Origin of the sequence: Nonomuraea terrae (assembly GCF_004348995.1) — a bacterium.
In the GTDB taxonomy this organism is placed as follows: domain Bacteria; phylum Actinomycetota; class Actinomycetes; order Streptosporangiales; family Streptosporangiaceae; genus Nonomuraea; species Nonomuraea terrae.
This window is the reverse complement of the sequence record NZ_SMKQ01000018.1, coordinates 1-54,579: the sequence shown is the minus strand read 5'-3', so window position 1 is coordinate 54,579 and position 54,579 is coordinate 1. Positions and strand designations below refer to the sequence as shown.

General features: G+C 70.4%; 57 protein-coding genes and 9 pseudogenes (1 of these 66 only partly in view). 42 read left to right on the top strand and 24 right to left on the bottom strand.

Annotated features, from left to right (window positions below):
- Both E1286_RS48815 and E1286_RS48810 read right to left on the bottom strand, forming a co-directional pair.
- Positions 1-1,038: the 5' portion of a serine hydrolase domain-containing protein gene (locus E1286_RS48815; RefSeq protein ID WP_246074635.1), read on the bottom strand. 273 nt of this gene lie to the left of the window's left edge; only the first 1,038 of its 1,311 coding nucleotides appear in the window; the start codon lies at positions 1,036-1,038; its stop codon lies beyond the left edge, outside the window.
- Complete coding sequence (locus tag E1286_RS48810) at positions 1,002-3,035, bottom strand: S9 family peptidase (protein WP_132610826.1); 2,034 nt, start codon at positions 3,033-3,035, stop codon at positions 1,002-1,004. The genes E1286_RS48815 and E1286_RS48810 overlap by 37 nt, the downstream gene beginning before the upstream one ends.
- Before the next feature lie 200 nt (positions 3,036-3,235).
- On the opposite strand from E1286_RS48810, the gene E1286_RS09605 reads away from it, so the two are divergent.
- Together E1286_RS09605 and E1286_RS09600 are read left to right on the top strand one after the other, a co-directional pair.
- Positions 3,236-5,095 (top strand): glycoside hydrolase family 3 protein, encoded by a 1,860-nt coding sequence (locus E1286_RS09605; RefSeq protein ID WP_165969664.1) that lies wholly within the window; start codon positions 3,236-3,238, stop codon positions 5,093-5,095.
- Positions 5,095-6,372 (top strand): exo-beta-N-acetylmuramidase NamZ family protein, encoded by a 1,278-nt coding sequence (locus E1286_RS09600; protein WP_132610822.1) that lies wholly within the window; start codon positions 5,095-5,097, stop codon positions 6,370-6,372. The genes E1286_RS09605 and E1286_RS09600 overlap by 1 nt, the downstream gene beginning before the upstream one ends.
- Before the next feature lie 90 nt (positions 6,373-6,462).
- Here E1286_RS09600 and E1286_RS09595 read toward each other — a convergent pair whose 3' ends face one another.
- On the bottom strand, positions 6,463-7,095 hold the full coding sequence (locus tag E1286_RS09595) for an alpha/beta hydrolase (RefSeq protein WP_132610820.1): 633 nt from the start codon (positions 7,093-7,095) through the stop codon (positions 6,463-6,465).
- Positions 7,096-7,110: 15 nt separating this feature from the next.
- Between E1286_RS09595 and E1286_RS09590 the strand changes: the two genes are divergently transcribed.
- The gene (locus E1286_RS09590) at positions 7,111-7,863 is read left to right on the top strand and encodes a class I SAM-dependent methyltransferase (RefSeq protein WP_223189765.1); all 753 of its coding nucleotides are present in this window, start codon (positions 7,111-7,113) and stop codon (positions 7,861-7,863) included.
- A gap of 69 nt (positions 7,864-7,932) precedes the next feature.
- Here the strand turns inward: E1286_RS09590 and E1286_RS51975 are convergent.
- Both E1286_RS51975 and E1286_RS51210 read right to left on the bottom strand, forming a co-directional pair.
- Positions 7,933-8,412, bottom strand: a pseudogene (locus tag E1286_RS51975) (IclR family transcriptional regulator).
- Between the two features lie 239 nt (positions 8,413-8,651).
- A pseudogene (locus tag E1286_RS51210) lies at positions 8,652-10,196 on the bottom strand (SpoIIE family protein phosphatase); the annotation flags it as partial.
- 581 nt (positions 10,197-10,777) lie between these two features.
- On the opposite strand from E1286_RS51210, the gene E1286_RS09575 reads away from it, so the two are divergent.
- Entirely contained in the window at positions 10,778-12,091 is a 1,314-nt protein-coding gene (locus E1286_RS09575) for a sensor histidine kinase (protein WP_223189762.1), read from the top strand.
- 369 nt (positions 12,092-12,460) lie between these two features.
- On the top strand, positions 12,461-13,063 hold the full coding sequence (locus tag E1286_RS09570) for a hypothetical protein (protein ID WP_132610812.1): 603 nt from the start codon (positions 12,461-12,463) through the stop codon (positions 13,061-13,063).
- A gap of 7 nt (positions 13,064-13,070) precedes the next feature.
- On the opposite strand, the gene E1286_RS09565 is transcribed toward E1286_RS09570, so the two are convergent.
- Positions 13,071-13,655 (bottom strand): TetR/AcrR family transcriptional regulator, encoded by a 585-nt coding sequence (locus E1286_RS09565; protein WP_132610810.1) that lies wholly within the window; start codon positions 13,653-13,655, stop codon positions 13,071-13,073.
- Between the two features lie 147 nt (positions 13,656-13,802).
- Here E1286_RS09565 and E1286_RS09560 point away from each other — a divergent pair, with 147 nt between their 5' ends.
- The 3 genes from E1286_RS09560 (at position 13,803) to E1286_RS09550 (ending at position 16,445) form a co-directional block, all read left to right on the top strand.
- A complete protein-coding gene (locus E1286_RS09560; protein ID WP_132610808.1) occupies positions 13,803-15,347 on the top strand; it encodes an MDR family MFS transporter in 1,545 nt (514 codons plus the stop codon).
- Positions 15,348-15,519: 172 nt separating this feature from the next.
- Complete coding sequence (locus E1286_RS09555) at positions 15,520-15,831, top strand: DoxX family protein (RefSeq protein WP_132610806.1); 312 nt, start codon at positions 15,520-15,522, stop codon at positions 15,829-15,831.
- Positions 15,832-15,917: 86 nt separating this feature from the next.
- Positions 15,918-16,445 carry a proteasome activator gene (locus E1286_RS09550; protein ID WP_132610804.1) on the top strand — a complete coding sequence of 176 codons (528 nt, stop codon included), beginning with the start codon at positions 15,918-15,920 and terminating at the stop codon, positions 16,443-16,445.
- A 3-nt stretch (positions 16,446-16,448) separates the two neighbouring features.
- On the opposite strand, the gene E1286_RS51710 is transcribed toward E1286_RS09550, so the two are convergent.
- Positions 16,449-17,282 carry a DUF3553 domain-containing protein gene (locus E1286_RS51710; RefSeq protein WP_246074633.1) on the bottom strand — a complete coding sequence of 278 codons (834 nt, stop codon included), beginning with the start codon at positions 17,280-17,282 and terminating at the stop codon, positions 16,449-16,451.
- A 125-nt stretch (positions 17,283-17,407) separates the two neighbouring features.
- Here E1286_RS51710 and E1286_RS49140 point away from each other — a divergent pair, with 125 nt between their 5' ends.
- Positions 17,408-17,608, top strand: coding sequence for a hypothetical protein (locus E1286_RS49140; protein WP_223189761.1), 201 nt, complete (start codon positions 17,408-17,410; stop codon positions 17,606-17,608).
- Here the strand turns inward: E1286_RS49140 and E1286_RS51970 are convergent.
- Both E1286_RS51970 and E1286_RS09540 read right to left on the bottom strand, forming a co-directional pair.
- Positions 17,596-17,991 (bottom strand): annotated as a pseudogene (locus E1286_RS51970) (DEAD/DEAH box helicase); the annotation flags it as partial. The gene E1286_RS49140 and the pseudogene E1286_RS51970 overlap by 13 nt on opposite strands.
- 87 nt (positions 17,992-18,078) lie before the next feature.
- On the bottom strand, positions 18,079-19,056 hold the full coding sequence (locus E1286_RS09540; RefSeq protein WP_132610802.1) for an SDR family oxidoreductase: 978 nt from the start codon (positions 19,054-19,056) through the stop codon (positions 18,079-18,081).
- A gap of 132 nt (positions 19,057-19,188) precedes the next feature.
- On the opposite strand from E1286_RS09540, the gene E1286_RS09535 reads away from it, so the two are divergent.
- Together E1286_RS09535 and E1286_RS09530 are read left to right on the top strand one after the other, a co-directional pair.
- Positions 19,189-19,434, top strand: a complete 246-nt coding sequence (locus E1286_RS09535; RefSeq protein WP_132610800.1) for a hypothetical protein — start codon at positions 19,189-19,191, stop codon at positions 19,432-19,434.
- Positions 19,435-19,519: 85 nt separating this feature from the next.
- The gene (locus E1286_RS09530; RefSeq protein WP_132610798.1) at positions 19,520-19,966 is read left to right on the top strand and encodes a DUF4383 domain-containing protein; all 447 of its coding nucleotides are present in this window, start codon (positions 19,520-19,522) and stop codon (positions 19,964-19,966) included.
- Between the two features lie 60 nt (positions 19,967-20,026).
- Here E1286_RS09530 and E1286_RS09525 read toward each other — a convergent pair whose 3' ends face one another.
- Positions 20,027-20,206, bottom strand: coding sequence for a hypothetical protein (locus tag E1286_RS09525; protein ID WP_132610796.1), 180 nt, complete (start codon positions 20,204-20,206; stop codon positions 20,027-20,029).
- A gap of 204 nt (positions 20,207-20,410) precedes the next feature.
- Here E1286_RS09525 and E1286_RS09520 point away from each other — a divergent pair, with 204 nt between their 5' ends.
- From E1286_RS09520 to E1286_RS50025, 14 genes and pseudogenes are all read left to right on the top strand, one after another.
- Complete coding sequence (locus E1286_RS09520; protein ID WP_165969662.1) at positions 20,411-20,809, top strand: hypothetical protein; 399 nt, start codon at positions 20,411-20,413, stop codon at positions 20,807-20,809.
- A gap of 309 nt (positions 20,810-21,118) precedes the next feature.
- On the top strand, positions 21,119-21,745 hold the full coding sequence (locus E1286_RS09515; RefSeq protein WP_132610792.1) for a TetR/AcrR family transcriptional regulator: 627 nt from the start codon (positions 21,119-21,121) through the stop codon (positions 21,743-21,745).
- Positions 21,742-21,963 (top strand): hypothetical protein, encoded by a 222-nt coding sequence (locus tag E1286_RS47710; protein WP_165969661.1) that lies wholly within the window; start codon positions 21,742-21,744, stop codon positions 21,961-21,963. The genes E1286_RS09515 and E1286_RS47710 overlap by 4 nt, the downstream gene beginning before the upstream one ends.
- A 311-nt stretch (positions 21,964-22,274) precedes the next feature.
- A complete protein-coding gene (locus E1286_RS09505) occupies positions 22,275-22,703 on the top strand; it encodes an organic hydroperoxide resistance protein (protein WP_132610790.1) in 429 nt (142 codons plus the stop codon).
- Positions 22,704-23,494: 791 nt separating this feature from the next.
- Entirely contained in the window at positions 23,495-23,689 is a 195-nt protein-coding gene (locus E1286_RS51705; protein WP_342776179.1) for a hypothetical protein, read from the top strand.
- A 26-nt stretch (positions 23,690-23,715) separates the two neighbouring features.
- Positions 23,716-24,455 (top strand): annotated as a pseudogene (locus E1286_RS51700) (NADP-dependent oxidoreductase).
- A 70-nt stretch (positions 24,456-24,525) separates the two neighbouring features.
- The gene (locus tag E1286_RS51965) at positions 24,526-24,801 is read left to right on the top strand and encodes an NIPSNAP family containing protein (RefSeq protein WP_132610788.1); all 276 of its coding nucleotides are present in this window, start codon (positions 24,526-24,528) and stop codon (positions 24,799-24,801) included.
- 200 nt (positions 24,802-25,001) lie between these two features.
- On the top strand, positions 25,002-25,811 hold the full coding sequence (locus E1286_RS09480) for an alpha/beta fold hydrolase (RefSeq protein ID WP_132610786.1): 810 nt from the start codon (positions 25,002-25,004) through the stop codon (positions 25,809-25,811).
- Between the two features lie 84 nt (positions 25,812-25,895).
- Positions 25,896-27,269: an FAD-binding oxidoreductase gene (locus E1286_RS09475; protein ID WP_132610784.1), complete on the top strand. Its 1,374-nt coding sequence runs from the start codon at positions 25,896-25,898 to the stop codon at positions 27,267-27,269.
- Between the two features lie 45 nt (positions 27,270-27,314).
- On the top strand, positions 27,315-27,950 hold the full coding sequence (locus tag E1286_RS09470; RefSeq protein ID WP_342776181.1) for a chorismate mutase: 636 nt from the start codon (positions 27,315-27,317) through the stop codon (positions 27,948-27,950).
- 48 nt (positions 27,951-27,998) lie between these two features.
- Complete coding sequence (locus E1286_RS09465; protein WP_132610780.1) at positions 27,999-28,724, top strand: molybdopterin-dependent oxidoreductase; 726 nt, start codon at positions 27,999-28,001, stop codon at positions 28,722-28,724.
- A complete protein-coding gene (locus tag E1286_RS09460) occupies positions 28,708-29,349 on the top strand; it encodes a cytochrome b/b6 domain-containing protein (RefSeq protein ID WP_132610778.1) in 642 nt (213 codons plus the stop codon). The genes E1286_RS09465 and E1286_RS09460 overlap by 17 nt, the downstream gene beginning before the upstream one ends.
- Positions 29,350-29,394: 45 nt before the next feature.
- On the top strand, positions 29,395-30,075 hold the full coding sequence (locus E1286_RS09455; protein ID WP_132610776.1) for a nitroreductase family protein: 681 nt from the start codon (positions 29,395-29,397) through the stop codon (positions 30,073-30,075).
- Positions 30,076-30,219: 144 nt separating this feature from the next.
- Positions 30,220-31,544: pseudogene (locus E1286_RS50025) on the top strand (ISL3 family transposase); the annotation flags it as partial.
- A gap of 125 nt (positions 31,545-31,669) precedes the next feature.
- On the opposite strand, the pseudogene E1286_RS51960 reads toward E1286_RS50025, so the two are convergent.
- Positions 31,670-31,891, bottom strand: a pseudogene (locus tag E1286_RS51960) (IS5/IS1182 family transposase); the annotation flags it as partial.
- 166 nt (positions 31,892-32,057) lie between these two features.
- Complete coding sequence (locus E1286_RS09440) at positions 32,058-32,963, bottom strand: AraC family transcriptional regulator (RefSeq protein WP_132610774.1); 906 nt, start codon at positions 32,961-32,963, stop codon at positions 32,058-32,060.
- A 95-nt stretch (positions 32,964-33,058) separates the two neighbouring features.
- Between E1286_RS09440 and E1286_RS09435 the strand changes: the two genes are divergently transcribed.
- Both E1286_RS09435 and E1286_RS09430 read left to right on the top strand, forming a co-directional pair.
- Positions 33,059-34,126 carry an acyl-CoA dehydrogenase family protein gene (locus E1286_RS09435; protein WP_132610772.1) on the top strand — a complete coding sequence of 356 codons (1,068 nt, stop codon included), beginning with the start codon at positions 33,059-33,061 and terminating at the stop codon, positions 34,124-34,126.
- 601 nt (positions 34,127-34,727) lie between these two features.
- Positions 34,728-35,018 carry a DUF6011 domain-containing protein gene (locus E1286_RS09430; protein WP_132610770.1) on the top strand — a complete coding sequence of 97 codons (291 nt, stop codon included), beginning with the start codon at positions 34,728-34,730 and terminating at the stop codon, positions 35,016-35,018.
- Positions 35,019-35,053: 35 nt separating this feature from the next.
- Here the strand turns inward: E1286_RS09430 and E1286_RS51195 are convergent, their stop codons facing one another.
- Positions 35,054-35,230, bottom strand: coding sequence for a zinc-binding dehydrogenase (locus E1286_RS51195; protein ID WP_223189757.1), 177 nt, complete (start codon positions 35,228-35,230; stop codon positions 35,054-35,056).
- Entirely contained in the window at positions 35,179-35,985 is an 807-nt protein-coding gene (locus E1286_RS09425) for an NADP-dependent oxidoreductase (protein ID WP_223189755.1), read from the bottom strand. The genes E1286_RS51195 and E1286_RS09425 overlap by 52 nt, the downstream gene beginning before the upstream one ends.
- Before the next feature lie 52 nt (positions 35,986-36,037).
- Between E1286_RS09425 and E1286_RS09420 the strand changes: the two genes are divergently transcribed.
- On the top strand, positions 36,038-36,613 hold the full coding sequence (locus E1286_RS09420) for a TetR/AcrR family transcriptional regulator (RefSeq protein ID WP_132610768.1): 576 nt from the start codon (positions 36,038-36,040) through the stop codon (positions 36,611-36,613).
- A 150-nt stretch (positions 36,614-36,763) separates the two neighbouring features.
- Here E1286_RS09420 and E1286_RS47705 read toward each other — a convergent pair whose 3' ends face one another.
- Positions 36,764-36,919 (bottom strand): hypothetical protein, encoded by a 156-nt coding sequence (locus tag E1286_RS47705; RefSeq protein ID WP_165969660.1) that lies wholly within the window; start codon positions 36,917-36,919, stop codon positions 36,764-36,766.
- Positions 36,920-37,083: 164 nt separating this feature from the next.
- On the opposite strand from E1286_RS47705, the pseudogene E1286_RS51955 reads away from it, so the two are divergent.
- Positions 37,084-37,224, top strand: a pseudogene (locus tag E1286_RS51955) (helix-turn-helix domain-containing protein); the annotation flags it as partial.
- Positions 37,212-38,216, top strand: a complete 1,005-nt coding sequence (locus tag E1286_RS09415) for an IS630 family transposase (RefSeq protein WP_425464745.1) — start codon at positions 37,212-37,214, stop codon at positions 38,214-38,216. The pseudogene E1286_RS51955 and the gene E1286_RS09415, both read left to right, overlap by 13 nt.
- A gap of 53 nt (positions 38,217-38,269) precedes the next feature.
- On the opposite strand, the gene E1286_RS09410 is transcribed toward E1286_RS09415, so the two are convergent.
- Positions 38,270-39,406: a PucR family transcriptional regulator gene (locus E1286_RS09410; RefSeq protein ID WP_132610766.1), complete on the bottom strand. Its 1,137-nt coding sequence runs from the start codon at positions 39,404-39,406 to the stop codon at positions 38,270-38,272.
- Here E1286_RS09410 and E1286_RS49115 point away from each other — a divergent pair.
- From E1286_RS49115 to E1286_RS09395, 4 genes are all read left to right on the top strand, one after another.
- Positions 39,405-39,728: a hypothetical protein gene (locus tag E1286_RS49115; RefSeq protein WP_223189751.1), complete on the top strand. Its 324-nt coding sequence runs from the start codon at positions 39,405-39,407 to the stop codon at positions 39,726-39,728. The genes E1286_RS09410 and E1286_RS49115 overlap by 2 nt on opposite strands.
- Positions 39,725-40,876: a serine hydroxymethyltransferase gene (locus E1286_RS09405; protein ID WP_223189749.1), complete on the top strand. Its 1,152-nt coding sequence runs from the start codon at positions 39,725-39,727 to the stop codon at positions 40,874-40,876. Before E1286_RS49115 ends, E1286_RS09405 begins: the two co-directional genes overlap by 4 nt.
- Positions 40,873-42,039: an acetamidase/formamidase family protein gene (locus tag E1286_RS09400; RefSeq protein ID WP_132610764.1), complete on the top strand. Its 1,167-nt coding sequence runs from the start codon at positions 40,873-40,875 to the stop codon at positions 42,037-42,039. Before E1286_RS09405 ends, E1286_RS09400 begins: the two co-directional genes overlap by 4 nt.
- 253 nt (positions 42,040-42,292) lie before the next feature.
- Positions 42,293-42,712 (top strand): helix-turn-helix domain-containing protein, encoded by a 420-nt coding sequence (locus E1286_RS09395; protein ID WP_132610762.1) that lies wholly within the window; start codon positions 42,293-42,295, stop codon positions 42,710-42,712.
- A gap of 198 nt (positions 42,713-42,910) precedes the next feature.
- Here the strand turns inward: E1286_RS09395 and E1286_RS09385 are convergent.
- Together E1286_RS09385 and E1286_RS09380 are read right to left on the bottom strand one after the other, a co-directional pair.
- Positions 42,911-43,462, bottom strand: a pseudogene (locus tag E1286_RS09385) (recombinase family protein); the annotation flags it as partial.
- Between the two features lie 20 nt (positions 43,463-43,482).
- Positions 43,483-44,055, bottom strand: coding sequence for a TetR/AcrR family transcriptional regulator (locus tag E1286_RS09380; protein WP_132610760.1), 573 nt, complete (start codon positions 44,053-44,055; stop codon positions 43,483-43,485).
- An 81-nt stretch (positions 44,056-44,136) separates the two neighbouring features.
- Between E1286_RS09380 and E1286_RS09375 the strand changes: the two genes are divergently transcribed.
- Positions 44,137-44,910, top strand: a complete 774-nt coding sequence (locus E1286_RS09375) for an SDR family oxidoreductase (protein ID WP_132610758.1) — start codon at positions 44,137-44,139, stop codon at positions 44,908-44,910.
- Positions 44,911-44,945: 35 nt separating this feature from the next.
- On the top strand, positions 44,946-45,314 hold the full coding sequence (locus tag E1286_RS09370) for a VOC family protein (RefSeq protein ID WP_132610756.1): 369 nt from the start codon (positions 44,946-44,948) through the stop codon (positions 45,312-45,314).
- A 74-nt stretch (positions 45,315-45,388) separates the two neighbouring features.
- Here the strand turns inward: E1286_RS09370 and E1286_RS09365 are convergent.
- A pseudogene (locus E1286_RS09365) lies at positions 45,389-45,814 on the bottom strand (Tn3 family transposase); the annotation flags it as partial.
- A 279-nt stretch (positions 45,815-46,093) separates the two neighbouring features.
- Entirely contained in the window at positions 46,094-46,246 is a 153-nt protein-coding gene (locus E1286_RS48805; RefSeq protein WP_187368143.1) for a hypothetical protein, read from the bottom strand.
- 207 nt (positions 46,247-46,453) lie between these two features.
- Here E1286_RS48805 and E1286_RS09355 point away from each other — a divergent pair, with 207 nt between their 5' ends.
- Positions 46,454-46,645 carry a hypothetical protein gene (locus tag E1286_RS09355; protein ID WP_132610754.1) on the top strand — a complete coding sequence of 64 codons (192 nt, stop codon included), beginning with the start codon at positions 46,454-46,456 and terminating at the stop codon, positions 46,643-46,645.
- A 3-nt stretch (positions 46,646-46,648) separates the two neighbouring features.
- Here the strand turns inward: E1286_RS09355 and E1286_RS09350 are convergent, their stop codons facing one another.
- Together E1286_RS09350 and E1286_RS09345 are read right to left on the bottom strand one after the other, a co-directional pair.
- A complete protein-coding gene (locus E1286_RS09350) occupies positions 46,649-47,560 on the bottom strand; it encodes an acetoacetate decarboxylase family protein (RefSeq protein WP_223189745.1) in 912 nt (303 codons plus the stop codon).
- Between the two features lie 147 nt (positions 47,561-47,707).
- A complete protein-coding gene (locus E1286_RS09345; protein WP_246074627.1) occupies positions 47,708-48,235 on the bottom strand; it encodes a GNAT family N-acetyltransferase in 528 nt (175 codons plus the stop codon).
- Between the two features lie 354 nt (positions 48,236-48,589).
- Here E1286_RS09345 and E1286_RS09340 point away from each other — a divergent pair, with 354 nt between their 5' ends.
- The 4 genes from E1286_RS09340 to E1286_RS09325 all read left to right on the top strand — a co-directional run bounded on the left by E1286_RS09340 (position 48,590) and on the right by E1286_RS09325 (position 52,664).
- Positions 48,590-50,134, top strand: a complete 1,545-nt coding sequence (locus tag E1286_RS09340) for an ABC transporter substrate-binding protein (RefSeq protein ID WP_132610752.1) — start codon at positions 48,590-48,592, stop codon at positions 50,132-50,134.
- The gene (locus E1286_RS09335) at positions 50,131-51,060 is read left to right on the top strand and encodes an ABC transporter permease (RefSeq protein WP_132610750.1); all 930 of its coding nucleotides are present in this window, start codon (positions 50,131-50,133) and stop codon (positions 51,058-51,060) included. The genes E1286_RS09340 and E1286_RS09335 overlap by 4 nt, the downstream gene beginning before the upstream one ends.
- Complete coding sequence (locus tag E1286_RS09330; RefSeq protein WP_132610748.1) at positions 51,057-51,887, top strand: ABC transporter permease; 831 nt, start codon at positions 51,057-51,059, stop codon at positions 51,885-51,887. The genes E1286_RS09335 and E1286_RS09330 overlap by 4 nt, the downstream gene beginning before the upstream one ends.
- 84 nt (positions 51,888-51,971) lie before the next feature.
- Positions 51,972-52,664 carry a polysaccharide deacetylase family protein gene (locus tag E1286_RS09325; RefSeq protein ID WP_246074626.1) on the top strand — a complete coding sequence of 231 codons (693 nt, stop codon included), beginning with the start codon at positions 51,972-51,974 and terminating at the stop codon, positions 52,662-52,664.
- Here E1286_RS09325 and E1286_RS51190 read toward each other — a convergent pair.
- Entirely contained in the window at positions 52,661-52,789 is a 129-nt protein-coding gene (locus E1286_RS51190; RefSeq protein ID WP_281282644.1) for a hypothetical protein, read from the bottom strand. The two genes, E1286_RS09325 and E1286_RS51190, sit on opposite strands and share 4 nt — an antisense overlap.
- Positions 52,790-53,293: 504 nt before the next feature.
- Between E1286_RS51190 and E1286_RS09320 the strand changes: the two genes are divergently transcribed.
- Entirely contained in the window at positions 53,294-53,821 is a 528-nt protein-coding gene (locus tag E1286_RS09320) for a hypothetical protein (RefSeq protein WP_132610744.1), read from the top strand.
- Between the two features lie 7 nt (positions 53,822-53,828).
- Here E1286_RS09320 and E1286_RS09315 read toward each other — a convergent pair whose 3' ends face one another.
- A complete protein-coding gene (locus tag E1286_RS09315; RefSeq protein ID WP_132610742.1) occupies positions 53,829-54,422 on the bottom strand; it encodes a TetR/AcrR family transcriptional regulator in 594 nt (197 codons plus the stop codon).
- Positions 54,423-54,579: the final 157 nt, after the last annotated feature.

The following is a 54,579-nucleotide window of genomic DNA, read 5'->3' as shown; positions in this document are numbered from 1 at the left end:
CACCTCGGGCGGCGTGTCCGACGGGACCGGGGACGGCGGCACGGTGAGGCCGTCCAGCTCGGCGAACAACTCCGTGGCCACGGCCCGGGTGAACGCGCCGCTCTGGCCGCCGTTGGCGGTCACGCAGACGACGGTGCCGGTGCCGGGGACGACCCAGAGCATGGCGTGCTGGCCGATGGTGTTGCCGCCGTGGGAGATGACCTTGTGGCCGCTCCACTCGTCGAGGATCCAGCCGATGCCCCACTGCTTGCCCAGCGTGTACGGGTTCGGGATGTCGACCTGCGCCTCCCACATCGCGCTCGGGTCCTCCAGCAGTCCGCCCTCGAGGTGGGCGCGGCCGAAGGCGACCACGTCGGCGGGGCGGGCGCAGATGAGCCCGGCCGGGCCCATCGACCGCATGAGGCCCCACTGGGGGACTGGCTTGCCGTCGTCGTGGCCGATCGCGGAGCGGAAGCGCAACACGTCCTCGGGCAGCGTCCAGGTGTGGGTGAGGCCGAGCGGCTCGCAGATGCCCTCACGCAGGACGTCGTCCCAGCGCTTGCCCTCCAGCACCTCCAGCACCCGGCCGGCGACGACGAACCCGGCGTTGCAGTAGGACTGGGTGACGCCGAGCGGGTGGTTCAGCGCCACGTCCGCCAGGGCCGCCACGTACTTCTCCACGCAGTCGTCACCGCGGCCCGTGTCGATGAACACGTCGCCGTTGATGCCGCTGGTGTGGCAGAGCAGCTGCCTGATGGTGACGGCCTTGGTGACCTCGGGGTCGACCAGCTTGAACTCGGGCAGCACCTCGGCGACCGGGGTGTCCAGCGTCAGCCGGCCCTTCTCGACCTGCTGCATGATCAGCGTGGCGGTCCACACCTTGCTGACCGAGCCGATCTGGTAGAGGGCGTCGGTGGTGGCGTCCACGCCGGCGGTGGTGTTGAGGCTGCCGGCCGCGAACTCGTGCAGCTCGCCTCCGTGCCAGTACGCCAGCGCCGAGCCGGGAACCTCGTACTCGGCGATCAGCTCGGCGAGCCGATGACCCATTGCTCCAGCCACGCGATGATCCTTTCGTTGTAGTCGTGCCTGTGCGAGGGGCGCCCGCTCAGGATGAACAGATGGCTCGCGCCGGGGTAGCGCACCAGCCTGACGGGGACCCGCCGCTCGCGCAGGGCGGCGAACCACTGCTCGGCCTGGCCGACGGGGCAGCGGTCGTCGTTCTCGCCGTGCAGGACGAGGGTCGGCGCGGTGACGCCGGCGACGTGGGTGATGGGCGACTGGGCGGCCAGGTCCCCGGCGTACTCGTGGCTCTTCATCAGGTGGCCGAGGTCGGAGGTGCCGCTCAGGCTGGACAGGTCGCTGACGAGGCCGCCCGGGATCGCGGCCTTGAACCGGCCGGTCGTGGCCGACAGCCAGCAGGTCATGTAGCCGCCGTAGCTGTAGCCGGTGACGGCCAGCCGGTCGGGGTCGGCGACGCCCTCGGCGACCAGGGCGTCGATGGGGGCGAGCAGGTCCTGGGCGTCGGCCAGGCCCCAGGCGCCGATCGAGGCGGTGTAGAACGCCTCGCCGTACCCGTCGCTGGCGCGGGGGTTGACGGTGAGCACGGTCCAGCCTTGGGCGGCGAGGACCTGGTGGTAGAGGTGGACGCCGTCGAAGACGGGCGACCAGGCGTTGTGCGGGCCGCCGTGCACGTCGAGGAGCAGCGGGCCGGGCGTCCGCGCGGACTCGTCGCGCAGGACGAACGCCTCGACCTGGGTGCCGTCGGGGGCGGTGAAGGTGCGGCGGCGGGCCGTGAACAGGTCTACGCCTTCGACGGCGTAGGTGGTGAGTCTGGATATATCCGGCGCTGACGCGCCAGATATATCCGACATTTCGCCCGACGCGACTTTTTTCGGGCCGGAGGTTGGTGCGGCGCTCGACTCCGCGCCCGACTCCGCGCTCGACTCCGCGCCCGACTCCGCGCCCGGGTCCTGGCCGGTGGCGGTGCTCGGGCCGGCGCCGGCACCAGGGCCGAAGGTGGCGAGGTAGACGTCGCCGGCGCTCTCCTGGGTGGCGGCCACGTACGCGACCGCTCCGGCCGCCGTACTGATGCCCGAGATGTTGACCTCGCCGGGGACGAGGCGCTCGCCGGGCGCGCGGTAGAGGTGGGTCGAGCCGCCGTCGCGGGCGCAGAAGATCAGATCCTCGCCGAGCAACGCCGGGGGGCCGCCGGGGTAGCCGGGGGCGCCGGTCATGACGTTCCGGTCGAGGCCCGTCTCCACCTCGGCCGCTCCCCCGGGCCCGAGCGCGAACAGGCGCGCGTGCCCCACGGGGGTGCCCTTGCGCCCGGCGGCGATCAGCCGGTCGCCGATCCACCAGACGCCGCCGCACAGCAGCTCCGGCTCGCTCAGCTGGTCGGGGACGGCGCCTTTGGCCGCGTCCACGGCGTATGCGGTCCCGCCGAGGTCCAGGTCGCGGTCGGGGTGCATGGAGGCGACGAAGGCCAGCCTGAGCCCGTCGGGAGACCACGTCGGCTCGCTCGCGTGGAAGTCGCCCTCGGTGACCTGGATCGTCTCGCCGCCGTCCACGTCCGTGACGAAAAGGTGCCTGGTCACGCCGCGCAGCAGCCCCGCCCCGTCGGCCTTGTGATCGAGCCGGTCGGCCACGACGGGAGCGTGCGGCGAGGCGGCGGCGCCGTCCGGGCCGGGGCCTACGGGGGCGGCGAAGGCGACGCGTGCGCCGTCCGGCGACCACACGGGCACGCCCGCGCCGAGCGCGGCCGAGGTGATCGCGACGGCCTCGCCGCCGTCCATCGGCAGCAGGTGGATCTGCGGCCGGCCGTCCACCGGGCGCAGGAACGCCAGTGTCCGCCCGTCGGGCGACCAGCGCGCGGCGCTGCCGGCGGCGAGCTTGCGCGGCTCGGCGCCGGGTGCGGCCAGCCAGATCTCGGTACGGTTCTCGTCGGCGTCGCGGTCGGCCGTCGTCAGCGTGTACGCCACGGCCTTTCCGTCGGGACGGATCCGCGGGTCTGAGGGGATGGCGATGCGGTAGAGGTCATCGAGGACGAGAGGCGGCATGAACGAACCGTAGAGCCCCGCGGTCCGGGCATCTTCGGTGCTTCCCACAAAGGGCGCCGCCCAGGTTGTGCCCGAGTCCAACGGCGCGCGCGAAGTTTCCGGCGAAGAAGGCGTTGACCATCCACCGGGATGAAAGTAACTTCCGGGCAGTGCCGTGACCTTGCATGAAATTTCCAGACATGCGAGGAGTTGGAGGAGACATGCGTCACCCGCGGTTCCTGGCCCTGGCGGCGGCGATGATTCTCAGCGTGGGGACGGCTCCGGCCGTACACGCTGACAGTGGTGAGGATCCGTGGATCCTCGGCAAGATCGCGAGCATGACCCTGGAGGAGAAGGTCGGGCAGCTGTTCGCGACGAACGTCTACGGCGAGAGCGGCGACACGACCGCCCCCGCCGACGTGGCGGCGAACCAGGCGATGTACGGCCCTGGCATCGAGAACGGCGACGACCTCATCGCGAGGTACAAGCCCGGCGCGATCCTCTATTTCCGCTGGTCGAACAACCTGCACGACCCCGTGAAGACGGCGGGCCTCTCCAACGACCTGCAGCGGGCGGCGCTGGCGCAGCCTGCGAGGATCCCGCTGCTGATCGCCACCGACCAGGAGCACGGCGCCGTCTACCGGCTCGACGAGCCGTTCACCGCGTTCCCCGGGCAGATGGCGCTCGGCGCGACCCGCAGCGCGGGCCACGCGCTCACCGCGGGCAAGGTCACCGGCCGGGAGCTGGCCGCGCTCGGCATCAACCAGGACTACGCGCCGGTCGCCGACGTCAACGTCGACCCGCGCAACCCGGTGATCGGCGTGCGCTCGTTCGGCGAGGACACCGGGCTCGTGTCGGAGCTGACCCGGGTCTCCGTCCGCGGCCTGCAGCAGGGCGGCGTCTCGGCGGCCGTCAAGCACTTCCCCGGCCACGGCGACACGGTCAACGACAGCCACAACAGCGTGCCGTGGATCTTCCACACGAGGGAGCAGTGGGAGCGGATCGACGCGCCGCCGTTCCGGGCCGGCATCGCCGCCGGCGCCGACATGATCATGACGGCGCACGTCGTCATGCCGTACCTGCAGAGCGACTGCGACGTGCAGACCCAGGTGGGCTGCGACCCCGCGACGCTCGACCGGGAGATCATGACCGGGCTGCTGCGCGAGGAGCTCGGCTACGACGGCGTCGTGGTCACCGACTCGCTGTCGATGCAGGGGGTGCGCGACAAGTACGGCGACGACCGGGTGCCGGTGCTCGCGCTCAAGGCCGGGGTCGACATGCTGATGATCGTCGACGACCCGGCGAGCACGATCTCCTTCGACGTCGCCTACAACGCCGTCCTGAACGCCGTCCGCTCCGGCGAGCTGACCGAGGAGCGCGTCGACGAGTCCGTCCACCGGATCCTGCGGCTGAAGAAGCAGCGCGGCTTCTTCGACGGCGACCAGCAGGTCGACGAGGGCAAGGTGCTCCAGCGGCTCGGCTCCCCCGCGCACCAGGCGCTCGCTCGCGCGGTCGCCGACCACAGCGTGACGCTCGTACGGAACGACTCCGGCGCGTTGCCGCTGACGGACACCGGGCAGCGGGTGCTGGTGACCGGCTACCGCAACGTCGCGCCGCCGTCCGTCAAGATTCCGCCGGCCGAACGGCTGGCCGAGGCGATCGGCGATCTCGGGGTCACCACGGAGCTGTTCGAGACGGGGACGAGCCCGAGCGCGGCCACCGTCGCCGCCGCGGCGGCCAGGGCCCGTGCCAGCGACGTCGTGGTGGTCACCACGGTGAACACCGCCGGCTCGGCGCCCCAGCGCAATCTCGTCAACGCCCTCCTCGCCACCGGCAAGCCCGTCGTCGTCGTGGCCGCCCGCAACCCGTACGACGTCGCGGACTTCCCCGGCGCTGCGGCGTTCCTCGCGACGTACTCGTGGGAGCGGCCCGCGATGCAGGCCGCGGCGCGGGTACTGTTCGGCCGGAGCGACCCCACGGGCAGACTGCCGGTGACGATCCCGGCAACCGACGGCTCGGTCCTCTATCCGTACGGACACAGCCTGAGTTATCGATCCTCCCCAGGACGGAGCAGCACCTGATGAGCACTTTCTTCTCGCGACGGGCGATCCTGTCGACCTCGGCCGTCGCCGTGGCCGGCACGGGCGTGGGCCTGCCGTCGCTCGACCGCCGTCCGCGGCCGGCCAAGCTGCGCACGGGTGTCGAGGTCCTGATGGCCGACGACTACCGGCTCGTACGGGGCCAGAAGGTCGGCATCGTGACCAACCCGACCGGGATCCTGCCGGATCTCGGCCACGAGGTGGACGTCATGGCCGCCAGTGACGACATCGACCTCGTCGCGGTGTTCGGCCCCGAGCACGGCTTCCGCGGCACGGCCCAGGCCGGCGGCTCCGAAGGCTTCTACGTGGACGAGCAGACCGGGCTGCCGGTCTATGACACGTACCTGCAGAGCGGCCAGGCGCTGGCCGACATCTTCACCAGGTCGGGCGTGGACACGATCATGTTCGACATCCAGGACGTGGGCGCCCGCTTCTACACCTACATCTGGACGATGTTCGACTCCCTGCAGGCGGCGGCGCTGGCGGGCAAGCGGTTCGTCGTCCTCGACCGGCCCAACCCGATCACCGGCCGCCGGGCCTACGGGCCGATCATGACACCGCCGTTCGCCACGTTCGTGGGCCGGGAGGCCATCTCCCAGGCGCACGGCATGACCGTCGCCGAGCTGGCGCGGCTGTTCAACGCCGAGTTCCTGGACCGGCCGGCCGAGCTCGAGGTCGTGGAGATGCGCGGCTGGAAGCCGGACATGACGTACGAGGAGACCGGCCTGCCCTGGGTCATGCCGTCGCCGAACATGCCGACGGTGGACACCGCGTTCGTCTACCCGGGCACCGGCATGTTCGAGGGCACCAACCTGTCGGAGGGACGCGGCACCACCCGGCCCTTCGAGCTGATCGGCGCCCCGTACGTCGACCATCGGTGGGCGGACGCGCTCAACGAGCTGGACCTGCCCGGCGCCGCGTTCCGGCTCTCCTACTTCACGCCCACGTTCTCCAAGCACGCGAACACGCTGTGCGGCGGGGTGCAGGTGTACGTCACGGACCGGGAGGCGTTCGACCCGGTCAGGACGGGCGTCGCGATGATCGCCACGGCCAAGCGGCTCTACCCGGGCGGCTTCGCCTGGCGCTACGACACCTCCGACCCGCAGCGGCCGTACTGGATCGACAAGCTGACCGGCTCGCCCCAGGTCCGTACCGACATCGACGCCGGCAAGGACCTGGACGAGGTCGAGGCCGGCTGGGCCGGCCCGCTGAGGACGTTCACCGAGCTGCGCGAGAAGCACCTGATCTACCGTCGCTAGCGGGTGGCCGGTGGACCAGGCGGCGGCGCGGCCGGCATGGTCGCTCTCGTACATGAGCATGCTCCCGGCCGCCACCCTGCGCGCACCGCGTTAGAGATCCTGTCCCCGGTGGACCATGGCGGTGATGTCGCGGAAGAGGCGGTCGCAGGCGGCGGTCGCCTCGGGGCTCGTGTCCTGGATGAAGCCGTGCGTCAGGCCGGGCTCGCGCCGGTGGGTCACCCGGACGCCGGCCTGGGCGAGACGGCGGGCGTAGGCGTCGCCTTCGTCGCGCAGGGTGTCGTGCTCGGCTGTCACGACGAGCGCGTCCGGCAGGCCGGACAGATGGGGCACGAGCAGCGGGCTGGCGCCGGCCCGGTCCGCGTGCTCGGGGATCCAGAGGGAGAGCGCCCAGCGGAGGAAGGCGGCGTCGGGTTCGAGGCCGCCCTCCAGGATGCTCGGCTGCGACAGCGTCAGGTCGGTGTTGGGGCAGAGAAGGATCTGCGCGGCGGGCAGCGGCTCGCCTTCGTCGCGCAGCCGCAGGCAGGCGAGGGTGGCCAGGTGGGCGCCGGCGCTGTCTCCGGCCACCGCGACCGGCCGGGAGCGGCGCAGCACCGCGGCCACGTCGTCCACGGCCGCCGGGTACGGGTGCTCGGGCGCGCGCCGGTAGCCGACGGACAGCACCTCGACGTCGCAGGCGCGGGCGATGAGCCGGCTGGCCCGGTCGTGGGTGTCCAGGTCACCCATGACGAACGCGCCGCCGTGCGCGTAAAGTACCCCGACGGCGCGACGAACCGCAGCGCGGCGCAGGCACGCCTGAGTTCGCTGCACCAGGCGGTGGCGGCGGCGGCGAGGGACCAAGGCCAGACCGGCGGCTGGGCGGACCAGGACGACGAGGTGCTGCGTAACCAGGGCCGCGCGTCCGCAGGCACCGGCCGCGCCATCGCCGGCAAGGTCGTCCCCGCCCTGCCCGGTCTCACGGACCGGCTGGACGCGCAGGGCAGCCGCATCCTGGACGTCGGCACCGGCATCGCGGCTCTGGCGCTGGCCCTGGCGGAGGCGTTCCCCCGCGCCGAGGTCGTCGGCATTGACGTCATGGAGCGCGTGCTGGGACTGGCGCGCGAGGACCTGGCCGAGGCCGGCACCGAGGCCTCCGGCCGCGTCACCCTGCGCCACGCCGACGTCGTGGACGTGGCGGAGCAAGCCGCCTACGACCTGGTCTGGCTCCCCGCCCCCTTCCTGGCGGAGGCCGCCCTGACCCAGGCCATGCCGCGGCTGGCCGAGGCTCTGAAGCCGGGCGCCTGGGTCGTCGTGGGCACCAACCCGGCGGCCACCGCCCCCTTGCGCCGGGCCGTCGCCGACTGGCACGCCGTACGCAACGGCGGCAACGCCTACGACGCGGACCGGATGACGAAGACTCTCACCGCGTACGGCCTGCGGAATGTACGGCAGTTCCCCACGGTGCCGGGCGGGCCCGTGCTGGTCGCGGCACAACGCATCGGTGGCGACTCATAGGCGGGAACCTGGCCGTTACGCCATCGTGGAGGGCCGGCGCAGGGTGCGTGACAGGCCGAGCGCGGCCGTTCACACCGCCGGGGCGAGGTGGGCCGGCCGGAACTGTTCGCGCGGGACCGCCACCGACAGCGCCGCGACGGGCACGGTGCCGGAGAACACCGGTGCGGCGATGCAGCTGACCCCGAGCGCCGCTTCCTGCTGTTCCTCGTACGCGAGTCCGGACACCTGGGTTTGTTCGAGAGCCGTTCACAGGCGTATCGGGTCGGTGATCGAGAAGGAGGTCAGCCGCGGCAACGGATCGGCGAGGATCGCGTCCGCCACCTCGGGCCCGGAGAACGCGAGCAGGGCCTTGCCGATCGCGGTGCAGGTGAGCGGCAGCCTGCCGCCGATCCTGGACGGCAAGGGGACGGCGTCGTGACCGTGGATGCGTTCGAGGTACACGACGTGACGGTCGTCGCGGATGCCGAAGTGGACGGTCTGGCGGGTGCTTTCGAACAGGTCCTGCAGGAACGGCAGCGCGGTCTCGCGGAGGTCGTGCCGGCGAGGCACGAGCGATCCCAGATCGAACAGCGTGCCGCCCAGCCGGTAACGCTGCCCTTCGTGTTCGAGCAGGCCGAGCCGGACGATGATCTCCACCGCGTCCGGTACGCGCGCGGCAGCATCACCGCTTTCATGCCCGGCTGCCACGGCGGCACCGTCACCACACCGAGCACCGGCGGCCGTACCGGCACCGCACCGGCCACGCCGATCCCGGCCGTTTCCACGGGCTCACCGACCAGTTCGGCTGCCTCGCCCAAGGTCTCCTCCAGGGTGCGCACGGCGGTGCGCAGTCTGCCCATGGTGGCCGCGGCGTTGATGCCATGCCCAGTCACGTCGCCGACGACCAGGGCGATGCGGGCGCCGGGCAGGTGGATGGCGTCGTACCAGTCGCCTCCCACCCCCTCGTGCGTGCCGGAGGGCAGGTAACGCGAGGCCACCTCGACGGTGCCGGTGCCGCACAGGTCGTGCGGCAGCAGGTCACGCTGCAGCGCGAGCGCGGTCAACCGCTCGCGCGTGTACCGGCGCGCGTTGTCCAGGCTCAGCGCGGCCCGCGTGACGAGTTCCTCGGCCAGCAGCAGGTCGTCCCTGATGAACGGCGCCGGGTTGGAGGTGCGCCCGAACACCGCGACGCCGAGCACGTCGCCGCGCGCCTGCAGCGGAATGACGATCAGCGAGTGCATGCCGGTGGCGTGGACGGTCCGCGCCCGGTCGGGGTCCAGATCCAGCCAGGTGCCGGGCGAGGTGTCCAGCACGGGCTCGAAGTGCGGCCGGCGCGAGCGCAGCACCTCCATGAACGGTGATCCCGGCGGCACGAACACGGTCTCCTGGCGCTCCCAAGACGACTGGGGCGTCCCGTCGTGCACCGAGGCCACGCCGGCCCGCCGGAAAACGGGGATGCCGGACTCTGCCGCGGCCGGCCGCGGCAGCGGCTCTTCGCCGGGCAGCATCGCCTCCGGCAAATCGATGGTCACGTGGTCGGCCAGGACCGGAATGGCCAGCTCGGCCAGCTCCTGGGCGGTTTTCGTGACGTCCAGCGTGCTGCCGAGCCGGACGCTGGCCTCGCGCAGCAGGTCGAGGTGATCGCGCGCCTGGCTGTTGCTGAAATCCAAGGCCACCGAGCACACGCCCAGCGGCCGTCCGTCCGCGCCCTCCAAAGGCAACAGTGAGATGGACAGCTCGCGCTCCTGACTCCCGTGGGACCAGCGGGCCTCACGGTCGATCACGGGCCGGCCGTCGGCCAGCACCTTGCGCATCGCGTCCTGCATCGCTTCCGTGTCGATCCCCTCGATGACCTCGGTCAGGGAGCGGCCGACCCGGTAGTACGGGTAGCCGTCGCTGAGCTTCTCGGCCGCCTCGTTCATCCAGACGCAGCGCAGGTTCCTGTCCCAGATGGCCATGGCGACGGGGAAGCTGCTGATGAGCGACTCCAGCAGGGCGCCGGTGCCGGTGGACGGGTCGATGGTGGCCGGGATCGCCAACACCAGCCAGAATTCCTGCTGGGCGCCGGCGTCGTCGTCCAGAGTGAGCGGGGCGGCCTCGGCTCGTACGATGACCACCTCGCCGTCCCGCCGCCGCACCTCCATCAATCCCGTCCGGGGCAGGTACGCGCGTTCGCCGTCGCGGTCGTGGCCGTCGAGCGAACAAAGTGAACCGATGGGGCGGCCGAGGATGTCGGCGGCGGGGTAGCCGGTGAGCTCCTCGGCGGCCTGGGTCCAGCCGATCACCGTGCCGGCATCGTCCACAACGGCGACCGCTGGGGTCGCCCCTCCACGGACGTTGCCTGCTGCTTTCATGCCATCACCCATCTCCGGTGGGGGACGAGTTCGCTTCCAGCATCACCCAGTAGCCGCGGCCTACCTGCGGTTATTCAAACATTGACCAATCTTTGTCGTGACATATAGGGCTATACGGTGCGGAGATGCAAGAGTTCGCCAAGCCCTGCCCAGTGCCGGGGTCCGGCTTAGCGCGGGGTATGGTTGATCGCTGGCGCCGTCCCGGAAACGACTGGGAGGGCTGGCCGCCTCGCGGCCGCAGTTGATGCCGAGCACCCGGCCGGCCTCGCGCATGATCACGTGGGCCGCCGCAGCGGCTCACCGGAGGCCTTCGGCCGTGGGCTGGCGTGAGCAGGGTGTACCCGCCCTCCTGCAGTAGCCGACCGGGGGCAACGTCATTGCCTGTACCTGGTGGCACGAGTATTACCGACACCCCTACTTCGCATACTGACCAAACAGGTCGGTAATATCCAAATCACTTAGAGTGATTGCTGGATTCGGCCTGCTGGGGGCGGGGCGGAGCGCCATGCGCGGGGGGCATGACTATGGCGCTGACAAGTATGGCTGGGCCGCTCAAGCCTGAGTGGTCCATCCGGGCGCGGTTGACGGCGTGGGCCACGTTGGTGGCGATGGCGCTGTGCGCGCTCACAGCCTGGTTCGTCCTGGACAGCAATTACAAGTCCGAGATGTCGGAGCGGTTCAGGCAGGTCTACGCCGCGGCCCTGCGCGTCTCACATCAGCTGGTACACCAGCGCGCGGTGCCGCCCGCCCTTGAGGACGAGGGAGTGTCCGCGATGCAGGTCATCGACCCCACTGGGAAAGTGGTGTCGGCCAGCTCCCAGGTGCAGGGTCAGCCACGGATGGCCACCTTCGTGCCGCCGCAGCGTCCTGGCGCCATGGACCGGGTGGTGTGCGACGTGCCCGGCTTTCCCAGCCAGTGCATGATCATCGCCGCGATGTGGGTCTACGCCCCTAGCGGCGACTTCATCGTCTACGGCGCTCTGCCGCCCCCTGCGCGGTACGGGAGCGCCACGCTCGTGGCAATGCTCGTGGCCGCATCGGTGATCTGGCTGTCCTTGGTGGCCTGGGGGACCTATCACATCGTCGGCCGGGCGCTGCGTCCCGTCGAGGCCATGACCGCCGAACTCGATGAGATCACCGCCACCGATTTGGCGCACCGCGTGCCCGTCCCGGCCCACCACGACGAGATCCGTTTCCTGGCCAAGACCGTCAACTACACGCTGCAACTGCTGGAGCGGGCTTTGCAGCAGGAGCGGCGCTTCACCTCCGACGCCTCCCACGACCTGCGCGCCCCCATGGCTGCCGCCCGCCTGCGCCTGGAAGAGGCGTTGACGGATCCGGGGACGGTGGACTGGCCAGGTATGGCGAAGGAACTGCTGAGCGACGTGGAACGCCAGCAGGCGATCGCCGACGACATCCTTGCCCTGGCTCGCCTGGACGCCGACCGCTCACCCCAGCACGAACGCAACGATCTGGCGGAGTTGGCCCGCACCGAGCTCCAGCACCGCCCGCCCGGCCGGGTCCCGATCCACGCAGACCTGGAGTCGGGCGTGTTCGTCGCTTGCGACCGGCAGCTGATATGCAGGCTGCTGACCAACCTGCTGGACAACGCCCAGCGCCACGCCGCCACCGCCGCCACCGTCGCCGTCAGGGCCGAGGACGGCACCGGAGTGCTGGCAGTCGCCGACGACGGCGCCGGCATCGCCCCCGAGCACCGCGAACTCGTCTTCGAACGCTTCGTCCGGCTGCCCGAATCACGCGCCCGCGACCCGAAAGGAACCGGCCTCGGCCTGCCCATCTGCCGCGAGATCGCCCACGCCCACCAAGGCACCCTGACCATCGAAGACCCGGGCCAAGGGACTTGTTTCGTGCTGCGCGTGCCCCTGCTGAACTGATCCTGCCGTCACCAGCAGGCCGCCGGCTGATTTCCGGCGAACTTGGTCTGTCCCCAGCAAGGAGACCCGGTCGATCAGGCCACCGTCCGGGGCCGAGCGATCCAGGAATGGCCCGCGCTACTCTTCTGCTCGAATATGTGTTCGATCAGTGGAGGGGTCATGGCTGCGAAGGAGCCTGCGCCTCAGCCGGTTGAACTGATGCCTGACGGAGGCGGTTGGTTGCACCGCATCCGCGTTGACCCCCAGGGGAAAGGTGAGGGTCTGGTGTCATGGGTAGAGACCGTCTCGGGCTATCGGGAATGCGCGGACAGCGGCACCTCGGCGGAGTTGGCGCACCCGTGATCGGCGGTTGGCCTACACTCGGCGCGCATGCGAATGAAGACGATCTTCGTTCTCCTCGCCGTGTACGCCGTCACGGCGGCGCCCGCCTTCGTGCCCGGCGAGTGGCGGGTGATCGTTCAGCCGGCCGCCGACGACGCGGTCGAGGTGTACTACGAGGTCGTCTCGCCCGTGCTGCTCAGGACCTACGACGGCATCGAGACGTTCAACCGGGCGCAGATCGTCGCGGAGGAGCGGGCCGAGACGCACCCGTACGATCTGGCTCCCCCGTACATCGCGCACGGCGGCTCGTACCGGCTCGTCGTCCCCTACGTCACCCCGCGCGGACGCGAGCTGGCCTCCCGTACGGTCTCCGGCGCGTACTGGTCCGCGGGGAGACGGATCGCCTTCTCGATCGAACCGGTGCCCCTGCCGGTCGAGAACAGCCAGGCGGCGCTGAAGAGCGTGATGACGAAAGACGGGCCGATCAGCGAACCCGCCGCGCTCGGCATGGGGATCTACCCGGAGCTCAACCGGGTCGTCGTCGAGGTGAACGCCTTCGACCAGGCGCTGCGCCGCAGACTGGCCGAGCGGTACGGCGGACTCGTCGCCGTCGAATGGAGTCCCTTCGGTGAACGTGACCAACTGATGTGAGCGTGCCTCAGTCGAAGGGGCGGACGATCTGGTCGAGGGCCTCGTGGGTGAGGTCGCGCAGCGGGCGGGTCTCGTGTTCGGCGCACCACCACTGCGTGGCCACGCGCAGGCCGGCCAGGAAGGCGGCAGTGATCATCTCGGGGCTGACGTCGCCGGCCTGTTCGCGCTCGGCCACCGCCAGGCTGAGCTCGCTCTCCAGCCGGAACCTGCTGGCGAGCTGACGTGCCAGCAGCGACGGGTGCCGCAGGGCCAGGCGGGTGCGCAGGTGCAGCTCGCGGTCGGCGTCGCCGTACTCGTCGAAGAGGCTGTCCAGCGCGCCGCGCAGCGCGCGCCACGCCGCCAGCCCGGCCGGCTGCTCGCGCACGCGCTGCACCAGCGTGTGCAGGGTCTGCTCGTCGCCGTAGAGCAGGGCGTCCTCCTTGCCGGCGAAGTAGTTGGAGAACGTCCGGCGGGAGATGTTGGCGGCGTCCGCGATCGCCTCGACGGTGACGTTGTCGAAGCCGTGCTCAAGGGTGAGCCGGAGAGCGGCCTCGTGCACCGCCTGCCGTGTTTCGGCCTTTTTGCGCTCGCGCAACCCTGCTGTACTGCTCATGGTGCGTACGAGCTTACCCAATGGGAATAAATGCTCAATGCGCAAGTTTGCTCCATGGGCATGTAAGGTGTCCAGGTTGCATCCCCCTTGTTCCTGATCGGAGTTCGCGTGAGCGCACAACCGGCAGCGCCGTCCACGGCGGAGCCGATGACTCACCGCCAAGTCCTCGAAGCCCTCAGCGGCTTGCTGCTCGTCCTGTTCGTCGCCATGATCAGCGCCACGATCGTCTCGGTCGCGCTGCCGCAGATCATCGGTGCCCTGGACGGGACCCAGTCCCAGTACACCTGGGTCGTCACCGCGTCCCTGCTGGCCTCCACCGCCTCCACGCCCATCTGGGGCAAGCTCGCCGACCTGTTCGACAAGAAGCTGTTGCTCCAGATCGCCATCGTGATCTTCATGGTCGCCTCGCTGGCCTGCGGCTTCGCCCAGAACACCGGCCAGCTCATCGCCTTCCGCGCGGTCCAGGGCCTGGGCATGGGCGCCCTGCAGATCCTCACGCAGGTCGTGCTCGCCGCCATGATCACGCCCAAGGAGCGCGGCCGCTACAACGGTTACCTCGGCGCCGTCATGGCCGTCGCCACGGTCGGCGGGCCGCTGCTCGGCGGGCTCATCGCCGACACCTCGTGGCTCGGCTGGCGCTGGTGCTTCTTCATCGCCGTGCCGTTCACCATCGCGGCCTTCGGGCTGCTCGCCAAGACCCTGCACCTGCCGACCGTGCGCCGCTCCGACGTCAGCATCGACTACTGGGGCGCCACCCTCATCGCGGCCGGCGTCAGCGTCCTGCTCATCTGGGTCACCTTCGTCGGCAACGACTTCGACTGGCTGTCCTGGCAGACCGCGGCCATGGTGATCGGCGGCCTGCTGCTGCTCGCGGTGGCCACGTGGGTGGAGTCGAAGGTGCGCGAGCCCGTCGTGCCGCTGCACGTCATCAGCCGCCGTACGCCGGCGTTCGCCATCCTGGCCAGCCTCGCGGTCGGCATGGCCATGTTCGGCGGCTCCGTCTTCCTCGGCCAGTACTTCCAGATCGGCCGCGGGTACGGCCCCACCGCCGCCGGCCTGATGACCATCCCCATGATGATCGGCGTGCTGCTGTCCTCCACCATCAGCGGCAAGATGGTCTCCAGGAGCGGCCGGACGAAGCCGTACATCCTGGTCGGGCTCGTCGTGCTGCTGGCCGGGTTCGCCGGGCTGGCCGCGATCGACCACGAGACGACTCTGGTGCTGGTGTCGGCGTACATGCTGCTGGTCGGCATCGGAGTCGGCATGTCCATGCAGAACCTCGTCCTGGTCATCCAGAACACCGTCCCGCTCAGTGAGATCGGCGCCGCGAGCGGCGCGATCACGTTCTTCCGCTCGCTCGGCGGCACCGTCGGCGTCTCGGTGCTCGGCGCCGTGCTGGCCAACCGGGTCGCCTCCGACATCGCCGCGGGCCTGGCCAAGGCCGGCATCCCGGTCACCGGGGACGCGGCGGCGGCCAGTGGCAGCCTGAACATCGCCGCCCTGCCCGAGCCCATCAAGCAGATCGTCAGGGCCGCGTACGGCGAGGCCACCGGCCACATCTTCCTCATCTCGGCGGGCATCGCCGTCGTGGGCCTGCTGGCCGCGGCGTTCCTCAAGCCCGCCCGGTTGCGCGACAGCCTCGACCTGCCCGCGCCGAACCCGAAGCAGGAGACCGCGTCCACCAGCGCGTGATCTCCGCCACGCCGGAAGGCCGCGTCCCCGTATCGCCCCGGAGACGCGGCCTTCCGCTTCAGCGCACCGCCGCACGCCCGCGGCGCACTCGCGGAAAACTTGCAACTTCACTTATAAGTTTAATAATCTTGGAGATGCACGATGTAGGTCTTCGGCTCCGAGGGAGACACGCATGGACTTCGGTCCGCCCATCCTTCGCGTCGTGCTGGGGGCGCTGCTGGCCGGTCACGGGCTGCAGAAGCTGTTCGGCTGGTTCGGCGGTCACGGTCTCGCGGGCACGGCGTCGTTCTTCGACTCGGCCGGCTTCCGGCCGGGGCGGCGGCCGGCGCCGCTGGCCGGGCTCACCGAGACGCTGGGCGGCGTGCTGCTGATCGCCGGTCTCCTGACGCCGCCGGCGTCCGCGATGGTGATCGGCGTGATGCTCGCGGCCTGCGCGGTTCATCTGTCCAGCGGTCTGTGGAACACCGAGGGCGGGGTCGTTTGACGACGCACCCGGCCGGTCGGTGAGACGCCGACCGGCCCCGGACGGGCAGGCCGGCGAGCGGCGCCGCCGGCGCGGAAGGAGAGACGATGTTCGGCGTTCAGGCAGACGAGCCCCGGATCAGGCGGTCGCCGGCCGGTCTGTTCGTCGTCGACAGCGGCAAGGAGCCTGACGAGCGGGCCGGCCAGGGGCGCGGCGACACCACGTCGCCGCCGCGCAAGGAGATGTGGCCCGCGGCGGAGCTGGCCGCCATGGCCCGGCAGGACAAGCTCGTCCGGCTGGCGACGACGGTCCGGCACCTGTGCGGCGAGCTGCGCGAGATGACCCTCGACGACCAGGCCCGCGAACGCCTGGGCACGCTGTACGAGCGGATCAGCGCGGAGATCGCCGACGTGCTGCCGCCCGAGCTGCGCGCGGAGCTGGACGCGCTGCGCCCGTCCCTGAACGGCCGCCCGACCCACGCCGAGCTGCGCATCGCGCACGCGCAGCTGCTGGGCTGGGTGGAGGGCCTGTGGCACGGCGTGCAGGTCGCGATGAACCTCCACCGCGCCGGCCTCGCCCAGCAGGTACGCGCCCTGCGGCCCAGGAGACCCCGACCGGGAGATCCCGCGCGCTGAGCGTCAGGAGGGCAGCTCCTTCAGCAGGTCCTCGGCGAGCACCGTGTCGAGCTGCAGCTCGCGGTAGCCGGCCTCCTCGAACAACACCGTCAGCCGGTCCTCGCCGCGCTGGATGACCTGGCCGGCGCCCCAGCTGCGATGCTCCACCCGGGCGTGCAGCGGGAACGGGCCCGTCTCCGACTCCCGCCGCTGCTGCTCGGCCGTGCCCGCGCGGCAGGTGTCGCAGTTGCCGCACGGCTCCGCGAGCTCCTCGCCGAAGTACCCCAGCAGGAAACGACGCCGGCAGTCGGCCGTCTCGGCGTAGCGGCGCATCATCTCCAGCCGGGTACGTTCGACGTCCCGGCGGCGCTCGGCCAGCTCACGGGCGATCCCGGCCGCCTCCCGCGGGTCCGGAGCGCCGGGTGCGGGGTCGATCCGCCGCGCGCCCAGCCGTACGGAACCGGCCCGTTCCAGCAGGTCGAGCAGCTTCGTCAGCCGCCGCGCCGACAGGCCGGTACGCTCGCCCAGCCCCTTGCGCGTGCTCCCGGGCCCGCAGGCCGCCACCGCCTCGGCCACCCGCGCCAGCGTCTCCTCGTCGGGCGCGCCGCCGGTGAAGTAACGCTGCAGCCCCAGGTCCTCCTGCCGGTAGAACAGCACCGCGCCGGCCGGCTCGCCGTCGCGGCCCGCCCGGCCGATCTCCTGGTAGTACGCGTCCGGCGATCCCGGCGTCTGCGCGTGGTAGACGAACCGCACGTCCGGCTTGTCGATCCCCATGCCGAACGCGCTGGTCGCCACCACCACGTCCACGTCCCCGTCCATGAACCGCCCGTGCACCTCGTCGCGCTCGGCCCGCCGCATCCCCGCGTGGTACGCCGCCGCCCCGCACGCCCCGCTCGCCGAGCAGCCCGCTCAGCCGGGTCGTCTGCCTGCGCACGGCCGTGTAGACGATCCCCGGCCCCCGCTCGGCCGCGACGCCGGCGACGATGTCGCCGGCGGGGTCGTCCAGCGCCCGGCGCACCTCCAGCCGGATGTTCGGCCGGTCGAACCCCTGGACGACCTCCAGCGGATCGCGCAGCCCCAGCCGCTCGGCGATCTCCGCCCGCACCGGCGGGGCGGCGGTCGCGGTCAGGGCCGCGATCACCGGCCGCTCCAGCGCCTCGGCCGCCGCGCCGAGCCGCAGGTAGTCGGGCCGGAAGTCGTGCCCCCACGCCGAGACGCAGTGCGCCTCGTCCACCACCATGAGCGACGGGCGCGCGGCGGCCAGCTCGCCGAGCACGTCGGGGTTGGCCAGCTGCTCCGGCGCGCAGAACAGGAACTCCGTCCGCCCGGCACGCAGCGACTGGAACGCCGCCGCCCGCGTGCCCGCTGCGGTGCCGGCGTCCAGGCGCACCGCGTCCTCGTCGCGCTCGCGCAGCGCCTCGACCTGGTCGCGCTGCAGGGCGATCAGCGGCGAGACCACCAGGGTCGGTCCCTCCAGCAGCAGGGCGGGAACCTGGTAGATCGCCGACTTGCCGCCGCCCGTCGGCATCACCACCAGCGCGTCGCGTCCCTCGGCCAGTGCCGTCATCGCGGTCAGCTGGCCGGGCCGCAGCTCGGTCAGGCCGAGGGCGTCTCTCGCCGTGCGTTCGCAGGCCGCGGCAGTATCACGCATCGGTCAGCGCAGGACGCGGCGGGCGGCGGTCACCGTGCCGACGACGGCCGCCGCGGCCAGGGCCCGGCGCACGGCGGTCTTGCGCCTGCCGTGCCAGCCCCCGCGCACCGAGCCGGGACCAGGAGCAGGCTCGTACAGGTTGCCGTGCGTCGCCTCGGCCGGCTCCTCGTGCGCCAGGTGGGACCGCTCGACCTGGCCGGCCATCATCTTCTCCGTCAGGCCCGGCGCCAGCCTCGCCTGCGCGACCAGGAAACGGCCCATCGGCCCGACGACGACCTCACGGCGCGGCCGGCGTACGAGGCCGACGACGGCGCGGGCCACCCGCTCGGCCGAGTACACCGGCGGCATCGCCCGCACCTGGCGTCCCGTCCGGTTGGCCGCGTGCTGGAACAGCGGCGTGTCGATGACGGCCGGCATCACCGTGCACACCTTCACGCCGCCGACTCCGTCCGCCCCTTGCAGCCGCAGCTCCTGGCGGAGACTCGAGCCGAGCGCCTGAATCGCGTGCTTCGACATCGTGTACGCGTGCGCGTACGGCTGGGCCACCGCCCCGGCGATCGACGACACGTTCACCAGGATGCCCCCGCCCCGGTGACGCAGGTGGGGCAGCGCCGCGCGGGCTCCGTGGACGTACCCCATGATGTTGACGTCCAGCACCCGGCGGAAGTCCTCCAGCGGCACCTGGTCGAACGGCCCGAACAGCGTGACGGCGGCGCAGTTGACCCACACGTCGACGCCACTGAAGCGGGCCGCCGCCTGTCCCGCCAGGCGCTGCACGGCGTGCGCGTCGCTCACGTCGGTCGGCACCGCGACCGCCCGCCCGCCACGCCGCACGCACTCCCGTACGGTCTCCTCCAGGGCCTCGTGCCCGCGCGCCCCGAGCACCACCGCGGCCCCCTTGGCGGCGAACGCGAGCGCCGTGGCCCGGCCGATCCCGCTGGAGGCGCCCGTGATCACGACGACCTTGTCGTTGAGTCTCATGAGAGCCGAGACCTACCCCGTGACCTGCGGCTAAACGATCCGCATGAAGACGGGGCCAGGTGGGCAGGAGGGACTGGACGAGGTGAACGACGGCCTCGGACGGCGTCCCGGGCGCCGGTTGGGGGAGGCACGATGAGCAAGCAGGAAAAGGCAACGTCCGTGAAAGCGGCCGGACAACACGTCGAGCGGGGGAGCGCCGAGGAAGCGACGCGTACGCCCCTGACCCCGACCGAGGCGGAGGTGTCGAGACGCCCTGCGGGCGTGACACCCGGCGCGACGCCCGGATTCGAGGAGGGCGACGACACCGAAGGGCGCAGCCGCTACGACGAGGACCCGTGCATCCGGATCAAGGAGCTGAACCCGGACGATTTCGAATAAGGATTTCCGCAGGTCGCGGCGTGCGTGATGGCCCGCCTGGGGGGTAGGCGCAGGTGGTTATGACCGGTACGACAAGGGAGGCGCCATGAGCGGCGTTCTTTCCTCCGCCACCAAGAGCACGGTTCAACTGGCGGCGCTCGTCGTCGGTGCCGTGTTCCTGCTGATCGGTATTCTCGGGTTCATCCCGGGCATCACCACGAACTACGGCCAGATGCAGTTCGCCGGCCACGAGTCGGGCGCGATGCTGCTGGGCCTGTTCCAGGTGTCGATTCTGCACAACATCGTTCACCTGGTGTTCGGGGTCGCCGGCGTCCTCCTGGCCAGGACGTGGGCGGGGGCGCGCGGTTTCCTGATCGTCGGCGGCATCATCTACCTGGTGCTCTGGCTCTACGGACTGTTCGTCCCGCACGGCAGCGCGGCCAACGTCGCCCCGTTCAACACGGCTGACAACTGGCTGCACCTGGTGCTGGGCGTCGTGATGATCGCGCTCGGAGCCCTGCTGGCCCGGCGGCGTACGCACGCCGCGCTCTAGCGAGCGTCCGGGGACGTGGTGGGAGGCGCGCTCCCACCACGTCGGCGAGCAGCCTGCCGCTCACGGGCCGGCGGGCCTGGCGTGCGTGCCCGGCGCGGTGAACGTGCGCTGACGGTTGATCGTGTGCCGGCGCGGTCGCACGCCGAGGATCGCCATGGCCACCGACTGGATCACCATGACGACGCAGGAGTCTTGCCAGGCCGGAATCGGTGGTCTGGCCTGGTCGGCGGGATGGCTCAACGATTCGGCCCCTTCTGTCTGTTCGGGTCGTGTCCCGGCGGAATGCCGCGTCCGGGCCTGTCCCTCCGCGTCGGCGCCGGCTCGGCGGTGGGCGCGGATGCGGTGCTCTCGCCGCGGGTCGGCTCTCTGCTCGGTTCCGCGCTCGTCGTGCCACGGGGGTCCGCGATCGGCTGCTCGGACTTCGGACTTTCCCCGGGTGCTCTGGTGCGCGTCTGCACGGGATCCCGCTGGGTCTGTGCCCGTGTCGGCTGGGCCGTGCTGCTTCTGCGCCGATCGGCGGTGGGGGAGGGCGAGGGGACAAGGGTTCGCGTCGCCATCGGCGGCCGGCTCGGCTGCGTGGTACGGCGCGTCGGTGTGGGGCTCGAACGGTCGGGCGAAGCCGTGGTGGCCGGGCCGCCGGGCTGGTTCCCGGGCCGGCCGCTCACGGACTGCGCCGTGTTGGAGAACAGCTCGCCGACCACGACGACGAGCAACCCGAACAAGGCCAGAGTCCCGGCGATCGAACCAAGGATGATGAGCCGCCGGCGACGGCCGCTCTGGTCCACGGAGACCGCCGTGGACTGCGGCTCGAAGGCGATCATAGGCAGCGGCTCGGTGTGGTGATGCTCGTTGGGCACGAGGTGAGATGGTAGTGACAATTTTTAAACTTTGTGACTATTAGTGTCATTGAGAAAAATTGAGACATCAGGTCCGATTTCTTGGGTGGTCAGAACTCTGTCATCAGAGTCAAGAGAGACGATGTCGGTGAATGGCGGCTAACCCGTAGGCGGTCGACGGTCACCAGAACGCGGACTCGCGCTCCGGCCCCGGCAGGGAACGCTTTCGGTCGAGCCTCTCCGGCCACGTCCGGCCAACAGGCACACAGCCACGCTCTAAGTCAAGCGTTTTAGTGCTGCTGTAGGCTCCCGCGTCATGGGGAACCGCGAAGACCTGATCGACGGGGCCAAGCGTTGCCTGTACAGCAAGGGCTACGCCCGCACCACCCTGCGTGACATCGCCGACGCCGCCGGCGGTGTGGGCGCGGGCTGCGTCGGCTACCACTTCGGCTCCAAGGAGGCGCTGCTCAACGAGGCCCTGTCGCAGGCCGCGCGAGATTGGGCAGAGGAGCTGACGCAGGCGCTGGCGGCCGTCCCCGTCGATCCCGGCGCCGACTCGCTGCAGCGGTTCGAGACGGCCTGGGCTCAGATCATCAAGTCGTTCGAGACCCATCGTCCCCTCTGGGCCGCCACGTTCGACGCGCTCGGGCAGAGCGCGCACGCCGAGGAGGTCCGCCGGCACCTGGCCGCCGGGCTGGAGCAGGTGCGTCTCGGCCTGGCCGACGTGCTGGGCGGTCTCGGGCCCGACCATCCCGACGCCTGGCTGGTGGGCGGCTTCTACGAGGCGCTGCTGACCGGTGTCATGGCGCAGTACCTCGTCGACCCCGGACGTGCCCCCTCCAGCCACGACCTGGCCACCGCCCTCGCCGTCATCACCGCACCCCGCCCCACGGCCAGACCCCCGATGAGCGTCCGCGACGTTCCGGAGGAGCGCCCATCGTGACCGTTCCTGATGTGGTCGAGTTGCGGGAAGGCGCGCGGCGGCGGGCCGCCGGGCGACCGCGCGGCCCCGAGCTCGCGTCCGTGCGGGACGTGCGAGGCCCGGACGGGGTGGCGCTGCGTCACTACCGGCCCGCACCGCAGCCGCGGCCCCTCCTGGTGGTACGACGGGTGCAGAACCAGCTTGTCCCCGTCCCGCTGTACCAGCCCGGCCGCTTCTAGTACGGCGGTGCGCTGCGGGTCGGCCGCAAGGACGTCGGCCGGTGGCTTCGTGGCGGCATCGTCCAGGGTGGCGATCAGTGCCGCCAGCGCCCAGGCCGCGGCTTCCAAGGTAGCGGCCGGATCGTCGTTCAGATCTAGGGAGAGGACGGAGGGCAGAGGAGTCACGGACATGCGCGGACCTTTCCTGTCTGAGGGGTTTGCAAAGATCACTGGTACGACGTTAGCGGATAGAACGTTCGGTCTTGACGAGGAAAGCGCCTGGCGTCATGATGTGGGTAGAACGTTCGGTCTTGATAAGGAGCCGTACTGCCATGAGCGAACCTCTTTACGTCGGCATTGCCACCTCCACCGGCGACGGCAGGGCGGGAGGGCAGGCGAGGACCAACGACGGCCTGCTCGACATCTCCCTGGCGATCCCGAAGGAAATGGGTGGCCCCGGTGGCGCGACCAACCCCGAGCAGTTGTTCGCGGCGGGCTGGGCCGCGTGCTTCCACTCGGCGCTCAAGGCCGTCGCGGCACAGCAGAAGACCCAGATCACCGACTCCGCGGTCATCGCCGAGGTGCAGGTGCACTCGACGCTGGAAGGCGGGTTCAGTCTCAGCGCAGCACTGCACGTCGAACTGTCCGGTGTGGAGCAGGCAGCGGCGGACAAGCTCGTCGAGGCCGCCCACGCGATCTGCCCATACTCCAACGCGACCCGCGGCAACATCCCGGTGACCGTGGACGCGACCGTCGCGTGACACCGGTGGCCGGGCTGAGGTGAACCCCTCAGCCCGGCCTGGGGCAGTGGCGCGGGAGCGGATCAATCATGGCCGCATGGTCAGCGAATCCGGCTCCGCGCCGGCTGCTGCGGGCTTGAGCAGCCGTGAGGTCATCTTGAACGCGGCTCGCGCCCTCATCGACGAAAAGGGTACGACAGCATGGCCATCTCGGACCTGTGTGTGCAGTCCAAGCTCCCGCCCAGCTCGATCTACTATGCAGCTCTTCGAAGGTACGCTCGAGGAGCGCCGCCAGGACGCCGAGCTTGTTCCCGAAGTGACGCTTTGTTCCCCAACCCGTCCTCGTACGACGAGCTGCCCCCGATCGAGCGCCTCGAAGCGTGGTTCACGGCGGCGTGCAGCTCCCTCGACCGGCGGCCCGACTACCTCCGCCTTCTCGTCGCCGTCAGTGTCGGCCCGCAGAAGGACGACGAGGTGGTTCAGAGGACCGTGCGTCGCATCCGCGACTACGCTCACGCGTCCGCGGCCTGCACGCGATCAAGGTTGCGATGACCAAGAAAGCCGACCGGCTCGTCTTCGACTTCCGCGGGACCGCCGGGCAGACCGGCATCATTCACTGCCCTTACCCGGGGTTGCGGGCCGGGATCGTCTTCACGATGCTGACCCTGCTGGCCGGGGACATTCCGTGGGCAAGAATGTTACGACAGGTGTCCTTCAGGCCACTCACTCGCCGCCGTGAACACGCGACAAAGTGGATCTCGCCGGGCTCGGCCCGGCGAGAGAACACCTGAAACAGACCTGAGCGAGGAATCATGAGTAAGCACACCATGCGTGCCGTCACCATCAAGGAATTCGGCGGACCCGAGGTTCTGACCGCCGAGCCGGTCGCCCGGCCCGAGCCGCTGCCGACCGAGGTGCTGGTGCGGTTGCACGCCGCCGGGATCAACCCGGTGGACTGGAAGACCCGCGCGGGCCAGGGCATGGCGGGCTGCAGAAGCTGCCGCTGATCCTGGGCTGGGACGTCTCCGGCGTCGTGGAGCAGGTCGGCTTCGGAGTCACCACGTTCGAGCCCGGCGACGAGGTCTACACCATGCCCTGGTTCCCGCGGCCGGCCGGTGCCTACGCCGAGTACGTCACGGCGCCCTCCCGCCACTTCGCCCGCAAGCCCGCCTCGATCGGTCACATCGAGGCCGCGGCCCTGCCTCTCGCGGCGCTCACCGCATGGCAGGCCCTGGTCGACACCGCCGAGGTGAAGGCCGGGCAGCGCGTACTCGTGCACGCGGCGGCCGGCGGCCTCGGGCACCTGGCGGTGCAGTTCGCCAAGCACCTCGGCGCCGAGGTCGTGGCGACCGCCCGAGAACCGAGGCACGCCTGGCTCAAGGAACTGGGCGCGGACGAGACGATCGACTACACCCGGCAGCGGTTCGAGGACGTCACCGGCGACATCGACGTCGTCATCGACCTGATCGGCGCCCAGGACGACAACGACGCGCGGTCCGTGTCGGTGACCCGTCCCGGCGGCCTGGTCATCGCGGTTCCTGGCGGTGTGTCCGAGCGTCTGTCCGCCGTGGCCGGAGAGGCCGGGGTGCGCACCAGCCCGTTCCTGGTGGAGCCGGACTCCGCCGCCCTGACCACGATCGCCGTCTGGTCGACTCCGGCAAGGTCCGGATCGAGGTGGAGCCCTCCTTCGCGCTGGAAGAGGCCGCCGAGGCACACCGGCTGGGCGAGACCAACCGCACCCGCGGCAAGCTCGTCCTCACCGTCACCGACTGACCTTCGCACCTGCTCCGGAGCACGCCATGTACTACGAGATCCGCCGTTACCAATCCAGCCCGGACGCCGCGTGGAGTGGGTCCGCTACCTGCAAGAGGCGGTCATCCCGTTCCAGGCCGCACAGGGCATGAACGTGACCGCCTCCTTCGTCGACGACCAGGACGAGGACACCAATGTGTGGATGCGCCGGTTCGAGGACGATTCGAACAGTGACGCCCTGTACGAGGCCGTCTACCAGCACGACCGGTGGACAAACGAGATCGGGCCGGTCGTCGCCAGCCTGGTGATTCCCGGGAGGACGGTCGTCACTCGCGTGAGCCCGACCCCCGCCTCCCCCTTGCGCTGATCCCGCGCTCGCGCGGTTTCGACCATCGCAGGGTCGCTTCCATCACCACCATCTCGACCCAGCAATGAAGAGATAGAACGTTCGGTCTTGATTTAGGCTTTTGTTGATGTTCTCATAGTAGACAGAACGTTCTCCCTTGGTGCGTGGGCGCACCCGTAGGGGGAACGTCGCAGCCGCTTGCCGAAGGGAAAGGCCACATCATGCGAATTCGCATCCCCCGTCGCGTCGCGCTCGCCGCCGGCGCCCTCGCCCTGCTCGGGGCCACCACCACTCCGGGCGTGGCGATGGCGGCCAGTGAAGGATCGTCTTCTGTCATCGCCTCCTTGAAGCCGACCGTTGTTCTCGTCCATGGAGCGTGGGCGGATTCCTCCAGCTGGTCGTCGGTGATGGAGCGACTGCGCAAGGACGGCTATCCGGTGCACGCAATCGCCAATCCCCTGCAGGGGCTCACCAGCGACACGGCCTACGTTTCCAGCTACCTGTCCACGATCGACGGCCCCGTGGTGCTGGTCGGCCACTCCTACGGCGGTGCCGTGATCACCAACTCCGCCGCTTCGGACCCTGATGTCAAGGCCCTGGTCTACATCGCCGGTTTCATCCCTGCGAAGGGTGAGACGGTGGGCGAGCTGGCCGCCAAGTCCGCACCGGCCATCCCGCTGGTCTCGACCGCCGTCCCGGACGGTACGGAGGTGTCCATCGATCCGGACCACTTCAGGGAGGTCTTCGCCGGCGACGTCGGCAAGACCACAGCCGCCAATCTGGCGGCGGTCCAGCGGCCGGCCAACACCAAGGCGGTCTCCGACGGCAGCGTGGAGGTGGCGTTCCGCACTATTCCCTCCTGGAGCCTGATCACCCGGCAGGACCGCGCGATCGCTCCCGACGTCCAGCGCTTCATGTCCGAGCGGGCCGGTGCGCACACCGAGGAGGTCAACGCCTCCCACGCTGTGATGATCAGCCGTCCCGGCACGGTCACGCAAGTGATCGAGGACGCCGCCCGCAGCACCCGGTGAAACGCTCACCACCTCGCCGGTCGGCAGCGGTTGGCGAGGTGGCCGCTCACCCGTTTCTGTCAAGATCCTCAAGATAGAGGTCCCATGTCCACGACGACACACCAGCAACTCGGCCGTCTGACCGACACCCTGCGGCAGATCGTCCGCGCGGGACGAGTGGCCACCACCGGGCCGGACTACGACGCCGGCCGAACCATCTGGAACGGCGCCGTGTCCGCCCGTCCCGGCGTCATCGTCCGGTGCGCCGACCCGGCCGAGGCGCAGGCCGCCGTGCTGGCCGCGCGGGAATCCGGGGTGCCGCCGGCGGTGCGCGGCGGCGGCCACGACTGGGCCGGTAGGTCACTGAACGACGGCGGCCTGACCATTGATCTTTCCGGCCTGCGCGGGGTGACGGTGGATCCTGTGGCGAAGGTCGCCGAGGTGTCCGGTGGGGCCACGGCCGCCGATCTCGTCCGAGCAGCCCAGCCCTTCGGTCTGACCGCCGCGACCGGCTCCGCCGGCTCCGTGGGCATGGCGGGCCTGACCCTCGGCGGCGGATACGGACCGCTCAGTGGTCGCTTCGGACTCGCCCTGGACAACCTGGTGTCCGCTGACGTGGTGCTCGCCGACGGCTCCGTCGTCACTGCCGACGCCGAACGGGAGCCGGACCTGTTCTGGGCACTGCGCGGCGGCGGCGGGAACTTCGGTCTCGTCACCTCGATGCGCGTGCGTCTACATGCCGTGCCAACGCTGCTGTCCGGCATGGTGCTGTTCCCGTGGGACCAGGCCGGGACCGTACTGGCCGGGTTGTCGGACCTCCTGGCTGAAAGCACAGACGAGTTGACCGTGCAGTTCGGCGTCCTGTCCGGCCCCGACGGCAAGCCCGTGGTGTTTCTCTCGCCGACCTGGAGCGGCGACGACGCTGCGGCGGGAGAACGCGCGCTGGCGCGGCTCGACACCCTCGGCACGCCCCTCGTCTCCCGGATCGCCCCCACCACCATGCCCGAGATGCTCGCGGCCATCGACGCGCAGTTCCCCTTCGGCCGGCACGTCGAGATCCGCCCTCGTTCGGTACCGTCACTGACCTCGGGAGTGCGTGACGTGCTGAGTCTCGCGGGCTCCACCCTGACCTCGCCTCATTCAGCCGTCTCCGTGCACAGCCTGCACGGAGCCGCAGCACGAGTACCCGTGACGGATACGGCGTTCGGCAACCGAGACCCGCACCTCATGATCGAGATCATCGCCCTGTGGGAACCTGGCGACACCCGCGCAGCGGACCACCGCGCCTGGGCCGGCGACCTGACCAGCGCTCTCGAGCCCGATGCGCTGCCGGGCGGCTACCCCAACCTGCTCGGCGATGACGAGGTCGCACAGATCGCACACGCCTACGGTCCGAATACCGAGCGGCTGCTGACCTTGAAGCGCCGTTTCGACCCGGACCACGTCTTCCGCGCGACCCCTTTGCCGGTCAGGTTCTGAACCTGTGCATGAAACCGAGGGGGACCATTGAATTTGCGAAACAGGATGATGCGCTGCGCCGTGATCACTGGAGTGTTGGGAGCCGCAACAATATTGACCGCCCCTCAGGCCATGGCCACGCGTATCCCGATGAACAACGAATCCGTGAGCAGCACAGCCGGGACGACCAGGTCCATTGGCAGGCTCGGCCCTTTGGCGGACGTTGTGATCGAGCGTATTCGCGTGAGTGACGAGGTGGCGGCGTCCAAGTTCGGCACCGCCTCGCCGATCGAAGACCCTGTGCGCGAGGAACAGGTGCTGGAGCAGGTCAAGAAGCAGGCCGACGCTGCCGGGGTGAACCCGGACGCGGCGGTGGCGTTCTTCCGGGACCAGATCACCGCCAGCAAGGTCGTACAGAAGGGATTGTTCGCTCGCTGGACCGCTCACCCGGAGGAAGCGCCCACGACACGCCCCGACCTCGGCCAGATCCGCGTGCGGCTCGACCGACTGACCACGGACCTGCTTCAAGAGCTCAAGAACACCGAGCGACTGCGGGACAAGCCCGTCGCCTGTGAGGTGCAGCTGGCCCTGGCCATCCGATCGGGGGCGGCGCTGGAACGGCTGGACCCGCTCCATCGCCAGGCGCTCAATGTGGCGACCCGCTCCGTGTGCCGCTCCAGCGGGCCGGCCGGACAACGCTGAGCACTTGGGAACCGTCGAAACCCGACCCGGACCGTGGGAGATGAACACGTGAACTCTGAACTGCCCGAGGAGCGGGGCGCTCCCGTGGGGCGGCGGATATTCCTCGGCACGCTCGGGCTGGGCGCGCTCGGCGTCTTCGCCGCTCCCGGGCTGCAGCGCGGCATGGAGGCGTTTCTCGGTGCTGCCGCCGAGCAGGACCCGACCGGTTTGACAGGTCTGCTGCCGAACGGCGGCGGCTTCCGCTACTACTCGATCACCTCGTCCGTGCCGCGCAAGGGCGCCGGAACGTACCGGCTCACCGTTGACGGCCTGGTCGACCGGCCGGCGACGTACACCCTGGCCGATCTCAGGGCGCTGCCCCAGACCCGCATGGTGCGCGACGTCCAGTGCGTCACCGGGTGGCGGGTCCCGGGGACCCCGTTCGAAGGGGTGCGCCTGTCCCGGCTGCTGGACGCCGCGGGGACGCACCCCTCGGCCGGTGCGGTGCGCTTCACCTGCTTCGACGGCGCCTACACGGAGAGCCTCACCCTCGAACAGGCGTGCCGCGCGGACATCCTGGTCGCCCTGCGGATGCGGGACGAGGACCTCGGTCACTCCCACGGCGGCCCCGTCCGTCTCTATGTGGCGCCCATGTACTTCTACAAATCCGCCAAGTGGCTCTCCGGCATCACCGTCACGGAGGACGTGGAACCGGGCTACTGGGAGGCGCGTGGCTACGACATCGACGCCTGGGTGGGCCGATCGAACGGACGCGACGATGAGCCGACGACCTGATCCTCCGCAGACCGCCACGCGCCTGCGGCGATTCAGCGGGGCCGAGCGCTGGGCCCACCGCGCGACGGCCGTGCTGATGGGCGTGTGCGTGCTCACGGCGGCCTCGCTGAACCTGCCCGCGCTCGCCCAGCTCGTCGGCCGCCGTGCCCTCGTGGTCACCCTGCACCAGTGGTCCGGCCTCGCTCTCCCGATCCCCGTCCTGGCCGCTCTCGGCTCCCGGGCGCTGCGCGCCGACCTGACCCTGCTGAACCGCTTCGGCCCGCACGACCGCCGCTGGCTGCGCGCGGTCCTGCGCCGGGACAAGCGCCCGGCGTCCCGTCCCGCGCACAAGTTCAACGCCGGGCAGAAGCTGTTCGCCGCCTGGGTCGCCGGTGCCACGCTCGTCATGCTCGGTACCGGGCTGATGATGTGGTTCGCCCAGCTCATCCCGCTGGGGTGGCGCACCGGGGCGACGTTCGTACACGACGGGCTGGCCCTCGCCCTCGGCATCGTTCTCGCCGGCCACATCGGCAGGGCCATGGGCGATCCCGAGGCCCGCCGGGGCATGCGCACCGGATCGGTCGCACGGGAGTGGGCTATGAGGGAGCACTCACTCTGGCGGCCGGAACCGGATCCACCACGCTGACCGGCGTGCGGCCTTCGTCCCTCAATACCGATCAGGAGCAACACAGTGAACAACAGCAGCCCGGCCTACCCGGCCCTCGGGCTCACCGCCGATGAGGTCCTCACCACCACGCGCGCGGTTCGCAAGCGCCTCGACCTGACCCGGCCCGTTCCGCGGGAGCTGATTCAGGAAGCCGTAAAGGTCGCCACCCAGGCGCCGACCGGCCGCAACCAGCAGCAATGGGACTTCATCTTCATCGACGACCCGGCGATGAAGGCGAAGGCGGCCGACATCTGGCGCGCCGGGCTCATGGCGGGCGCACCCGACGAGCACGACTCCGCGCCCCTTCCGACCCGGATGAGCTTCGCCTCGTCGGAGTGGCGACGGATTCGGGGCAGCCTCGGCCACCTGGTCGAGCATCTGCACGAGGTGCCGGTGCTGATGATCCCGGTGGTGCGGGTCGCTCGCCGCGCGGAACTCGACTCGATCCGCGGGCAGGCGCACAACTGGGGCTCGGTCATTCCCGCGGCCTGGAGTTTCATGCTCGCCGCGCGGGAACGCGGACTGGGAACGGTGTGGACCGTCGCTCACCTCACCTACGAGCGCGAGATGGCCGACCTGCTCGGCATCCCGTTCGACAACACCGTCCAGGTCGCGCTGACCCCCATCGCCTACACGATCGGCACCGACTTCAAGCCCGCCCCGCGGGCCGATGACAGGAAGTTCAGCCACTGGAACCGCTGGTAGCGGTGTTCTTGGAGAGGCGGTCGTCGTCGGCGGCCGCCTCGTTCCATTGGGCCAGCAGGTGCAGCGCGGTCTCGGACGGGCTGCCGGGCTCGGCGTCGTAGACGAACAGCGTCTGGTGGGCCTGTCCAGTAGACGGCTCTGTCTCAGATTCGGATCGGTGCCCGAACTCCGGGCGGCTCGGTCGCTTGTCCGGGCTGCGGGGTCGAGACGGCGCGCGTGCACGGCTATCGTCAGCGACGCGTGGCCGACGTTCCGATCGACGGACGCCGAGTGCTGATGATGGTGCGCGTCCGCCGCCTTGTCTGTCCGACGCACGGCTGTCGGCAGACCTTCCGGGAACAGGTGCCTGGGGTGCTGGAACGCTACCTGTTGCTGCGTCTGCCGCTGCCACCGTTGCGGGTGCCCCGCGTGCTGGCTGTGGACGACTTCGCGCTGCGCCGGCGTCATCGCCACGCCACCGTGCTCATCGACGCCGAGACCCGCCGGCGCATCGACGTGCTGCCCGGCCGTACTGCCGATGTGCTGGAGGCCTGGCTGCGTGCCCATCCCGGGGTGCAGCTGGTCTGCCGGACGGCTCGGGCGCCCATGCCGAAGCGATCCGCCGGGCTCTGCCCGACGCCGTCCAGGTCGGTGATCGCCGGCACCTGTGGCACAACTTCGGTGAGGCCGTGCTGAAAGAGGTGGCCGCCCACGGTGCGTGCTGGGCCAAGGCCGGCCCACCGATCAAGGACGGCAAGCGTGCGCAGACCACCCGGGAGCGCTGGCATCAGGTCCACGAGCTGCTCGGCAAGGGCGTCGGCCTGCTGGAGTGCGCCCGCCGGCTGAATGTGGGCCTGAACACCGTCAAACGCTACGCCCGCGTGCCCGAACCGATGCGCCTGCAACGCGCCCCTCTCTACCGGCCCACCCTCATCGACCCCTACCGCGACCACCTGCGGCGCCGCCGCGCCGACGACCCCGCCGTCCCCGTCCTGCACCTGTTCAACGAGATCAAAGCCCTCGGCTACCCGGGCAGCTTCAACCTGCTCTACCGCTACATCACTCAAGGGCGGGTCGAAGCCGACCGGCTGCCCATCGCGCCTCGCCGCGTTGCCCGGCTCCTGCTCACCCACCCCGATCACGTCAAGGATCAGCACCGGCGCTTGCTGGACGACCTCACCGCCTCCTGCCCCGAGATGATCGAGCTGGCCGGGCTCGTCCGAGGTTTCGGCGACCTGCTCCGGCCCCGGGAAGGCAACGCCGAATGTCTCGACGCGTGGATCGCCAGCGCCCGCGCCGCCGATCTGCCTCACGTGCATGCTTTCACCCGCGGCCTCGATCAGGACCGCGACGCCGTGCGCGCCGCCGTCACCCTGCCCTTCCACAACGGCGGCACTGAAGGCGTGAACACCAAGACCAAACGCATCATGCGCCAGATGCACGGCCGAGCCGGTTTCGCGCTGCTCCGCCACCGCATCCTCTTGGCCTAACGCTCCGCCACCACCGAAAGAGAGACGGAGCCGAAGACCGTACAGACCCCGTCGGGTTCGAGGGGGCAACTGGCTTGGAGGCGGCGATCTTGGACGGTGTGCGGCTGGCCCCGGTCCAGCCCGAGGGCTGCGGAGTGGTCGGTTCGGCGTTCGTAGCGGCGGTGTGAAGGGCCGCATCCGGTGAGCCAGGAGACCGTTCTTTCGACGACCCGGCGGTGGCGTCCCAGGCGCCGGCCGGACTCGATGCACGGGCGGGCGATGCGGGGGATGATGCCGCGGCTGCGCGGGAAGGCACACGGGTGCGGGTAGCCGTAGCCCTTGTCACCCTGCAGTTTGGCCGGTCGGCGCCACAGCTCATCGGGCACCATTCGCTCAAGGAACACCGGGCGTCGAAAGGTGCTTCGAACTGGGGCGTGGCCTGGGCATTCGCCGGCCGCTGAGGCGGTCTTCCGCGTGCGCCGACGCGTCCGCATCCGTGAGCGGCATGTAGCGCAAACGTTACCTGCCGGGGCGTTAGTCGACGGGAGGGACCAAGGTTGCCGGGCTGCGGCGGAAGCGGCCGGGTGAGACGCCATACTCGCGGGTAAACGCTCCGGAGAAGGCGAACTCCGTCGAGTATCCGACCTCGCGGGCGATCGTCGCCAGCGTGACGTCGGTCTCCCGGAGCAGTCGAGCGCCGAGACTCAGCCGCCAGCTGATGAGGTAGGACATCGGTGGCTGGCCTACTTCTTCGGTGAAGCGTCGCGCGAACACGGTGCGGGGCAGCCCCACCATCTCACTCAACCGGGCCACCGTCCACTTGCGCTGCGGGTTCTTGTGGATTTCCCGCAGGGCGGCGGCGATCCCGGGGTCGTCGGTTCGTGGCCACTCAGCCGAGCCGCGCTGCTCGTGCCACTGACGGAAGACGTGGACCAGGATGAGGTCAAGCAGCGCGGGAAGCGTCGCCGCAGTGCCCATGTATGCCTCGGACGTATCTGTGCTGAGAAGGTCGATCAGGGCACGCGTCTGCGGACAACGGTCGTAGTCCAGTGACACTGTGATCAGGTCGGGCAGGGTGCGGAGGTACTGCGGGGTGTGGCCGTGCCGGAGCTGGTAGACGCCGCACAGGAACTCGAAGTCGGACGGCCCAGACCTCGGTGGAGTCGGGCGCATCGACATCGATGGCAGGTCGTTCAGCGCGCAGGGGACATGACCGAGGCCATGGGGAGCACCGGAGGTGACGAGCACGGCATCCCCCGGCTTCAGGGCGACCGGCTCCTGGTCTTCGGAGATGAGCCAGCAGGTGCCGCGCAGGACGATATGGAAGCCGGTGCCGTCGAACGCGGAGAATCGAACGCCTTGGGAATCGTACTGTCTGACCACGCGGCTGCCGGGGCTCCCGACCCGAACGGCGCGGACTACCTCGCTCAGCAGGTCCACTCAGTCGAGTGTAGCGACGCCGCAGTTCAAAGCTCGTATAAGGGCGTGCGGCTCTAGTATGGTCCGGCGCGGCAGCCGTTGGTTCGATGGTGAGCATGATCGATTACTCACCCGAACACACGACGAGCGAAATCCTGCGTGCCCAGGCGGAGAAGGCAGAAGCAGCCGATCGACCCGCCCCGGAGAGCCTGGACGCACTGCGCGAAGACGGGATTTTCGCCTTGCGGACGCCCAAGGAACACGGCGGAACTTGGGCAGATGCGGAAAGCATGGCCCGGTGCTTCACGGAGCTCGGCCGGGCTTGCCCGTCCATGGCCTGGATCGCTGGGACATGCGTGACCGCGAAGAACATGGCTGCCAATTGTTTCCGGGATTCGTCGGTACGCGAGTCCCTCTTCGCCGACCCGGATGCGCTCTTCTGCGGCTCGGGAGTTCCCGGAGCTCTGGGCAAGCGTGTGTCCGAAGGCGTGCGCGTCAGCGGCCGGTGGCGGAATGTCTCGGGGTGTGAAGACGCGGCTTGGGCAAGCCTTGCCCTCATGGTGGAGGGCACGCTTTCGTTCGCTGTCATACCGGTGGCCGATCTGACGGTCGAGCGGACCTGGCACATGGCCGGCATGCGCGCCACGGGCAGTCACAGCCTGGTTGCTCAGGACGTGCTGGTGCCGGCCGAGTATGTGGCGCCAGCGGCGGGCTTCACCGTGGGTGATGTCACGCTATACGCCATCACGGTGCTGGGCGCGGTGGTGGGGGCTGCCAGGGGCGCACTCGACGCGACCGAGGCGATGTTCGCGTCGGACAGGAAACCGTTCATGACCGAGTACTCCCGCATGGGTGAGTCCTCCGGGGCCCGGCAATGGTTGGCAGAGGCGACGCACCTGGTGAACCGTGCCGAAAGGACCATGCTTTCTGTCGCTAGGGCTGTGGACACGGCCGACCTGTCCGCAGCCGAGAGGCCCCGTCTGCAGATGGACCTCGCGGACGCAGGCCGTGACTGCCAGGCTGCGGTTGAGCGCATGCTCGACCTGCATGGCGCGAGCGGATTCAATACCTCCAACGTGCTCCAGCGGCACTGGCGGGATCTCTCCGTCGGCAGTCGTCACCCTCACCTCAATCCGTACCTTGCGGTCGAGTCCTTCGGCGCGACGTTGGTCGACCGCCTTTGAGACTGAGCTTGATCTTCAACCTTGGTGGTTAGTGAGGCAGGTATGGGGCACTCTCGTGTCGCCTTACCAGCAAGGGGGCACTGGTTCGAACCCAGTACCGGCCACCTGTCAAACCAGTCATCAACCGAAGATCGCGGAAACCGGTTCGGGGACGAAACGGGGACGATCTTGAAAAACGAGGGTTGACGGGCGGAAGTACTGCCGCTCCGGGCCGAGCGCTTCTGCCCACCTCATGCAGGTGAAGGCGAGTGCCGGCTGAGGCGGCGGACATCTGGCCGCACATCGAGTGTGTACAAGCTGCGCAAGGTGTTCCTGCCGAAGTAGGGCAGGATGTGCACCTCGATATGACAGCGGGGTGCTGTCCTCTACCTGCCGCGCTGGGAACCAGCGGTTGGCCCACTCTTCGAGGGTGATGTCCCCGGAGCGTGGGTCCTGTCACCGGGTGCTCCGCTCAACAGCTACGAGCTGAAGCTGAAGAACGACCAGCGGGCACAGCGCATCGCCGAGTCGGAGCGTGAGGCGGGCATGGGGAAGACGCCGTGACCTTCCTCGCTCTCGACCTCTCCCAGGAGCCCGGTCGGGAGGGTTAGCCTGCCGAGTGATGGACGAGCCCTTCGCTCTCGACTTGGACGAGCCTGCTAACCGGGAGCACGTGTCCCGGTGCGCGGCCTGCAAACACCGGCTGCGCACCGAGGCATCCCGCGGTCTGGGCTTGGGCCCGGACTGCGCCTCCAAGCTCGGCATCACCTCGCGCCGACCGGTCCGCATCACCGGCGTGGCGAAGTGGCGCGACTGCGACGGGCAGATCAGCCTGCTGGATGAGGCACACCCGCCAACTAAGTGGTCCGCGCCGGAAGTCCTTCGGGGGTTGACGGCGCGGACCCATGTGTGATCAAGCGGCGGTGGTGGGCCCCCGCTAGCATGTCATTACTCCACCACTCTCAGCACGATCTTTCCCTGGACATGCCCCGCCTCGCCCCTTTCGTGCGCCTTGGCGGCGTCCGCGAGCGGGTAGACACTGTCGATGCCGACCTTCACCTGGCCGGACTCGATCAGATCGGCCAGCTCGCCCAGCTGCGCCCCGTTCGAGTGCACCTGCGCCATGACGACCTCGATCCGCGATAGTCACCGGGGAAGACCGCGCCGATCCTGCCGCCCGGCCTGACGACGGGGAGCAGCCGGTGTGCATGCGGCCCGCCGACCGTGTCGATGAGGAGGTCGACGTCCTTGACGGCCGTCGCGACGTCCTGGCTGGTGTAGTCGACGAACCGATCGGCCCCGAGCCCGGCCAGGAACTGCTCGTGCCGCCCCGAGGCGACCGCGATGACGGATGCGCCCAGGTGTTTGGCCAGCTGCACGGCGAAGTGTCCCACCCCTCCGGCGGCGCCGTTCACCAGTACGGTCTGGTCCGCTGCCGGCCGTACATGATCGAAGAGATACTGGTAGGCGGTCAGGGCCGACATGGGGACGGCCGCCGCCCGCACGTGGTCGATGCCGGCGGGCTTGCGGGCCAGATCGGCGGCCGGTGCGGTGGTGTACTCCGCGTACGCCCTTCCCTTCTGGCCGGTCGGCGGGAAGCGCAGGAGCCCGAAGACCTCGTCCCCCTCTCGCCACTCGGCCGACCGGGAGGCGACGACCACGCCTGACACGTCCGTTCCCGGCGTGTGCGGCAACTGGACCTGGGGGCGTATTTCGCGCGGGATGTTGACGAAGCCCCGGCGGACATACAGGTCAGGCGGGTTCACACCTGCCGCGTGAACTTTGATCAGCACCTCGCCCGGCGCCGGCTCGGGGATGGGGACCTCGTGGATGGCCAGGACGTCGGGCTCGCCGAGTTCGTGCAGCTGGATCGCCTTCATGGGAATCCCTTCCGTATAATCGGAGCAGTGCTCCACTTGTCAAGGAGTCCGCATGCGTTCCGACGCCGAGCGCAACTACGCGCGCATCCTGTCGGCGGCCAAGACCATCGTCGCCAAGCAGGGCGCCCAGGCGTCGCTGCGTGACGTCGCCCGCCGCGCCGAGGTGGGAATGGGCACCCTCTACCGGCACTTCCCCACCCGTGAGGCGCTGCTCGAGACGCTCCTGCGTGACCGCTTCGAGGCCCTGGCCGCAAAGGCCGCCGCGCTCGAGTCCGCTCGGGATCCCTTCGCCGCGCTGGCCGAGTGGCTGCGCGAGTTCCTGAGCTGGACGCCCTTCCGTGGCCTGGCCTCCGCCCTCATGGCCACCCTGTCCGACCAGGAGTCCGCCCTGCACGCCTCGTGCCATGCCATGCGCCAGGCCGTGGGCCGCCTGCTGGCCCGCGCCCAGGAGAGCGGGCAGGTGCGCCCCGAGGTCGACTCGCTCGACCTGTTCGCCCTGGTCAACGCCGTCGGGTGGGTCTCGGAACAGGCCCCGGACCTCGCCGCCCGGCAGGAGCGACTGCTGGGCTTCGTGCTGGACGGGCTAGCCTCACAGCAGGACGACGCGGACTCGCGTGAGTGCCGGTGAATCAGGCGTTGGCAACGTGAAGGCCGCACACGAGGTCGAAGATCTATTCGGTGCTGCCGATGAATCAGACCTGATCCTCGTGCTTGCCGGTGCTGGCCACGTAGATCGCAGCTCCCCCACCGGTGGGCCGAGCCGCCGAGCGCAGCCGCATCAGCGGCAGCCGTTCGCCAGTGTCGAACTCTCGACGTAGGCGAACTGCGCGCGGGAGCGGACATAGACCTGCGCCAACTGTGGCCTGTTCGCGCGGGCGTGCTCACCCAGCCGCTGGGCCAGGGAGGTCTTGATGGACTCGGGGATGGCGGGCATGGGCGCCATTGTGTCCCGGCGTGTCGTCTGCCCAGATTCGGGTGGACCGCGGCATTCTCGGCAGGCCCGATGATGATCGTCTATGAAATGAGCACCGGCCCGTGCCCACCTCTTATGCCCGGCAGATCACCTTGACCCGAGACGAACACCTGGCTCTGGAGAGCATGGCCTACTCCCGTACCGCCGCCTACCAGCAGGTGACGCGCGCGCGGATCGTGCTGGAGGCCGCGTGTGGCCTGGCCAACGCCGAGATCGCCCGCCGCCACCAGATCGCGGTGGATACGGTGCGACGCTGGCGGGGCCGCTATGCCGATCACGGGCCAGCCGGGCTCAAGGACCGCCGCCGCTCGGGGAGGCCACCGCGGTTCACCCGCTCCAGGTCGCCGAGGTCAAGGCGCTGGCCTGCCAGTTACCGGCCGAGAGCGGGCTGCCGCTGTCGCGCTGGAGCTGCCCAGGCCTGGCCGGCGAGGTCGTCGGTCGCGGCCTGGCCGCGGCGATCTCCGCCTCCACCGTCCGCCGGATCCTGGCCGCCGACGTGATCAAGCCCTGGCAGTACCGGTCGTGGATCTTCGTCCGCGACCCCGACTTCGCCGCCAAAGCCACCAGGGTGCTGGACCTGTGCGCACGCATCTGGGAGGGCCGGCCGCTCGCCGACGACGAGTACGTGATCTCCGCCGATGAGAAGACCTCGATCCAGGCCCGCTGCCGCTGCCACCCCACCCTCGCCCCGTGGACCGCCCGCATGATGCGCATCAACCACACCTACGAGCGCGGTGGTGCGCTGGCCTACCTGGCCGCCTACGATGTCCACCAGGCCCGCGTGTTCGGGCGCTGCGCTGCAAAGACCGGCATCGTGCCGTTCATGGATCTGGTCGAACAGGTGATGGCCCAAGAGCCCTACGCTTCAGCCAAGCGGGTGTTCTGGATCGTGGACAACGGCTCCTCCCACCGTGGCCAGGCTGCCATCGACCGGCTGGCCACACGCTTCCCCAACGCGGTCCTGATGCATACGCCCGTGCACGCCTCATGGATGAACCAGGTGGAGATCTTCTTCTCCATCGTGCAGCGCAAGGTCGTCACGCCCAACGACTTCACCGGCCTTGACCAGGTCGAAGACCGGATCATCGCCTTCGAGCGGCGTTACAACGCGACCGCCCGGCCGTTCAGATGGAAGTTCACCCCGGCCGATCTCGAGGACCTGCTGGCCCGGATCGAGCGGCACGAACAGAAGGAGCCGAACCTCCAGCAGCCCACCGGCTGCACTGATCAGCCTGCCGTGCTGGAGGCAGCCGCGTAACCCCCGAAGAATGTACGAACTCGACCACTGAGTAACCGCCTCTGACCCCGTGCTCAGGGAGAGAGTGTCCCCTTTGCGGCTGAGCCGGTCAGACGGCGTGCCTTCAGGGCAAGGTGCAGGTGGGAACGCACCAGCCCGTCGTGGAGGTCCGCGCCGAGAATCGCGGATATCCGATGGAGCCGGTAATACACGGTGCTCCGGTGCAGGTGCAGCGACGCCGCTGTGCGTTGGACGTCACAGCCGACATCGAGGTACGTCTCCAAGGTGTTCAGGAGGCCTCTGTCGCCTTCCAGCGGGGCGAGCACCGGGTCCGGCCCAGACGCCGCGACGGGGAACAGCATGCGGTACGGCCCGGCGGCCGACCAGGGCAGGGTACGCCGCAACGCCGGATCCAGTGCGGCCACCTGTGCGGCTGCTCTGGCCTGACCGTACGCCTCGCGTATCGCAGGCACCTCGAAGGGCACCGGATCGCCGATCCCGATGGCGAAGGGACGACGGGCGGCCTGTCGCAGTCCCTTGTCCAAGGCTGTGGCACCACTGCGGCCGTGCGAGAGCAGTGCGGCCACGTGCGTGGGGGTGACGAAGCAGACGAACGCCCGGGGTAGCGCCGCGCCGAGGCGCTCCAACTCGCGGGCGGACAGGGCGGGCACGCGTTCGCGGCTGCGGCTGATCGGCACGGCGGCACAGAGGAGAACCTCGGAGTGGAGCAGCAACGGATCGAGCACGGCCAGCCGGTCGCGGGCGGCTTCCGCGGTCTGGTCCGGATCGAGTAACCGGCGGAGCAGGACCTCGCGCTCGCCGCTCGGCCCGGCGAGGACCCGGGCCAGTTCGCTGGCGCCATCGGTGAGCGTGCCGAGTGCGACCCTGTCGAGCGCCTGGCCGTCTGCGAGGGCCCACAGATAGCCGAGGCGTCGCCCGCCGTGCCTGACCGGAACGCACCAGCGAGCTCCTATGCCGAGTTCGGCGTTCGGGGGCAGGCGGACGAGCCCGGTCGCCCTGGCGATGCCGTACTGGTTCTGCCATTCGCGGATCTCTGGCGCGACCCGGCGCGACAGGATCGAGGCGACGCGAGCCGGGTCCGCGTGTGCGTCCTGCTTGCTGTAGCCGATCAGCCGGCCGTCCGTCGAGTCCATCAACAGCCCGCGGCCGAGCCGCTGGGCGAGGTCTTCCAGCAGGTCCTGAAGATCCATGCCTGATTCTCTCCATCAGGGTGCGACAGATGTCGAGACCGATACGGGGACGATCTCGGCATCGATCCGATGCGTCGGCCGCCGGCCGCTACTTACCGTCGAACCAGACGTGCCCGAACCCGGAGATGAGACCGTGATGCGTGCCCGCTTTCCCCGTCCCTGGATGTCCGCCGCGAGCGAGCGCTTGACCCGCGAAGTAGCCGGCGCTGCGGTCGGACAAGCCCCCGGCGCCACATTGGAGGAGATCAGCCGCCTGGCCGCTTGGAACGGCCGCATCCACCGCACCGAGGCGGTCAATCTCAATCCGCGGCGAACGTCATGAACCCCCTGGCCGAGACATTGCTGTCGGCCGGACTGGGCACCCGTCCCTCACTCGGCCATCCGGCAGAGAAGTACGAGACGGGCTTGGAGGCCATCGAGCAGATCGAGATCATCGCCACTGAGCTGGCCGCGCAGGTCTTCGACGCCGACTTCGCCGAGGTCCGCGTCGGCTCCGGCGCCCAGGCCAACCTGTATGCCTTCATGGCGACCTGCCGCCCCGGAGACACGATCCTCTCCCCACCCTCGAGCGTCGGCGGCCACGTCACCCACCACGCCGCGGGCGCCGCCGGGCTGTACGGGCTCAGCACCGTCCCCGCGCCCCCTGCCACGGACGGTTACACCGTCGACCTGGCCGGGTTGCGCGAGCTGGCCGTCCGGCTGCGTCCGGCATTGATCACCATCGGTGGCAGCCTTAATCTCTTCCCACACCCGATCGCGGCCGTGCGGGAGATCGCCGACTCCGTCGGAGCACGCGTATTGTGCGATGCCGCCCACATGTGCGGCATGATCGCCGGCGGTGTCTGGCCGAACCCGCTGCGCGAGGGCGCGCACCTGGTCACAATGAGTACGTACAAGAGCCTCGGCGGGCCGCCCGGCGGACTGATCGTCACCGACGACGAGAAACTGGCGCAGCGCCTCGACGCCATCGCCTACCCCGGGCTGACCGCCAACTCCGATGCCGGCCGCATCGCCGCGCTCGCTGTCACGCTGCTCGACTGGAAGGCACAGGGACCCGCCTACGCACGCGCGATGGCGACGAACGCGGCCAGGCTCGCGTCCGAACTGCGGACGCTGGAGGTGCCGGTGTTCGCGGACGGGACGACCTTGTACCAGTTCGCCGTACCCGCGCACCGCTACGGCGGCGGGCAGCACGCCTCTCACCGGCTGCGTGCCTCGAACCTGCTCGCAAGCGGCATCGGTCTGCCCATGGAGCCGGTGGCCGGCGACATGAACGGCCTGCGGCTCGGCACCCCGGAGATCACCCGCATCGGCATGGACGAGGACGACATGTCCACCCTGGCCGTCTTCATCGCCCGCGCCCTCGCCCCCCACGGCGCGCCCGCCACGCTGGCGACCGAGGTCGCCGCATGGCGTGCGCCCTTCACCACAGTGCGCTTCACCGCCGCCCCGACCAGTAAGGACCCATGATGCAGCCGTTCTCCCGCTACAGCGACCGCTATCTGGACGTGCCTCGCCTCACCTGCGACATCGGCGTCCCACTCGCCGAGCAACCCAAGATCGGGCACAACCGCTGGCATCCCGAGATCCCACCGGCTGTGACGGTGGATCCGGGCGGCGAGGTGATCCTGGAGGCGGCCGCCTACGACGACTATCAGATCCACGACAACGGCGGCCTCGACGAGCTGCGCCGTGTCGATCTGTCGCGCATGCATCCGCTGACCGGACCGGTCTACGTCAACGGCGCACGTCCCGGAGACGTGCTGGTCGCGGAGGTGCTCGGCGTCGAGCCGCTGAGCGGCATCGCCTTCTCCAACATCCTGCCCGACACGCCGGGACTGCTCAGCGAAACCTTTCCTGAGGGCTACCGATCGACGTGGTACGCCCGCGGCGCCATCGCGGAGTCACCCGAAGTGCCCGGCGTGCGCATCCCCGCCCAGCCACATGCCGGAACCATGGGGGTCGCGCCGTCGTTCGAGCTGATGCGCCTATGGGACAAGCGCGAGCGCCCTCTGTACGCCGACGGCCGCGCCTTCGCCCCCGACCCCCAGAACGCGTTGCTACGCGGCCTCGGAGTCGAGGCCGCGCGAGTGGCGGCCCGCACCCAGCCGCCCCGGGAGAACGGCGGGAACATGGACATCAACACCCTCGGCCCGGGAGCCACGGTCTACTTCCCGGTTTTCGTGGACGGCGCGCTGCTGTCGCTCGGCGACCACCATCTCTCGGCGGCGGACGGCGAATGCAGCTTCAACGCGATGGAAATGGACGGCCGCAGCTGGCTGCGGCTCCATGTCATCAAGGACGGCATGGCCCGCCACCGGATCACCACGCCGATCGTCCGTCCAGCACCACTGGTCGCGCAACTCGGCGCCGCCCGCTATCTCGGCTTCACCGGCTTCTGCTTCCGCGGCAAGGAGCAGGGGTATCAGGACGCGAGCTTCGCGGCCCAGGAGGCGGTCCACCGGGCCGTGGACTACCTGATGGGGCTGGGCTACAGCGGCGAGCAGGCGTACGTGATCCTGAGTGTCGCGCCCGTCAAGATCCGTATCAGTTGTATCGTCACGATCCCGAATCCGACCGTGACGCTCTATCTGCCGATCGACATCTTCGACCGAGACATTATGCCGAGCTGACATCCATCGTCCGGAGCGGTATGCAGATCCGGCATCCCCCGGGCACAGACTCGTCCCGGCTCAGGCCGAGCCCGACGTCGATAACCGCAGCCGCGGGGCCGAAGCACCTCGAGGGCAAGGCCTGAATCGCCCCGGAAGGCCACGGTCCTGTCTGAATCCAAACCGTTGTCGTAAGGCTGCCGCAGGTACACAGGTTGAATGCGTAGAGTTCTAGCCTCGTGACGGATCGCTTCGGGTGAGGTACGACCGGAGCATGCGGTATGGGCAAAGGGGTGGATACACGCCCGCTGAGCAGGAGCGGCGCGAGCGTGTGCGGCTGCAGGCGGCCGAGTGGTTCGAGGCCGGGGAGCTGTCGGCCCGGCAGTGGCAGCGGCTGGATGCCGAGCTCAAGCGCGGGCCACTGGCCTGGGGCTATGTCGAGGATCAGTGCTGGACGCTGGGCCGGGTCACAACCCTGATCGGGCGGCTGTTCCACACCGGTTACACCGTCGAGGGGGTGGGCGAGCTGCTGCATCGCCACGGCCGGTCGGTGCAGGTGCCGGCCCGGCGCGCGATCGAGCGGGACGAGCAGGCCATCGCGCTGTGGAAGGCCGAGGTGTGGCCGGCGGCCAAGCCACCGCGGCGGACCTGGGTGCCTACCTGTGCTTCGAAGACGAAGCCGGGCAGGGACTGAGGCCGCCGAAGGGACGCACCTGGGCGCCGGTCGGTGCCCATCCGGTAGTGACGGTACGCGGCAGAGGTTCCGGCCGCATCAACATGGCCCGCGTCGTCTGCTACCGGGACGGCGAGCGGCCGCACCTGTTCTACAAGCTGCACGTCCGTGTCGGTGCTGGAGGAGTTCCCCCCGGGCCTTACGCGCGGGCCGGCGGCCTCATCGGCCTGGAGCACAGCGCCCTGGCAACCCTCGACGCCATCGCATCTTGGTGTGAGTAGTTGGCGTACAGGAAATCCCGGTGAGATTGATCTGGCTGAGGTCCGCCTGCTTCCAGGGGGCTTCAGGCTGGCGGGGTACGGCGCCCGCGCGCAGTTCCCGCAGGTCCGGGCTGTGGTTGTAGAGGGTGCCCGGGGAGATGCCCAGCAGTTTGGCGATCGAGGTGATCGAGCGGCCGGGGTCGGGCAGGAGGTCGCGAGCGGCGCGGATAACTTTTTCGGTGGGGACGCTGGGGCGTCCACCGACGCGGCCGCGGGCGCGGGCGGCGGCCAGTCCCTCGTTGGTGCCGATGACGATCAGCTCGCGGATGAACTCCGCGAGGGCGGCGAAGACGTGGAAGACGAGCCGGCCACCGGGGGTGGTGGTATCCAGGTTCTCGTGCAGCGAGGTGAAGCCGACGCCGCGGTCGCGTAGCTCGGCCACCATATTGATGAGGTCCTGGAGGCTGCGGCCGTAGCGGTCGAGCGAGGGGACGACGAGGGTGTCGCCGGGATCGAGGAAGGCGTGGCACGCTAGCCGTGGTTCGCTGCGCCGTAGCGCAACCCGTCATACAGGATCGTGGCGATGCGTAGCGCATCGTCCTTCCAGCCTTTGGCGCGCATCCCGCAGATGCCGCCGAGCGCGCGCAGGACGATGCGTCCGTTGATGCCGCTGCGGACGAGGTCGGCTGCAACGCCTGCGGCGAGGAGTTCGTCGAGGGCGCGGGCCATCTCGTCGCGCGCGTCGTCGAAGACCGGCGAATCGGTTGCCATGATGCTTTCCAGCGCCTCGCCCATCCCTCTGCCTACTGCCGCGTGCTCCACGAGCAGCAGCAGGAAGGTGCGCAGGGCTTCGTCCGGGGCGTGTTGCGCGAGCAGCCGGGCGGGGGTTGCGCAGAGCTCGGCGACTTCCTGGCGGTACACCTCCGCGACGAGCGCCTCGCGCGTTTCGAAGTGGCGGTACAGCGTGCCGACGGCCACACCGGCTCGGCGGGCGATCTCCTCCACATGGGCGTCGTCGTCGGCGAGGAACGCCTCACGCGCCGCGGCCAGGAGCGCTTCGCGGTTGCGGCGGGCATCGGCGCGCAGCGGACGTGATGACGGCAATGGTCCTCCATAAGGTGAGTCGGATTCCGTTTGTGTGTACAGTTTCCGGAGTCTGGTTCACCTTACTGAAGGAGTACGCCCATGACGATCGAGCACGAAGGGCTCGCCGGCCTGCGAGTGCTGGTGACCGGCGGTAGCCGAGGGCTCGGGGAGGCGACGGCTCGTCGCTTCGCCGTAGCCGGCGCCACCGTGCTGACGGCCGCGCGAACAGCGCCCCCGGAAGACTTGCCCGCCACCTTCATTCCCGCCGACCTGCGGTCCGAGGAGGGAGCAGCGGAACTCGGCCGACGAGTAGTGGACAGCGTCGGAGGCATCGACGTCCTGGTCAACAACGCCGGAGCCGCAACCGGACCGATGCCGACCCTGGAGCGGTCGGACGCGTCCTGGCTCGCCGACCTGGAGATGAACCTGCTCAGCGCGGTCCGGCTCGACCGGGCCCTGGTTCCCGGGATGGTCGAGCGTGGCTCCGGCGTCGTGGTGCACGTCTCCTCCATCGCCAGCCACCTCCCCCAGCCTGCCGAGGCGTCGTACGCGGCATCGAAGGCGGCGCTCAACGCCTACAGCCGCGAGTTGGCGACGGCGGTGGGCGAGCACGGCGTACGCGTGGTGTGCGTTCTGCCGGGCTTCGTCGTCACCGAGGGAGCGGTCGACCATCTTCAGCAGATGGCCGACAGCCAGGGCGTGGGCATCGACGATGTCAAGCAGCAGATCGTGGACCACCTGAAGGTGCCGATGGGGCGCCCCGGCGAACCCGAGGACGTCGCAGAGATGATCGCGTTCCTCGCTTCCGGCCGCGCCAAATGGCTCACCGGTACTCAGTTCCGGGTCGACGGCGGCATCATCCCCGTGGTTTGAGCCGCACCCCCATACGCGATTCGAGGAGAAACACCATGACCTTCAGCCTGACATCACTGATCGTGAACGCCGCGGACCTGGAGAGCGAGAGCTCGTTCTGGCACCGGCTGCTCGGCGGCTCGATCACGAGGACGGCAACGCACCACTTTCTGCAGATCGACGGCTTCCCCGTGATCGTGATCCAGCACGCTCCAGGGCATGTGCCGCCGCAGTGGCCCAACGGCGCCTCCCAGCAGATGCACTTCGACCTCGCTACGGACGACGTGGGCCCCGCGGACAAGCGGGTGCTCGACGCCGGTGGTCGACGGCTGCGGCCGACGGACGACGTCGTCGCCTCCGCCCAGCAGGGCTTCCGGGTGTACGCCAGCCCGGCCGGACATCCCTTCTGTCTCCGCTCGGCCTGACTCCGAAACCGAGCACGACCAACCGCGCCAGCGCTGTTTCGATGAACGGCACGACGGATCTGGTGCGCCGGCTGTCAGTCCTCGTCGTCCTCGACGGCCGCCGGGTCGCGGAAGGGGCGCAGGTCCTGTCCGGGGCCGCTGGCCCTGATGTTGAACAGGTAGCGGCCCAGGAAGTTGATGTGCCGGTCCTTGAGCGGAGAGAGACGGGCGACATCCTCATCCGTGATGTTGTGGTCCCCGGCGCGGAGTTGGGCGACAGCGGCGTCCAGGTAGCGGGTGTTCCACAGCACCACGGCCTTCAGAACCAAGCCGAGGGTGGCAAGCTGGTCCTCCTGCCCCTCGCGATACGCCTGGCGGATCTGGCCCCCGCCGCCGTGGCAGATCGCGCGGGCCAGGCGGTGGCGGGACTCCTGCACGGTCAGCTGCCGGTTCATCACCCGCCGGTAGGTGTCGTCGACAGGATCGACCAGGGCGAGCAGGTGCATGGTCTTGTCGATCCGGAGTCGGTCCTGAGCATGCACAGCAGACGGCCCAACTCGCGAGCGGCATCCGGGTCCCCGGCGGCAGTCGCGACCCGCAGTCTTGTGATCGTCTCCTCGGTGATCGCCATGGCCGCCATGCTAGTGCTAGCTGGATCGACATCATCCGACTGTACGTTCGAGGAACGCCGCCGTCGACATTCTTAACCCGCGCATCCGGACCGGATGGCTGCCAACCGGGTCCCGGCGGTCTCCTGACTCGAACCCCGACACCAAACCCTTTGTCAGCAGGCTCTGACATCAGCGGCGTCGCGGCAGCAGTATGCTGAGCGCCGCGATCGTCGCCCCGAGCCCGGCCGCGATGACGAAGACCCGGTCGTAGCCGGTGGCGGCGGTGGTCGGCGAGGACCCGGCGACCGTCGCGAGCACCGCCAGGCCGATCGACCCGCCCACTTGACCGGCGGTGTCGGCCAGGCCGCCGACGGTTCCCGCGTCGCCCTCGGGAAGTCGGCGGTCGCCGCGGCCATCAGGGTGGGGAAAGTCAGGCCGATGCCGACCGCGACGAGCAGCATCGGCCCGAGCACGCCGGCAGCGTAACCGCTGTCGGCGTGGGCCAGAGAGAACCACCCGAAACCCACCAGGAAGAAGGCGCCGGCCGCGGTGGAGTACGACGTGTTGCCCGGGGGCGGGCGGGAGGCCGGGGTCGTCGAGTGGATCGGCTACCGGGCGACGGCCGTGCTGCCGATCTTCCCGCCGATCGGCCCAGCGCCGGCCGCGCTGCCCTCGCCGTACGCGCCCGTCGGCGACGCGGCTCTGCCCGCCGTCACCGACGACACCTACACGTGGATCTGAGGATCAGGTGAGGATGCGCAGGTCGGTGACGGTGTACGACAGGGAGCCGCGGAAACCGATGCCGGTGCGGACGATCTTGAGGTCGGCCAGCTCCTCACCGGGCGCCGCCAGGAAGCTCAGCTGGCCGGAGCCGGTCCACGTGCCCGCCGTACGAGGGTCGTCCAGGATGGACATGGTGAGCTCGTGCACGGCCGGGTTGTCGTGCTGGCCCGCCGTCAGGCGCGGGAAGTGCCGCAGGTTGACGATCGGGCGGCCGAGCGCGGGCAGCGTGTTCGAGGTCTGCTGCAGGATGACCCGCGCCTCCGCCAGGCGGCGCCCGGCGGCGGAGAGGCTGGCGCCGAACTTCCCGCCCGGTCCCACGGCCGGCGTCGCCTTGCCGGGAACCTGGAACGCGCGGGTCTGGTGGACGGCGCCCATCTTCTTGGGGAAGCCCTGCACCCAGCCCCGCGCCAGCGACGAGTCGTTGTCGACGTAGATGTAGGGGCACCAGGCGACGGGAGTGTCCTGCCAGCGGGCGTCCATCAGGATCAGGAACTCGCTGTACAGGCTGCGCACCGGGTCGAGGTACTCCTCGTGCTCACCGGAGAACTGCCAGTCGATGAACAACGCGTACCCGTGTCCCGACGACGACGGATCCGGCGACAACCCGGTCGGCAGGGACGCCTCGGCCGCCTCGGCTGAGGTCCAGAACTCCACCCCGACGACGTCGCCCGCGTAGTTCCACGGGGGCGCGGCGGCCAGGTTCGCCACACCTCGAGGGCTGAGCGGAAGGGTGTAACCCCGCAGGCGTTCCTCCGTCACCTGCGCCGCCCCGTCGCCCGTCTCCGCGACCGCGGGCGAAGCCACCGCGGTCGCGGCGATGCCGGCGAGCCCGCCGGCGATCAGGCTCCGCCGGCCTATCTCGTTCTGCTCCACGAACGTTCCTTCACTGACTCGTCAATGACTGCGGTCCCCCGCAGGCGCGCAGGCCGGAGCTCGACGCGCGTCTGCGCAATCGGCTGCCTGCGCGCGGAGGTCATTGGAGCAGCAGGCGCATGCCCGCTTCCATGTCCTTTTACCGGTTCAGCCGAAGATCAGCCGGTACTCGACCTGTTCGATCGGGTGGCCGTCGCCGAAGTCGTGCGCGCGTACCGCGCCCGACTCCGTGAAGCCGTTCTTGGCGTAGAAACGGCGTGACTGAGGCGTGTCCCTCAGCGTCCACAGGTGGACACCGTCGAAGCCCGCCTCGCGCATCGCGCTCAAAGACGCTGTCATCAGGGCGCCCGCCACGCCGCTCCCCCACCCGTCCGGGTGACCGTAGAAACCGAAGAGCTCCGCCGAGCCCGGCCGCGCCGGCGAACGGCCGAAGAAGGAGAAGGCCAGCGGCCGCCCGTCGACCGCGGCCAGCATGACCGTGCCGTTTCCCTCGGGGCCCTTTCCCTCAAGGCCCTTTCCCTCAGGCCCCTTTCCCTCGGGGCCCCTTCGCTCGGGACCCTCGGCCAGGACGGCGTGCCATTTGCCGCGACGTTCCCGCACGGCCTCGGCGAAGAACTCCGGGGCGAAAAATCCTGCGTACGCGGATTTCCAGGACTCCGCGTGTATCTCACCCACGACGTCCCCGTCATCAGCGGACGCCGGGATTATGGTGATATTTCGGGTCACTCGGTCACCGTATCGCGGGCCTTCGGACGGCGATCATCCCCCGCTGGACCGCCGGCTCGCCCATCGTTCCTCCCGCGCCGCACGTCGTTTCTGGCCGATACCGCCCCTTTCCATGCGCGATGCCGTGCCATGATGTCGATAACCGTTTTCAATCCGGCAACCGGAGGCGGCGGTCGGCGTCGTCCGCCAGTCACGCGGCGGGAACATGGGCCTCACGGGGGCGGCCCATGATCCAGTCCGCGAAGGATCTTCCCGAATCCGGATTCACACGGTCACCTGTGCCGTATGCGAGCGGAGAGCACCATGCGAAGACGACTTTTGATCACGTTGATGGCCGTCCTGACGGCGCTGCTACCGGGGTGCGGCGGGCAGGAGGCGGGGCCGGAAACGGCGCAGCTGACCCTGGCGGCGCCGCGTGACCTCGTCGCGGGCCCGGAGGATCCGTACTACGTCCACCAGACCTTACGGGTGTGGGAGCCGCTGGTCACGGTGGACGACCGGCTGCGGCCGGTCCCGGCGCTGGCCGCGTCGTGGAGCGCCGCCGATGAGGGGCGGCGGTGGACGTTCACGCTGCGCGAGGGCGTGCGCTTCAGCGACGGCACCCCGCTGACGGCCGAATCGGTGGTCGCCAACGTCGAGCGGTTCCTGCGGATCGCGCCCCGCCAGTCGGCCTTCTTCAGCCTCGACGCCGGCGTGGAGGCGGCCTACGGCAAGGTCGAGGACGTCCGCGCCGAGGCGGGCGCGGTGGTGTTCACGCTGGAGGAGCCGGTGGCCGACCTGCCGGCCAGGCTGGCGGGGTTCTTCAGCATGGTGCAGTCGCCGAAGGCGTTCACCGCCTCGGGCGGCTTCGCCGGCCGGCCGGTGGGCACGGGGCCGTACACGCTGGCCGAGTGGGTGAAGGGGCAGCGGGCCGTGCTGACGGCCAACCCGCACTACCACGGCGCGGCGCCCGCGTACGAGAAGGTCGTGGTCAGGGTGATCCCGGACGCCAACGCCCGGGTGGCCGCGTTACGCGCCGGCGAGGTGGACGGGCTGATCGACAAGGGGGCGCTGCTGCCCGCGCAGGCGCCGGCGATCGCCGCCGACGACGCCTTCCGGGTGCTGCGCAGCCCGTCGGTGCTGACGCACTACCTGACCTTCAACGCCTCGCGGCGGCCGTTCTCCGACCCTCGCCTGCGCGAGGCGGCCGACCTGGCGATCGACCGCCAGGCGATCGCCGACACGCTGCTCGCCGGCACGGCCGCCCCGGGCGCGGCCTTCCTGTCGCCGGTCTTCGGCGACCTCGCCGCTCCCGGCGTCACCGCCGCGTACGATCCCGGCGGGGCACGCGCGCTGGTGGCCGAGGCGGGGGCGCCGTCCGCGCCGGTCACGATCCTGATCTCCTCCGCCGAGACCGGGCAGTTCCCGTACGCCGACATCGCCGAGGTGTTGCGCGCGGCGCTGGAGCAGGCGGGCATCCCGGCGAAGATGACCGTGGCCGAGGCCACCAAGGCCGTGATGGAGTCGGGCGACTACGACGTCTTCCTCAGCGCGTACAGCGTGCCGAACGGCGACGCCGACTACCTGTTCCGCCGGTTCCTGCACTCCGACGCGCCATGGAACGTCGAACGCCGGCTGGGCTACCGCAGCGCCGAGTTCGACCGGCTGGTCGACCGGGCCGCGACGGAGACGGACACCGCCGCCCGGCGTGACCTCTACCACCGGATCCAGGGGCTGCTCGCCGCCGACCGCCCGATGATCCCGCTGGCGTACCAGGACAATCCCATCGTGACGACCGCCGCGGTCGGCGGGGTGCGGCAGAGCGTGGCGTACGTGGTCGACCTGGGTGCGCTGGCGCCCTCGACGTGACGGCCGTGGTGGTGCGGCGCGGCGCCGAGCTGCTGTTCGCGCTGCTGGTGCTGTCGCTGCTGGTCTTCCTGCTCACCGCGCTGGCGCCGGGCGACCCGGCCGAGGAGATCCTGCGCCGCGGCGGCGTCCAGCCGACGCCGGAGAGCGTGGCGGCGCTGCGTGCCGAGCTGGGGCTCGACCGGCCGTTGTTCGACCGGTACCTGAGCTGGCTGGGCGACGTGCTCCGCGGTGACCTCGGGCGTTCCTACGCCGACCGGTCGCCGGTGGCGGGCGAGATCGCCGCGCGGCTGCCGGCGACGCTGCGGCTGGCAGGGGCGGCGGCGCTGGTCGCGGGCGGGCTCGCCGTGCTCGCCGCGCTCATGGCCGTCCTGCGGCCGGGCTCGCCGGTCAGCCGCGCCGTCGCTCTCGTGACGGTCGCGGTCTCCGGCGTGCCGCCGTACGTGGTGGGGATCGTGCTGATCAGCGTGGTGGCCGTCGGCCTGCGCGCCCTGCCCACGGGCGGCGGCGACGGTCCCGGCGCGGTGGTGCTGCCCGCCGTCACGCTGGGCCTGGCGGGCGCCGCGACGCTGCTGCGGCTGCTGCGCGCGGACCTCGCGCACGCCGTACGGCTGCCGTTCGTCAAGCTGGCCGCGGCCAAGGGGTTGCGGCGGCGGCGCACGATCGTCGTGCACGCGCTGCGGGTGGCCGCGCCGAACGCGATCACCGCGGCCGGGGTGATGCTCGCCGAGCTGCTGACCGGCGCGGTGGTGGTGGAGACGCTGTTCTCCTGGCCGGGCGTGGGGCAGCTGGCGGTGACGGCGATCAGGCAGCGGGATCTGCCCGTCGTGCAGGCGTACGTGCTGGTCACCGCGGTCGCGGCGGTGCTGCTGCTGGCGCTGGCCGAGCTCTGCCTGGCGGCCTGCGATCCGCGGGTGCGTCGCCGGTGAGGCGGCATACCGGGGTCGCGGCGGGTGCCTCGCCGGCGAGAGGGCGCGCCGGGGTCGCGATGCTCGCGGCGGTCGTGCTGTTCTGCCTGGTCACGCCGGTGGTGTCGGCGTACGATCCGCACCTGCCCGACCTGCGGCGGGCGCTGCTGCCGCCGGGGCCGGCCCACTGGCTGGGCACCGACCAGCTCGGCCGTGACCTGCTCACCAGGACCGCCGCGGCCGGACGTACATCGCTGCTGGTCGCCCTGGCCGTCACGACGATCACCACGGCCCTCGGCGCGGCGCTCGGGACGGCGGCGGGCCTGGCCGGGGGGACGGCCGAGCGGCTGCTGCGCTTCGCCGCCACCGTGGCGCTCGCCCTGCCCGGCCTCACCCTGGCGCTCGCGCTGGCGGGCGCGCTCACCCCGGGGTACGGCACCGTGCTGGCCGCGCTCGTGCCGCTCGGCTGGGTGAGCTGCGCTCTCGTCGCCGCCACGGCGACCCGGGGGGCGGCCTCGGCCGACCACGTGCTGGCGTCGCGGGCCATCGGCGCGTCGGCGGGCTACCTGCTGCGGCGCGTCATCGGCCCGCACATCGCGGGGACCGTCCTGACCGTCGCCACCGCCGACTTCGCCAGGGCGCTCATCGCCGTGACCTCACTGAGCTTCCTCGGCGTCGGGCTCCCTCCCCCGGAGACCGACTGGGGCGGCATGGTGAGCGAGGCCACGCCGCTGCTGGTGACCGCACCCCGCCTCGCGCTCGTGCCCGCCCTCGCGCTGGCCCTCACCGGTCTGGCCCTCGCGCTCGTCGTGGACGCCCGCCATGGCCGGCCCGGCCAGGAGGCTTGACCGGGATTCGGGCGTGAGACGGGCGCGCCCGTGATGTGATGACCAGCCATGAACACGGCGACGACGAAACGGAGGAGGCGGCGCGTGCTGATCGCGGCCGTGCTCGCCCTCGTCCTGGGCGCGACGGGCCTGTATCGGCTCATGAACGCGCGGTCCTTCCAGCTGGCCGGAGAGCTGACCCACCGCGTGCCGACCGCGGAGAAGGTCGTCGCCCTGACGTTCGACGACGGCCCCGGCGAGCAGACCGGCGAGATCATCGCCACGCTCGCCGAGCAGCGGGTGCGCGCCACGTTCTACGTCAACGGCGCACAGGTCGCGGCCCGGCCGCAGGACGCGAAGGCCCTGGTCGCCGCGGGTCACGAGCTCGGCAACCACACGTACTCGCACCGGCGGATGGTGTTCGTCACCTCGTCCACGGTGGCCGAGGAGGTCGAGCGGACGGACGCGGCCATCCGCTCGGCGGGTCAGCGCGGCGACATCACGTTCCGGCCGCCGACCGGCAAGAAGCTGCTGGCGCTGCCGCTGTATCTGGCCCGCACCCAGCGGCACACGGTCATGTGGGACGTGGAGGCCGACTCCGGCACGACCCCCACCGCCGCGGAGATCGTCGCGGCCGTGCGCGAGCAGACCCGGCCGGGCTCGATCATCCTGCTCCACCCCTGGTTCGGCGGGGGCGCGAACACCCGGGCCGCCCTGCCGGGCCTGGTGGCCGGCCTGCGCGAGCAGGGCTACCGGTTCGTGACCGTCTCGGAGCTGCTCGCCCTGCGCGACCGCTAGGGAGTGAGGGACTCCTCCCCCGCGAAGGGCCGTGCGCTTCTCGGCGCTTCGGGGGCGCAGAGTGCGCCCAGCACGAGGATGGCGGTGAGGACTCCGGTGACGACGACGGCGGTGCGGAAGCGCACGGGACCTCCTGGAAGGCGTTCCAACGACGCCCCATCTCACCCACCTCCGCCGGCCGCGGGCCGGCACATGTCACCAATGGAAGTCATATCGTTACCTACAGCGACATTGACCGCAGTGGGCGCGGGATCGTCAATCGCCGGGCGGTCAGATGAGCCGGCGTTCCGGCGCGACGGCGGCACGGGGGTCCACCCCGACCTTGGCGAAGACGTGCGGGCACTCGACTTCGCTCACCGTCGTACGGTCGGCGTTTGCGGCGCGCGCGTCCGTGCGGCATCACCCGATCGTGCCCGCGCCGCTCCCCGTGCGGAGAATGCCCGAACTGCCAGAAAAAAGGGACTTTGGTCCCTACCGGGCACGGGGCCGGTAGGGAAACGTGGGCGCGTGCTCCACCTCTGGAGCGCCAGGCGGAGCAGGCAGGCATGCGGCTCCAGCGTCGCCGTGCGCATCCGCCCCTGGCAGGTCGCCGCTTTTCACGTCTCTGCAGACAGGAACGTTGGGACCCCATGGAGAACGGCACGGTGCTGGCCGTCTTGTCGGCGGCCGAGCGTGGACAGGTGTTGCTCGCCCTCTTGGAAGCGCATCCCGATCTGGTCCCCGAGGCGGAGGAGATCGGCCGGCGGATGCTCGGCAGCGGCGACTGGACGGCGGTGGCGCAGGACGTCTCCGCCGCCCTGCGCGGCCTGCGCCTGAGCGACCTCGCCGAACGCGCGGGGCCGCAGTGGGGCGGCGGGTACGTCGACCTGCGCGTCGCGGCCTGGGAACTGCTCGACGAGGTGATGCGCCCCTACCGGGAGGATCTGGCCCGCCGGGTGCGGGCGGGAGCGTCCCAGGCGGCTCTGGAGATCGGCTTGGGGCTGCTCGCCGGCCTGTACGCATGCCGCGAGGACCGGGCCTGCGAGCCGGCGCTGGTCCAGGCGGGCATGCCCGACGTCATCGACTTCCAGGCCGACCGCCTGCGCAGGACGCTGAAGGAGCACCGGCTGGAGGTCCCCGGCGACTGGCTGGGCGAGCACTGCGCGAAGTGGTCCTGAGCCGGCCTCACGCGTCCCGTACGACGCCGCCCAGGACGGAGCTCACGTATCCGCGGACGGCCGCGGCCTCCGGCGGCGTGCCGTCCCGGCCGGAGAACAGCAGGTGCCCCGTCCCGACCAGGGTGAGGGCCAGCGTGTCGACGTCGGCGCCGGGCGCGAGGCGGCCCCGATCGCGCTCGGCGGCGAGGTAGGAGGCGAACGCGGCGGCGGCCTCCGTGAGCACGGGGATCCCCGTCGGCCAGGTCTGGCGCAGCCGGGCGCGCAGGCCGTCGCGGAAGGTGAGCAGGCCGACGATGGACAGCTCGACCGGCCCGAACAGATCGGTCAGGGCGTCGGCGAGGTGGCCGGCGACGGAGCCGGTGCCGGCCGAGTCGCGCAGCGCGGCCTCCAGGTGGGCGATCCGGGCGGCCCGGTCGCGTACGAGCTCGGCCAGGAACGAGTCGAAATCGGCGAAGTGCTTGTGCAGCACGCCCTTCGCGACCCCCGCCTCGGTGGTGACCGCGCGGCTGGTCAGCGCGCTCGGCCCGTCGCGGAGCAGGACGCGCTCGGCTGCGGCGAACAACTGCTCGCGTACGTCACGGAGGGCCACCCCTGTCGGCACCGTGCATCGCTCCTTCGTTGACGAGTGGGCGCACGCCCACTTAAAGTGGGCGCATGCCCACTATACCTTCGGGGACCGACCCCCATCAGCAGCGGCAGATGGCCGAGTCGTTCGGCGTGGACGCCGAGCGCTACGACCGGGCCCGCCCCTCCTACCC

Bases quoted from the DNA above. Each gene is read 5' to 3' on its own strand.
- E1286_RS48810 (WP_132610826.1), bottom strand. From the start codon at position 3,035: ATGCCGCCTCTCGTCCTCGATGACCTCTACCGCATCGCCATCCCCTCA.
- E1286_RS09475 (WP_132610784.1), top strand. From the start codon at position 25,896: ATGTCCACGACGACACACCAGCAACTCGGCCGTCTGACCGACACCCTG.
- E1286_RS51195 (WP_223189757.1), bottom strand. From the start codon at position 35,230: ATGGCGCAGGTGCACTCGAACGGGGCGCAGCTGGGCGAGCTGGCCGAT.
- E1286_RS09375 (WP_132610758.1), top strand. From the start codon at position 44,137: ATGACGATCGAGCACGAAGGGCTCGCCGGCCTGCGAGTGCTGGTGACC.
- E1286_RS09400 (WP_132610764.1), top strand. From the start codon at position 40,873: ATGATGCAGCCGTTCTCCCGCTACAGCGACCGCTATCTGGACGTGCCT.
- E1286_RS09560 (WP_132610808.1), top strand. From the start codon at position 13,803: ATGACTCACCGCCAAGTCCTCGAAGCCCTCAGCGGCTTGCTGCTCGTC.
- E1286_RS09530 (WP_132610798.1), top strand. From the start codon at position 19,520: ATGAGCGGCGTTCTTTCCTCCGCCACCAAGAGCACGGTTCAACTGGCG.
- E1286_RS09435 (WP_132610772.1), top strand. From the start codon at position 33,059: ATGATCGATTACTCACCCGAACACACGACGAGCGAAATCCTGCGTGCC.
- E1286_RS09460 (WP_132610778.1), top strand. From the start codon at position 28,708: ATGAGCCGACGACCTGATCCTCCGCAGACCGCCACGCGCCTGCGGCGA.
- E1286_RS09430 (WP_132610770.1), top strand. From the start codon at position 34,728: ATGGACGAGCCCTTCGCTCTCGACTTGGACGAGCCTGCTAACCGGGAG.
- E1286_RS09540 (WP_132610802.1), bottom strand. From the start codon at position 19,056: ATGAGACTCAACGACAAGGTCGTCGTGATCACGGGCGCCTCCAGCGGG.
- E1286_RS47705 (WP_165969660.1), bottom strand. From the start codon at position 36,919: ATGCCCGCCATCCCCGAGTCCATCAAGACCTCCCTGGCCCAGCGGCTG.
- E1286_RS09410 (WP_132610766.1), bottom strand. From the start codon at position 39,406: ATGGATCTTCAGGACCTGCTGGAAGACCTCGCCCAGCGGCTCGGCCGC.
- E1286_RS09480 (WP_132610786.1), top strand. From the start codon at position 25,002: ATGCGAATTCGCATCCCCCGTCGCGTCGCGCTCGCCGCCGGCGCCCTC.
- E1286_RS09570 (WP_132610812.1), top strand. From the start codon at position 12,461: ATGCGAATGAAGACGATCTTCGTTCTCCTCGCCGTGTACGCCGTCACG.
- E1286_RS09320 (WP_132610744.1), top strand. From the start codon at position 53,294: ATGGAGAACGGCACGGTGCTGGCCGTCTTGTCGGCGGCCGAGCGTGGA.
- E1286_RS09370 (WP_132610756.1), top strand. From the start codon at position 44,946: ATGACCTTCAGCCTGACATCACTGATCGTGAACGCCGCGGACCTGGAG.
- E1286_RS09340 (WP_132610752.1), top strand. From the start codon at position 48,590: ATGCGAAGACGACTTTTGATCACGTTGATGGCCGTCCTGACGGCGCTG.
- E1286_RS09470 (WP_342776181.1), top strand. From the start codon at position 27,315: ATGATGCGCTGCGCCGTGATCACTGGAGTGTTGGGAGCCGCAACAATA.
- E1286_RS09425 (WP_223189755.1), bottom strand. From the start codon at position 35,985: ATGAAGGCGATCCAGCTGCACGAACTCGGCGAGCCCGACGTCCTGGCC.
- E1286_RS09420 (WP_132610768.1), top strand. From the start codon at position 36,038: ATGCGTTCCGACGCCGAGCGCAACTACGCGCGCATCCTGTCGGCGGCC.
- E1286_RS09550 (WP_132610804.1), top strand. From the start codon at position 15,918: ATGTTCGGCGTTCAGGCAGACGAGCCCCGGATCAGGCGGTCGCCGGCC.
- E1286_RS09605 (WP_165969664.1), top strand. From the start codon at position 3,236: ATGCGTCACCCGCGGTTCCTGGCCCTGGCGGCGGCGATGATTCTCAGC.
- E1286_RS09600 (WP_132610822.1), top strand. From the start codon at position 5,095: ATGAGCACTTTCTTCTCGCGACGGGCGATCCTGTCGACCTCGGCCGTC.
- E1286_RS51705 (WP_342776179.1), top strand. From the start codon at position 23,495: ATGAGTAAGCACACCATGCGTGCCGTCACCATCAAGGAATTCGGCGGA.
- E1286_RS09595 (WP_132610820.1), bottom strand. From the start codon at position 7,095: ATGGGTGACCTGGACACCCACGACCGGGCCAGCCGGCTCATCGCCCGC.
- E1286_RS09505 (WP_132610790.1), top strand. From the start codon at position 22,275: ATGAGCGAACCTCTTTACGTCGGCATTGCCACCTCCACCGGCGACGGC.
- E1286_RS49140 (WP_223189761.1), top strand. From the start codon at position 17,408: ATGTCGCCGGCGGGGTCGTCCAGCGCCCGGCGCACCTCCAGCCGGATG.
- E1286_RS09535 (WP_132610800.1), top strand. From the start codon at position 19,189: ATGAGCAAGCAGGAAAAGGCAACGTCCGTGAAAGCGGCCGGACAACAC.
- E1286_RS49115 (WP_223189751.1), top strand. From the start codon at position 39,405: ATGCCTGATTCTCTCCATCAGGGTGCGACAGATGTCGAGACCGATACG.
- E1286_RS09395 (WP_132610762.1), top strand. From the start codon at position 42,293: ATGCGGTATGGGCAAAGGGGTGGATACACGCCCGCTGAGCAGGAGCGG.
- E1286_RS09555 (WP_132610806.1), top strand. From the start codon at position 15,520: ATGGACTTCGGTCCGCCCATCCTTCGCGTCGTGCTGGGGGCGCTGCTG.
- E1286_RS09565 (WP_132610810.1), bottom strand. From the start codon at position 13,655: ATGAGCAGTACAGCAGGGTTGCGCGAGCGCAAAAAGGCCGAAACACGG.
- E1286_RS51710 (WP_246074633.1), bottom strand. From the start codon at position 17,282: ATGCGGCGGGCCGAGCGCGACGAGGTGCACGGGCGGTTCATGGACGGG.
- E1286_RS09405 (WP_223189749.1), top strand. From the start codon at position 39,725: ATGAACCCCCTGGCCGAGACATTGCTGTCGGCCGGACTGGGCACCCGT.
- E1286_RS09515 (WP_132610792.1), top strand. From the start codon at position 21,119: ATGGGGAACCGCGAAGACCTGATCGACGGGGCCAAGCGTTGCCTGTAC.